The organism is uncultured Clostridium sp., assembly GCF_910588715.1.
Taxonomy (GTDB): Bacteria; Bacillota; Clostridia; order Clostridiales; family Clostridiaceae; genus Clostridium.
In genome coordinates, this window is sequence record NZ_CAJURG010000002.1 from 232,283 (window position 1) to 289,953 (window position 57,671).

Here is a 57,671-nt window from a genome sequence, read left to right on the forward strand (position 1 = left end):
TTGCTCCATTATATCCTCTTGGTCCTACTGGTCCTCTTGGTCCTGTTGCTCCTTGGATACCTTGTGGCCCTGTTGGTCCTACTGGTCCCATTGGCCCTGTTGCTCCATTATATCCCCTTGGTCCTACTGGTCCTCTTGGTCCTGTTGCTCCTGTTGCTCCTGTTGCTCCTTGGATGCCTTGTGGCCCTGTTGGTCCCATTGGCCCTGTTGCTCCTGTTGCTCCCTTACATCCTTGTGGTCCTCTTGGTCCTACTGGCCCTCTTGGTCCCATTGGCCCTGTTGGCCCCTGTGGTCCTGTTGCTCCTGTTGCTCCTTTTGGTCCTCTTGGACAAAAACAAGTACATTTGCATTCTTTTACACAACCTTCACCAAAACAAGGTTCAGTATTTTCATCTATATTATTTAATACTACTGCTTCATCTTTATTTACAGTATTATTTTGATTATCCTTATCAACATTATTGCTTGAATTGCTATAGTATCTCATTTTCTCCTCCCTATTATCTCATAAAATTTATCATTTGATTTCTCTACACTTTTATCTTATGTTCATAATTTCTTATTGTTACATATTATTTAAATAAACTATATATTTATATATTAAAAAATATGTTTATTTAACAATTTAGGGCAGAAATAAAGACTAGCTAATATTCCTGCCCTAAAATTAATATTTAATTCTTAATATATTATTATCAGTAGATAAATTTATAAAATTATATATAATCAAAATATTTTCAAATTCATTTTCCTTTAAATAAGAACTTAATTTACTCGTAAAATATCTTAAGTCTATAACATGAATTTCTTTATAGCTCTGAGTTAAAAATGGAATTAATGAATTTCCAAATGAATCTTTAATAACCAATATCTTATTATTTTCTTTAATATTATTATTCTTAATTATAGTTAATGGATTATTTCCATATAAAAATAGTGAATATTTATCCTTTAAATCTTCCTTAGAATAATCATAGATGGAGTCATAAACTTTATCTCCCACTATTTCCATTGTTAAATTTTCAAAATTATAATAAGTCATAATATCAGGTTTAATATTAAATGGCTTTGCTTTTGAAAAATATGTTCCATAAAAATTAGGCAACTCAACTTTTTGAAAATCATCAAACTTAACTTTTTCTTTATTAATAGAATCCATGAAACTACAATAAGCCAAATAAGCGCCATATGTAGTCCAATGATGATCAGTTTTATAATATATATATTTATTTTTATTAACTATTAATTCTTCCATTAAGTCTACATTATTACTAAACTTTAAAAAATCATATATTTGATTAATTATTTCTTCTTGCATAATTATAGGTGAATTTTTAGGTAAATTTTCCTTATATATTTCATAAGAATTAGGTACAATCATTAATGAAACTTTATCATAATATCTTTGTGAAAAAATATTTATAGCTTCAACATTCTTTTTTAGCTTCTCTTTATCTAATGAATCAAACTTTTCAAATAATTCTCCATTCTTTCCATATATTATTCCATTGTTTTCTATTTTACCTAAAACATGTTCACTCATTGATTTTATACTTATCCATTTATCCCTTAATGGAAATTGGTCATTTATATATTTTTCATAATCACTTTGAAAACTTCCATCAAGAAAGCTTTTTAATGAAAACTTCACACTTGTTTTTAAATTTCTATTTTCTAACTCTGAAAACTTTTTGTCATCTTTAATTAAACTCATTATTGTAAATACAATAATTATTATAACAAAAGAAAATATTAAATAATTTTTCTTCATAAGATACTCCTAAGGTTAACTACTATACATATATAAATAATTAATAATAAAACTAAAATCTAAAATATAAAAATGGATTATATGTGGCATCAACTAAATAAGCTATACTTATTAAAAATATAGTAATTAAAATAACTGTATTTAAAATATCACTTTTAACAAATTTATTATATATATTTTTTACTATAGGAGTTGAAAAAACTATTGCAATTATAAAAGTAATACCATAATTTCTTAAATAATATATCCAATGATTATTCTTACTTATAGTAAACATTTCTTTTAATAATACTTTTAGCTCTCCTAAATCTACTACTGCAAATATTGCCCAACCAAGTAATATAAAAAATATTGAATATAAATGAGATAATATATTGCTTTTTTTTAACACCCTTAATAAAAATGCCTTTTCCATACTAATTAAAACAAAGAAATATAAACCCCATAATATAAAGTTATAACTAGCTCCATGCCAAATTCCAGTCAAAAACCATACTATAAAAAGATTTACATATAACCTCAATTTTCCTACCCTATTTCCTCCAAGTGGTATATATACATATTCTTTAAACCAAGCTCCTAATGTAATATGCCACCTTCTCCAAAACTCACTTATATTTTTTGATATATATGGATAATTAAAATTTTTAGGAAAATTAAATCCTAACATCTTTCCAAGACCTATAGCCATTAATGAATATCCACTAAAATCAAAATATATTTGAAGTGCAAATGATAAAACAGATAACCATGCTATTATGCTTCCTATATTACTAAAACCTTTCCTCTCAATTTCTGTCCAAAATGCCCCTATATTATTAGCTATTAATACTTTGCCCCCTAAACCTAATATAAATAATTCTATTCCATCTTGAATTTGTTTTATATCAACTTTTCTTTCTTTTAATTCAATATTTATATCTGTATATTTAACTATCGGTCCAGCAATAAGTTGTGGAAATAAACATACAAATGCACCAAAATTAATAATATTTTTTTCAGCTTTAACTTTTCCCCAAAAAACATCTATTGTATATGACATAGTTTGAAATGTATAAAAGCTAATACCTAATGGTAATGTTATTTTTACATACTTTAAAGATAATCCAAAAATATTATTTATATTCTCTATAAAAAAGTTAAAGTATTTAAAGAAAAATAACATTCCTAAATTAAATATTATATATATAAATAAAAGTATTATTCTCCTTTTTTTATTATTTTTATTCTTATCTATTCCTCTACTAACAAAGTAATCAACAAATATTGATGCTAACATTATTAAAAAGTACTTAGGTTCACCCCAAGAATAGAATATTAAACTTATTATCAGTAATGTTAAATTCTTAAATTTATTTGGAGTTAAAAAATATAATATCATTGCTATAGGTAAAAACCTGAATATAAATAAAATACTACTAAAAACCATTTTTTCTCTCTTTCTTATATTAAAAATAAAATATTATAATAAAGTTTAAATACATTACTTAATATTTTTCTCTCATTGATTATACTATATTCTATATTAATTCTTTATTATAATAGTTTCTATATCTTCATTTCTTAATTTTAAATAAACCTAACTATAAATTTATATTCTAAAAAAACAAATTATTTATAAAAGTATTTTTTAAACTCTTAAAAAAATTTTGTACAATTATATTATTAAAAAAGCAATCAAATTCTTAATAAGAATTTCCTATTAAAAATTCTCTTAAAAATTTAATTGCTTTTATAATACAAATTAATTTATAAATATTTAGTATAATCACTTAATTTTAAAGGATACTCTAATTTTGGAATATCCATATTTAATGTGCTAAAATAATTTTCAAACATCTTTCTATTATATAAAATCTTTTCCTCTTCGCCATTAAATGTTGAGGCTAACTCATTAAAGAAATATGAACATTCTATCTTACCCAAATTATAATAACAAATACATAATTGCAAGCTTGGTATCCATGTGTAATAATCACTGTTTGAAATATACATATTATATTTATCAGGTTTAGAGTCTAATGCTACTCTATACCAAAAGGCTGCTTGTTTAAAATTATCTTTTTCTAGATAATAGTTCCCTAATGCACAAGCAATTTCAGCTGTTGGAACATCTAACTTAAAAGAATCAAATGCAATGTCTGGTATCTTCTCTTTATCATCTATTATATATAAAGCACTTATAATCTTTAAATATGCTCCCTTTACATCTTCTATCCACCCCTCATTTGTATTAATAAACTTTTTATATTGGTTTATTGCTTCATCATAATATTTATTATCAAACAATTCATTAGCATAGTAATACATATCTCTTGGAGTAAATTTTTTATTGTTTTTTTCCATATCCTTAAATATTTGAAGATTTCTATCTGTATATTCCTTAATTTTACCATGTTCAATAGCAAAATTTCCTTCAAGCCCTTTTCCATAAACATCTAAATACTCATGAACATTTCCCACCCAAAGAAATCCACATTTCCTTTTAACTATCCTATTTCTTCTTAAAGATGTGGTTACCTTTCCTTCATTATTTCTAGCTAATATATATTCTGCACTTATATAATCATAACTAATATCCATATTTTCTAAAAGAAGTTTTATTTTATTAATATCCTCTTCGTTAATAAAATCATCACCATCTAACCACATTATATAATCACTAGTTGCTTTACTAAAGGCAAAATTTCTTGCAGCTGAAAAATCATTTATCCATTTAAAATCATATATTTTGCTATTAAAGCTTTTTGCAATTTCTTTTGTTTTATCTTTAGAACCTGTATCTACTATTATAATTTCATTTATAAATGATTTTACTGAATCTAAACACCTCTTAAGAGTTTTTTCTTCATCTCTTACAATCATACATAAACTTAAAGAAATCTTTTTCTTCATTTATCTCCTTTGTTTTAAATAAAAATTAATGCACATATTATAATAAGTAATCCTATTAAAACATGTGCATTACAATATCATATTTAATTATAACTAAAAACTTTTCTCTAATAAGGAAAACTCTTTATTAGAAATTTTTTTATTTAAAAGCTTAATAATTATACTAAATACTATAATTACTCCTAATATTATAGCTCCATAAATCATAAATAGCTCTTCAGGTAATGCATTTATTATAGGATCAATCCTTTCATCAAATATCCAATAATCATTTTTAAAAAATATTTTATGAAATATTATAAACGCCTTTGAAAAATCGATTATATAGGCTGACACTAATATTATGAAAAATAAAATTAAAATATTTGATCCTAAATTAAGATTTTTTATAATTTTTCTACCAAAATATTCATTACCTCTATTCTTGCAAATAATAATATAAATTAAGTTTAGAACTATAAAAGTTAAAGCAATAATAATTAATGAAATAAATATTTTTTTAACCTCATAAAAATGCATCTCCCCATAAGGGCTCATATTAAAATTTTCAAATTTTAATGATTTTATAAATGGATTTTGAAGGTAATTTATTAACCCATTATAATCATTTATTAAACTTTCTTTTGAAACTCCTGTAATATTAACTAAATCATATTTATTTATAATAAATTTATATAAAAACTTAAAATTCAATACCACTATTGTAGAAATCGATATAATCGATATGGCAGTAAATATACCAATTAATATTTTTAAAGCACTTAAATATACCCTTTTCTCTTTAACCATTTTTAATATCTCCTTTAATTATTAATTAATTTTAGCATATTTATGGCAATAAAAATACTGATTCAAAATAATATTAAAAAATTTAGGCTATACTAAAAACTTTTAAATATTATTTTGAATCAGCTTTATTTAATTAATATTTTATTTACTTAATTATAACAATTCATCCTCTTCTGAATAACTTGTAAATACTCTTGCAGGATCAATTCCTAATTCTTCGCAAGCTTCATTTAAATTGCATCCTGTTTCATCCATATATTTTGCTACATAAGCATTAACATCAATTTGTGAATAAATATTTTCCATTTTTCATTCCTCCCTAATCTTTCGGATTAATAAGTATTAATTTATATTTATTATATATTTTTATTAGTGAAAATATTCCTCCCTTTATCCTTCCCCCTTAAAAATTAGTACATTTTCATAAAATTTTTAATAATTATACGCCTTTTAAAATATATTTTCAATTAATATTATCCATTAAAATAATATTAATTTATGTTATAATATAGCTTATTATTAAACTTATTTTAATATTAGGACGGTGAATTAATTGAAAATACATTTTGATAAAAATTTATTAAAATACTCACTTTATATTACTATAACAACTATTGTTATTTATTTAGCCTTAACTATTTTGTCTAATTTAGGTGAAATTTTCACTACTACTCTTAATATAATAGGTGCTGGACTACACTTAATTAAACCACTTCTCATTGCAATAGTTATTGCTTATTTACTTTATCCTATAACAAAATTTATAGAAAACTTTCTTAGAACAAATACCCTATACAAAATAAAAAATAAATCTACTAGAAGAATAATAGCTATTGTGCTTACTTATCTTTTAATAATCGGAATTGTACTGTCATTACTTTGGGGTATTTATTTTATGATTGGTGGTCAATTATCAAAAAATACAACAATAACAAATATAATATCGGATATATCCTCATACTTGAACACTAATTCATTTTCTACTGCAAGCATAGAAAATACATTAAAAAATCTTAATATACCTTTTATTGATACTTTAAAACCATATATAATTCAAATAGTTGATGCTCTCCAAAAATATATTATAGTTAATCTTGGTTCAATGACTTCTAACATTATGTCTATAGGAAGTAGCATTGCCTCATTTTTTATTGCAATTATAATAAGTATTTATATTCTTAAAGATTCTGAATACTTTATAAAACTATGGAAAAGATTATATTATTTAGTTTTTAGGAAAAGCCATACAGGAAATAAAATTGAAGAAACCTTTAGACTTGTACATGATGTATTTTCAAAATTTATTCACGGTCAATTATTAGAAGCGTTTTTTGTAGGTACACTATCAGCAATAGCCCTATCTTTAGTTCGTATAGATTATGCCATTATAATAGGACTTATTTCAGGAATTTGTAATATGATTCCTTATGTAGGCCCTTTAGTTGGTACAATTTTAGCTGCAATTATGGGATTATTAAGTGGTAATCCTATTAAAGTTATTTATGCTATTATTGCCATGATTGTTGTTCAACAAATTGATAACAATTTATTAGCACCTAAGATTGTTGGAAATAGTGTTGGACTTCATCCTGTTTTTACAATGATGGCTATTATAATAGGTGGTAATGTAGGTGGATTACTTGGAATGTTAATTGCAGTTCCATTAGCTGCATCTATTAAAGTTTTATTTAATAAATGGTATGAAGAATATACAAATTCAAATCTTAAAGAAAATTAAATACTTATTATAAAATAAAAAAGTCTGATTTCAGACTTTTTTTATTTTACCTAACAAAAATTATAATGCACAACTTAAAATCATTGTGGCTATTCCACCTATAATAACTGTTTGTCCCATTTTTATATTGTCAATATGCATAATTGAATATAAAAATCCACCAATAACTGAAAATATACCAGCACATAAAGTTACATCAAAATAATCATTTAAATGACTTTTAGAAAGCAAAACACTAACTAACATTACAACTAAAGTAATTACTATCCCATACTTCTCTTTGCTCAACTTCTCTCTACGTGTACTCATTTTCCCATCTCCTTTATTATTTATCCCTATTTTATTTAACTTATATAAACATATTTCTTAATTTTAAATTTAAATATTAAGAAATCATTATATATAATATTAGTTAGCATATAAAATTAGCTTCTTTTTATTCTCCCTAAATAAAAAAGAAGCAGAGTGCTATAATGATTAGCTCTCAGCCAACTACCACAACCAGTTGAAATTTAATACTATTTTACCATAATTAACCATATATTTCTACTATAATTATTATTTTTACAAAAAATAAAAATCTCATTTTATATGAGATTTTTATTTAATATATTTAATACATTTAATCTATTTTTTTAGTTAACGTTTTTTCTCCATCACATTTCCATGTAATCTTTTCTTTGCAACTATCACAAGTTATAATTCCAATTGCTTTGCAACCTGGTTCCTCAAAAATTTTCTCTTTACACTTTGGACATATAACATTATTCATAATTAGTCTTTCCATCTCCTCTTAATAATAAAATATATATATTTTATTATTGGCAATTTAAATATACTTATTCAATATTATTGGATAAATTTTCAAATTATTCTTTTCTTAATATAATTTTATGTTTATTAAGTTTATTTAATTGTATGATATAATATATAAATAAATATATATTATTCAAAAATTTGTTATTTTATTATAATTTAACTAATAAATATATTGACATATTTATCAAATTTATAATAAAATCACTATAAGAACTTTACGAATATTATTATTTTTATAAAATCAATTATTCGACTATAAGCGAAAGGATGTGAATTTATTTCGTAAATAATATGATTTTTACGAAGCTAAAGCCTATGATTGATAACTTACTTTACACTATATCTAAAGAAAATCACACTAAAGAAAAGATAAAAGAAATTTTGTCTTCCCATCCAGAAATAAAATTTGTATCCTTTGTTGGTATTGACCTTTCCGGAAATGATACTGATGAAAAAATTCCAGTAAATTTATTTTTAGATGACTTAGACTCATTCTTACATGGAGTTGCAGTCCAAACTGATGGTTCATCAGTTGTTTTACCTGGAATTGCTACCTTAAACAATGCTAAAGTAGATATGATTGCAGATTTAAACTGTAAATGGTTTGTTGATTATAACTATGACTTTATTGATAATTCAACAAATAAGCCTGTAGGTACTTTAAGAATTCCTTGTTTTTTATATCATGATAATAAGCCTGTAGATTCAAGAAATATTTTAAATAATGCAGTTAAAACATTTAAAGACAGTTTATGGAATATCTTTGAAACACATCCAGAAATATTAAATATTTATAACATAAAAAAAGATGATATTGACGAAATAGTTATAACTTCTGCTACTGAATTAGAGTTTTGGGTTAAAACTCCAAATACTGATGCTGAAATTGAAGAATTATCTACTTCTCAAGTGCTTCATGAGCAATATTGGACAAGAACTAAAGGTAAAGTTCGTACAGCATTAGAAGAAAGTTTATTATTAATGGAAGCTTACGGGTTCGAACCTGAAATGGGACATAAAGAAGTTGGTGGTGTTAGAGCAAAACTAGATTCTTCAGGTAATTTCGATCATGTAATGGAACAAATTGAAGTTGACTGGAAATATTCTGATGCAGTTCAAGCTGCTGATAATGAATTATTTATAAAAATATTAGTTCAAGAAACCTTTAGAAGGTATGGATTAGATGTTACATTTATGGCAAAACCGCTTGATGGTGTAGCTGGTTCTGGAATGCATGTTCATTTAGGAATTAGTTTAAAACTTAAAAATGGTAAAAGAATAAATCTATTCCACACTACTAAAGATCATTTCTTAAGTATTATTGGATATGGATCATTAATGGGCCTTCTTAAAAACTATGAAGTTATGAATCCATTTATATCTTCAACTAATAATTCTTTAAAGAGATTAAAACCAGGATTTGAAGCTCCAGTTTGTATAGTTACTTCTCTTGGGTTATCTCCAAGCAATCCATCTAGAAATAGATCTATATTAGTTGGACTTATTAGAGATTTATCTAATCCTTTAGCTACAAGATTTGAGTTAAGATCGCCAAATCCTCATTCAAATGCTTATATAACTATAGCTGTATGCTATATGTCAATGCTTGATGGTATTTTATATGCAGTAAATAATAATAAAACTGATGATGAGCTTTTAGCTGAACTTTCTAAAGGCTATGGCGAAGAAGCTGATTACCTAGAAAAGTATAGAAAATATAGAGCTGAAGAAGATGTATTTGAAGACTTTAACGAAGAGGAAAGAAATAAATATTTCAGTAAAGCACCAGCTACAATTTATGAAAACATTAGTGCTTTAGATAAATATCCTGAAAAGGTAGAAGTTTTAAAAAGAAATGGTGTATTAACCGATCAACTTATTAATAGCTTCAAAATGGCAACTATTAAAAGATGGAAAATGGAAATTGCTCATAGAATAGTAAATAAGTTTACTTCTGAAATAAGATCAGCTAAGGCACTTCACGATGTAAATAAAGCTCTTGATTTAGATTTAACAAATTGGATGAAAATTCATGACTTGAGACTTTATATTATGAAAGATACTAATTCTACTAAGAGTCTTTTCACAAGACTTAAAGATGCAATCAATGAGGATAATTTATCACTTGCTTCTGACCTTTATTTAGAATTAGAAGATAAAATGAGTTTATTAAGACATCTGTACTCTTCATATAAGAAGAATTTAATAGATATTTAATTTTAAAAAATAACAGAGCTGTATCCTGCTTAAATTTTCTAATTCAACAGGATATAGCTCCTTTTTATAATATATAATTTTTATATATTATAACTTTAAAATTTATTTCTATATATTTTTATGTATTCTTTCCATATAGAATGTAATAATCATAGTCATTGCATAATCATAAATAATAAAAACAGGTTGTGCAATTATCCATAATATTATTAATGAATAAATTCTAGCAGAATTATTGAAAAATTTAGATATTAATTCTTCTAAACCAGCTATTATATTTACTCCTAAGATATTTTGCATTATTATAAACCCAATTACAAATACTATATTAAAAAATACAAGCTTAAGAATTATTTCTAAATTTTCTTTTCTTATTCTTTCTATAAAATATTTAACTATTCCATATACTCCAAAGAATATAAAATATAAAAGTGATATGTTAATTGGAACTAAAAAAAAGGCAATTAAACTAGATGATATATAAACAAAAATTGATGTTTGAACATTACTTCTTATAATACATATTGGTATTATGGCAGATGCAATTGTTAATATTGCTAATGTACTTATTGGTAATATTGATGTTGCATATAATACTATAATAGTTAATGCAACTAAAATTCCCCCAATAGCTATATCCCTAGATTTCATAAAATCCCCCCTATTAGCAGCATCCTATAAGGTCACCACCACAACATTCACATAAAGAATCTAAACACCATAAATTAATACAACAATCACAAGCATTCATATTTCCAGTTGAGGTCCTATAAGTTTGACTATAGCCTCTTCCCCTTGATTGTAACTGATTTAATGCTTGCCTATACTCAAAATTATTTGGATCCATATCACATGCTCTTTGTATATTGTTATAAGCAGATTCAAACCAACCTTTTGCCATCATAACATTTCCATATAAGTAATACCATTCTGCGTCTCTTTGTTGTATAGCATTAAGTTTTGATTCTGCAACTGTTATATTTCTCATTTGGATAAGACTTCTTATTTCTGCATAAATAGCAGTATTACTATTATATGAATTATAACTAGCATTATATCCATTTGATGAAGAATTGTAACTTGTATCTCCACCATTTTTCAACATATCATACGCCTTATTTATCTCTGCTAATTTTTCTTGTGCTAAATCTTTAAGTGGATTATCACCATATTGATCTGGATGATATTGTTTTACAAGCTTTCTATAAGCTGATTTTATTTCTTCTTGAGAAGCTCCAGGCTTCACTCCTAACACATCATATGGGTTCATTTTTTTTAAACACTCCTTTTATCCCCTGCTATCATCATAATTTAAATATATTTTAATGATTTCTTTTCTTACTCTTACAATTGCAATTATTTATTATTTTTTCATACTTATCCATCATTCCAAGACTTATTATATTTTCTAAAATATCTTTATTTCTTTTTAAGGGTAGTTTATCTAATGTATACTTACAATTGTATCCACAATTTAATATTGTAAATTCCATTCTTGGTTTGATTTCTTTTAATAATTCTTCATAGTTTTTATTATTTTTATTATATAAATAGTTTATTGGATTAAATTTATTTTTTTCCATATCTTCTCTTAAATCATCTAAAGCATCTATTAAATAAATCCATTTTCCAAGTGCATATCCTAAATCATAAAGCTGATACCTTAATTCATCACAATCACCATAAATATCTTCGGGATATAATTCTAAAATTTTAGCTACTATTAAGCCAAAAGGATGTGAAATTTCATCTATTGATGAAAAATCCTTATTTTTTTCTAAGTTAGATAATATATTTAAATTTTCTTCTATTATATCATTAACCTTAGTAACATTTCTGTTAAATTTTCGTTTATATGGTGATAAAATAATACTTTCAAGTCTACTTTTTAAGCTTTTATCATCATTTACATCATCAACTAACTTATAATATACTAATGAAACATTCATAGCTGCTGCATATTCTAAAGCCTTATTATTTATAATCATAGGCTTATTTTTTAAAGGATGAGCCATACACTTTTTAAATTGAATATTAGGTTCTTCAATATGTAAGGCATCTAAAAGTAATCCTAAAAAAGCCATATCATAATTTAAGGCAAATCTTGGAATATTTCCAAATTTCTCTTTAATATGCATACATACTCCACAATAATACCCCCTAAACAATTCATATTCTCTTATTTTAAGTTCTGGTTTAAGTGGAGTCACATAACCAAACAAATAATCACTTCCTTATTTTATTTATATCATGTTAAGTTTTTTTATTTATTTTAAAATTTAACTTTTATTTTATCGTCTTTATTTTTTCAAAAAATATTTCTTTTTCTACAAATATACACCAACTTTCCATGTTTATATTATATCCTATATCTTTTTATTCTTAAACTAAAAGGCTAAATATTCATTTTGAACATTTAGCCTTTATATAATTTTATTATATTATTTTTTTAGTTTCAGAATTTAATTTTATATTTAAAACTTTCCTCCTCCACCTCCGTGGGTATTTCCACTACTTGATGTATGAGTAGAACTTCCGCTTCCCCCAACACTTGAATTATCTCTCTCAATTTTTGTTCTAGTAGTAAATGTATTTACAAAAATATCTCTTCTTTTAGTAAATACTATAGAGTTATTATCAACATAATTTCTACTAGATACTGATTTTGTGTTTTTATAAGAATTAACTACAACTATACAAACCACAGTTGAGGCTATAAGTGAAACTGCTAAAGCAATTAATACTACCTTTAATCTACTGTCATTTTCACTATAATTATATTGATCTTTAGGTATTCCAAGTTCTATATAATGCTCAACCTCATCTAAAAATACATTGCAGGCATCAAAGTATCTTTTATCACTTAAATAATTACTCACATCATTAATAATAGAATTTATTCTACTATCCGTAAAATATTTTATTACATCTCCAGTTGTAGAAATCCAAATATTTCTATCATACATATCTATTAATAATAAAAGCCCACTTTTATTATTATCTAATCCGTATCCATTATAGTCATAATAATCATCTGCATAATCTCTAGGACTCTTTCCACCTAAATCATTTGATGTAACTATAACTGCATCCATATTATATTTTTCTCTAATTTTTTCAACTCTTTTATTTAATTCAAGCTTTTCAGTTTGTGATAAAAGCTTTGCATCATCAACTATAGGATTTACATTAGCTTTAACTACAAAGCTAAAAAGCAATAAGGAAATTAATGTACTAATAAAAGGTATACATTTTCTATTTAATTTCTTCATATAAATGTACCTCCTATAAATATTAATAGAAATACAGTAATAAAAATAACTAAAAATAATATAAATAACTTTGCCTTAGATACAGGTAATGAACCAAAAACCTTGCCCGTTTGTCCATTCATAGCAAAAATATAATTCTTATTTCCTACACTATAAGTCATCATCCATACTGGCATTAATGCATAATTACAAGAGGTTTTATTAAATGTTTCATGAGTTCCTATAACATCTACAATTGAATATCCGCCTATTGAACCTCTTAATATATCATTAGTTCCAAGTTTTATTTTCCTTTCTATTAATGGTAAAACTTCTTCCTTTGTCTTATCATATTTCTCTGAAAAAAATCCTGGTAAATAAGCAATAGAAAATTCTCTAAATCCATTAGAATCATATGGTTCTATACTTTCCATAACCTTATCATCCATTTTATTTGAGGCATTACTAGGTACATTTTTAAATGTTAAATTTGCTTCTCTATAAATATTATATATATCAGTTTTTGTATATTTATAATCACCACTTATCCATGTTGTAATTTTTTTACCTCTTGCACTCATTTGCCCTGTTACATTAGAATCAACTATCCAAAATGGAATATAAATACCTGTTATTTTTTCTAATTGTTTAGATGAAGAAAATTCCTTTGGCAAAAACCATTTTCTTTTGCTCCACTCCATAAAATTTGCAATAGCTTTATCTTTATCTATTTTAAACGGAATAACTTTAGATGGTTTAAATTCTCCATTAAACTTATCACTTAAAACTACAGGGCCATGACAATAACAGCAAAATGTAGCTGTTGTATTATTATCCGATACTATTTCTGCTCCACATCTTGGACAATAATAAACCTTTGTTTTTTTATCTATACTATCCCATTCTTCATTATGTGTATATTCTAAATTATCCTTATTTATATGTTGATTATCTATTTTATTTAATTTTTCTATTTCATTTATAGTAAACTCACTTAAGCAAAAGTCGCATTTACCTTTTTGCAAATTTGGATCGAATTTAATTTCTGCTCCACAATTAGGACATTTATATGTAATAACAGCCATGCATTTCTCTCCTTAATCAATATTTTTATTTTAAAATTATACCATATATTTGAAATGTTTATTCAAAATAGTAATCTCATTTTAAATTTAAAAGTTTAATTTTTAGTAGACTATATTTTAAAGTTTGTCTATATATTTTTAGAAAAATTCTAATTTACTTTATTATAATTTTTAAGGTTATTAATCCATATTTATACTTTTGAATTTTCTTGACTTTTATTTATTAATATGATTAAACTTCTTTGATTATAAGCATTAAGAGCTATTTTCTATTATTATCCACAATAAATTTAGAAATTCATACCTTGTAATATTATCCCATGAAAATTTGACAGTAATTTTTATGTATAGTATAAACTAGGTGCAGGCCGAAGTAATTAAATTTACAATTTTGGAGGTGGATTTTCTGTTTAAGAAAATTTTTATTTTAACAACTTCACTTGCATTATCAATATTTGCTATAAATAAATTTCATATACCAACAAATGATTTAGATAAAAAAGTTGTTAATATTAATAATAAAATAGACTTAAATTTTCTTTCTATACATGATAAAAAACTAAAAGAAAAACAAAATACTGAAAAGTTTAATGATATAAATATAGATGAATATATAAACACTAAAAACGAAAACATAAATGAAGTTAATAATAGTAACACTTCATATAAAGATATATATACAGTAGAAGCTACTGCATATACTGGAGATACAATTACTGCTACTGGTACTACCCCTACTTATAACCCTGATGGAATTAGTACCATTGCTGTAGATCCAACAATAATACCTTTAGGTTCAAGAGTTTATATTCCTGGTTATGGAGAAGCAATTGCTTCTGATACTGGTTTAGCAATTAAAGGTACTAAAATTGATTTGTTTTTGAACTCTGAAAAAGAATGCATAGATTTTGGAAAGCAAAATGTTACATTATATGTCTTATCATATCCCGAATAATGACAAAATTAATATGTAATAATTCAATAACTATTGTTCATACTAATTAAAGTAATGATTTTTATTTTAATTAGGAGGGTTCACTTTTGTTAATACCAAAATTTATTTTTTGTATACATAAATACAATTCTGAAATAATAAGAAATATATGTTTTAAAGGTGGCTACTATGAAAAGCTAACTTGTAAAAAATGTGGAAAAGTTAAAAACTTATATTGGTAATTTAAAGATATTAGATTATTCATAAAAGCTTTATATAATAAAAAAAGTTGTATCATTTAAATTTAAAAATTTAATATGATACAACTTTTTTAAGCTAAATTATTTTATTAAATTTTCATAATCTTTTTCTGCATCTGAAGATACTACACTATTTAATATAAATAATGAAACTAAATTACCATCAACCTTTACTTGTGCATTTTCAGCAACTTCTTGTTCTTCTGGATAAAAGGCACTTCCTATTTTATCTTGTAAAACCTGTTCTACTGATGCTTTTACAGCATCAACCTTACCTTCTTTTGCTTTTACAACCATAATAAATCCTGGCCCTGGAGAAATTTGAGTTTCTAATATTCCATAATCCTCTACATCATCTAAATTTAAATGATAAATTTCAGCTGCCATAACATCATCAGCTTCAAGTGCTCCTCTTACATATTCTTTTTCATTTAACTTATTAACAATTTCCTTTGCTGATACTGAATTTGTTTGTTCAACACCTGTTCCATTTTCAGAATTTGAATTTTTACATCCAGTTAAAGTTGCTCCAACCATAACTGCTATTAATACACTTACTAATATTTTTTTCATCTCTATAACCTCGCTTTATTCTTATGTTATATATTATAAAATTATTTAATTTAGACATTCTCTTTAATTTAATTGTTCCCAAATTTTTTTAAAATTTTCAACTTTATTTTATTCCATTTATTTACAATTGTTTTTATTTAAATTATACTTATATTAAGAAACATACTCTAATCTTAAATCAAAATTAAATAATCTTGGAGTTTCTCTTTTATGGATTGAGGTGATTTATATAAGTAATAATAATTTCAACTTAACCGAAAGACGAAAATTACTTCATGCACGAAAAAGAAAAAGGCAAAAAGTATTTAAACTTATAATTTTATCAATTCCCCTATTTATTCTATTAATAACCATAATAGCTATTATGTCAAGTAAAAATAATACAATTGCAACTTTTAATTTAGCTATACCTAAAATAGAAGAAAAAAAACCTTATATTGTTTGTATAGACCCAGGACATGGTGCTTGGGATTATGGTGCAATTAGTCCAAACAATACAGCAGAAAAAGATATTACACTTGCTATTGCTTTAAAATTAGGCAAGTTGTTAGAGGAAGATGGTAACTTTAAAGTTATTTATACACGTGCCTCAGATAACATGGACTGGATAGAAACAGCAAATGATAGTTTAAAAGAAAGAATTAAAATATCAAAAATATCAAATGCAGATATTTTTATATCTATTCATTGTAACAATAGCTCTGATTCTAAAGATATTTCAGGGGTTGAAACTTGGTACAATCCTTCAGATGATAGTAGTTTAATGCTGGCAAAATATCTACAACAATCCTTAATAGACTTAGATTATACTCCTACTAGAGGTGTAAAATCTTACGTTCCCGGTGAGGAACTTGCCGTTTTAGAATTGAATTCTACAACCTCCGCATTAGTTGAATTAGGATTTTTAACTAATCGTTCTGATGAAAAATATCTTACTTCAAGCACTGGGCAAGCTAATTGTGCAAATGCTCTTTATAATGCAATTCTTGAGTATAAAAATGATACTAATGAATAAAATATGAGGCTGTATAAATATAACCTTTTATATAAATTATTAATAAAAATTCTATATAACAAAAAAAGAACTGAGTTGTATTAAATAAAAAGTTTTAATATAATTCAGTTCCAAAATAAAATTATTTATTTTACTGTTACTGTATAAGAAACATTAAACTCCTTTCCTTCTTCTAAACTTTCTATTCCAGCCTTATCTTTTAATTCTCCAGTGAAATCCTCAAAATCAGCATGTCCACACCATGGTTCTATACATACAAAAGGTGCCCCTGTTATTTTTGTCCATAACCCCATGTAATGGAATCCTGTAAAATCCATAGTTAATTCTTTATTATGGTTAACAGATTTTAAACTTATTTTATTTGACTTTAAACTATCAAAAACTAATGCATCACCTTTAAATAAATCAAAATTTAACGGTATTATATTATTGTTAAGCAAATATTGCTTTCTTTCACGCTTTATATACCCATCTTTATTTATAGGCATAATATCACAATTTTCTTTTTCATTAAATTCAAAATAATAATCATCTATTAATTCTCCAGGCATCATTGGACACATAAATGCTGGATGTGCTCCTATTGAAAAATAAATCATTTTATTATCAGTATTTTTCACTGTATATTCTGTTATAACTCCATCTTCTAATAAAGTATAGCAAATTTTTAATGAAAATTTATAAGGATACACTTTTAGAGTTTCTTCTGAATCAACTAATTCAAAAACAATTTTATTATTAGATGCTTCAATCATTTCAAAATCTTTTAATCTAGCTAATCCATGTTGTGGTAAATTATATTCTTTTCCATCAACCCTATAAGTTTCGTCTTTTACTTTTCCTACTATAGGAAATAAAACTGGTGCACTATAGCTCCAATATCTCTTATTTCTATTCCATAAATATTCAACTCCATCAATCTTAGAAGTAAGGCTATGAAGCTCTGCTCCTCTATTGCTTACAGTAATTTTAATTCTTTCATTTTCTAATGTATATAACATTTTTTCTCCTCCCATAATTTATGATAACCTATACATAATTATATAATATATTATTAAATTATAGTAGTATAAAAAAATAAAGTATTTAAAATAGCAATTAATTTTTACTATCTTAAATACGCTAAATCTATTCTACCATACCTTTATATCCTAATAATCCTTGTCCTAGATTATATAAATTAGTAAATCCTTCTTCCTCTAACATTTGGCACGCAAGTGCACTTTTATGTCCTGCTTTACAATAAACTAAAATTGGTTTATCTTTGCTTTCCTTCAATTCTTCAATTTCCCATTCTAATTCTTCAACTGGTATGTTTATTGCATTATGAATTTTCTTTTCCTTAAATTCACTATATCTTCTTACATCTATAATAATTAAATCCTTAGAATCCTTTATTAAATTTTGAGCTTGTATACTACTAATAGATTTAAATGAACTCATTATTACACCTCGTTATTATTACATTTAAATTAATTATATTAATAATATACTTTGTTTACAAGAAAATTATTTATTCAATTGGTTTTACAGCATCTATAATAATAGAAACCATACCTAAAGTTCCCCTTGAATTTCTATTATCAAACCTATAACTTCTACATATCTTTCCCTTTGATTCACTCCATTCTCTATAATGAAAATCACCTTGCTCATCACAATATTCTAAAAGTGTAACTTTAAATCCCGCACTTTCAAATACATTAACTAATGTTTTATAGTCATATACAATTTTATGTGCTGATGCTGGATGTGCTTCATGCCCTGGCCCCCCAACCTTAACCATATTTTGATACCATTCATTTTTAAAATTTTTATCAGGAACTGCACATCTTACATATCCACCTGGTTTTAAAAACTTATAACAATTTTCTGCAGCCTTAATTCCATCTTCATAAGATAGATGTTCCCATACATGCTCAGCTAAAATTGCTTCTATATCATCATTTTTTGAAATGTTTTCCCATTGATCTATTGATAATAAATTAAGCTCATTTTCCTGTGTTGAAACCCATCCATTATACTTTGTCTTTCCTGCTCCTACTATTATCCTCATAATTTCTCCCCCCTAAAACTTTATAAGAATATAGAACTATATAAGTTTTTTAAAACCCATTATTTAAATAATCAATTTTTATAATTATATTAAGTAATCTAAATTTTATGTCAAATTTAAAATTCTGAGTAAAAATATTTAGCAATTTAATATTTCAAAATTTATAGTAGTTCCTAAAAGCATTAATAATATTGCAACTATTCTTTTATAACTATCATTAATTTCTTTTTCATTTCTATTTTCTCCAGTTTGAGATAAAGCAGTTTTATAATTATCAAATAAAACTCCTGTAAAAATTGATGTTACAAATAAATATATAACATTTGCCCCTTTAGGAACCTCAGTTAAATCTTGAAGTGTTTCAGCATAATTCGTAGAATTTAATTGATCTAATATTTTTGTCTTTTGCCATTCAAGATATAATATATTAAGTATTGCTGCATAAATTATTAAAGCAATTCCAAACTCTGATAAATTACTAATTCCTATTTGTTTAATTAATTCATTCCTTTCCTTTTCATTATTAGCTTTATCATTATTTAAATTAAAATTATTATTTTTCTTTTTAGATTTATATGTTTTATTTTTATTATTTTCACATTTTTTCATAATACTACTTTTAAAATTGTTTTTCTATATATGATATTCTAATAAAAATTTACAGTTACCTATAAGTTTTTTAATATTTTATTATCAATATATTGTATATCTCAATTAAAATGTAAAGCATTTTCACATTACTTATTGTCATAATTTTAATATTTTTATTACAATATCATTATAAATTCGATTTTTCTTAATAAATTTATCATTTTGGAATTGATTCCATTATTTTTTTAATAAATTATTATTTTTTATGTTGTAAATATTTAACATAATGCATATAATATTAGTACGCAAGGGAATTTTTAGGAGGTTTTTTAATGGTAAACAAATATAATAACGCACAAGATTCATTTCAAATTTTTTTAGCTGAAAGGAATATACCTGATCCAGATGAAATGCTAGGTAAGGCTTTAAAATACTTAAAAGATAAAGGACAAGAAGTTTTATTTAAAGGGTTTGATGTAAATAATACCCCAATTGTTGAAATAGACAACATACTATATAAATTTGATAAATGTTTTGGACTTTGGCAATCAGCTAAATTCACTAAAATTGAGGACAACTCTTCAGATTTTCTTATGACTAATAAAAAATCTAAAATAGAAAGCTTTTATTCTTAATTTATATAGTAAAGGCGCATATTAAATGCGCCTTATTTTTATTATTTATTTTGCATTATCTTTTTTATTTTCTGTATCTTTAGGATTAACTTCTTTCTTTGGAGGTAATTTTTTTTATAAAACTGCCACTAACATTTAAATCTTCTTTATCTTTTGAAACCATAATTATTTCATCTGTTAATGATATTGCCTTTTTAGGACAAAAATCTTTACACAATCCACAAAATGTACATGAAGTTAAGTCAAAATTCATACTTATTTCCTGTCCACCATCTACAGGCTTTAGTTCTTTAGTTATTGCTTCTGCTGCACATACTCTAATACATATTCCACATCCAATACAGGCATTTGAATCAAAAGAAAGCTTTCCTCTATAATTTTCAGCCCCCGTTGCTTCATCAATTGACTTTTCATCAGTTAATGCTGGTTTAAATATATTAGATATTCCCTCTAAAAAGTAAGGAAGTTTAAACATAATTTTCATCCTCCCTCTTCTTATTTAATATTTCTATTGCTTCTAATATACCTTTTGCTATAGCTTCTGGCTTTGGTGCACAACCTGCAACTGTTACATCCACCTTTGTCCACTTATCTAAAGGTCCATCAACAGAATAGCTTCCCTTAAATACATTACATGATGCAGGACATGATCCAATTGATACTACAACTTTAGGTTCTGGAACTTGTTCTAAAACTCTTAACATTCTATCTCGTGATTGTACTGTTACAGGACCTGTTACAACAACAATATCTGCATGTCTAGGTGAACCTGCAAGTTTAACACCAAATCTTTCAATATCATATTTAGGTCCAAGTAATGCTAAAATCTCAATATCACATCCATTACAAGAACCTGTATTTACATGATATATCCAAGGAGATTTTTCTCTTCCCTTTTCAATTATTGACATTTGCACACCTCCCTATATATTTAAACTTACTAATATATAACTTAATAAAGATAAAACTGTTGGTATTGTCCAATAAAATTTAAACATTTGATTAGTTTTATATCTTCCCATAAGCCCTCGAACTATTGATAAAAATAATACAGATATAACTATAACTAAAACTACTAATATCAATGTATTAATTAATAAATCAATTGCTAAATTTCCTGTAGTTATACCTATTCCCCCTAAAAATAAGACTACAAATAATGCAGTCATAACATAAACCTTTATATTATGAGTAAGCTTAAATAATCCTAAATATATTCCACTATATTCTGCTAATGGCCCTTCACAAATTTCTGTTTCAGCTTCAGATACATCAAAAGGTGATACTCCAATTTTTGCTGGCAATATCATTAAAAATGCAATTGCAGCTGGAAGTAAGGATAGTGTAAACAAAAAACTTCCACTCCCCTGTTGTACATTAGAAATTAATGATAAGGAATATGTTGTTCCATTACCTAATATTATTCCTGCTCTTTTACAAACAGCAAGTACGGATGTTATTAAAGGCAACTCATATGCAACCATTGTTACAATCTCTCTTGATACACCAAGTGAAGCAAATGGTGATGCTGATGCCATTCCTCCAACTATCATTGCTACAGATGGTATAATTAATAAATAAATTATTACTACTATATCAGCTGTACCGCTAAAAAATGACCAATTATATATGGGAAATAACACCGGTATTATACAAACACTAGCTAATGCTATTATTGGCGCTGAAATAAATAATTTTCTATTTGCATTTCTCGGAATTATAGTATCTTTTCCTAAAAGTTTTACAAAATCATAAAATGGTTGTGTAATTTTAGGTCCTCTTCTTCGTTGCATCCTAGCTACTATTTTTCTATCTATTCCTGATAAAAGTAATCCCATAATCACTGTAAAAATGAAGCCCGGAAATATAATTAAATATATTATTTTACTTAAATACTCCATATTTAAAGCCCCCTATAGAAATATAATTGTAATTACAGATACTATTACTAAAGTTGCTACTATCCATAAAGAATAATCATTAACACTACCACTATGAGCTTTTTGTATTCTGCTAAAATATCCCTTTAATTGATGCTTCATTCCCCAAAATAAATCATTAGCACCAACCTTTACATCTTCTCCTCTTTCTCCACCAACATAAATATCATATTTACGATCTTTATCTAAAGATGAGCTTGAATAATTTAAATTACCAACTTTTAAAATAGTAAATATTAAAAATGCAATTAATAGTACTACAAATAATATTAAAAAATTAGTTGGATTATATATTCCGCGTGTTATAAATTTAATATTATTAATACTATCAATGGTAAAAACAGAATCATAATTATTTCCTAATGCTGAAGACACATATTCTTTTAAATTATATATACTTTTGATTACTGGAATTAATAATCTATTTACTATAAAATTAGGAAATAATCCAAATACAACTGTTCCTAATGCTAGTATTCCCATTGGAATTTTCATTGAAATATTAATATCCTCTATATTTTCATACTCTTCATTTATAGGACCAAAAAATGCTGAATGACCAACCTTTATAAATGATGCTAAAGTAAGAGCTGAAACCACAACAGCTATTATAGATACTATGCCTAATGAACCTGTAAATCCTGCCTCATATATCATCCACTTTGATGCAAATCCATTAAAAGGTGGAATTCCACTAATTCCTGCTGCCCCAAACAAAAACATCGCCATAGTAAATGGCATCTTTTTACCTAAGCCTGAAATTGATTCTAAGTCTGTAGTTTTTGTAATATAAAGTACAGCTCCTGCTATTAAAAACAATAGTCCCTTAAATATAGCATGGTTAATCATGTGATAAGTTCCACCAACCATTGCTAAAATACTTACTTCACCACTTTCTAATATTGCCATACCTAAAGCTGTTATTATATATCCTATTTGAGAAACTGAGTGAAAGGCTAAAAGCCTCTTAAAATCATGTTGTAGCAATGCCATAGATACACCTATTACCATTGTTATAACACCCCAAACTAATATTAAGTAGCCAACCAAACTGTTAGATGATAATCCAAAAATCATAAATACTAATCTGATAATTGCATATACTCCAGTTTTGCTCATTACTCCAGATAGTATCATTGAAATTGATGACGGTGCTGCCATATGTGCATCTGTTGGCCATGTATGACATGGAACCATAAATGCCTTTACTGCATATCCAACCATCATAAGAGAAAATGCAACTATTAATGTTGGTGTCATAGACTCCATAGTTTTTATAACTACTGCTATTTCAGCTAAATTTAAGGTTTTTGTTTCGCTATATATTAGACATGTTCCCAATAAAATTAATGATGATCCTAAAGAACCTGTTACTATATACTTAAATGCTGCTTCTACTGACTTATCTTTATAATTTCTAAACGCAGTTAATGCAATTGCTGCAAATGTCATTATTTCAAGCATTACATACATATTAAACAAGTCGCCAGTAAATACAAACCCTATCATACTTGAAGTCAATAATAAAAATAATACATAATATTTTTCTAATCCATTATCATGACTCATGTATTTTAAAGAATAAATTACTGATAAAAGTGACGCACCTGTAATTATTAAAGCTAAAAACATCCCTAATGAATCTATTTCAAGACCAATACCAAAAGCCTTTCCATCAATTGGATTCCAATTTCCCATCCAACTTACTATAATTTCTCCATCAATTAAAATTGGCTTAATTAATAATATTACACATAAAAATGATATTGATGTTGCAATAACTGAAAGAGCTCTTTTTACTCTTATATATTTATTTTTAAATAATCCAAGTATAAACGCCAAAATAAATGGAGTCATTATCGCTATTATTGGAAGATTATTAATAAATTCTATACTCATCCCCTAATCCTCCTTACGTCATCACTTTCTATACTGTTATAATGTTTTTGAATCTTAATTACTATAGATAGTGCAAGTGCTGTAACACAAGCGCCAATTACTATAGATGTAAGTGTTAGTGCCTGAGGTATAGGGTCTACAAAGTAAGTACTATTATCACTAAATATTGGTGCTGTACCATTAGTTCTAAATCCAATTGAAATTAATAATAAATTAATTCCTGAATCTAAAATTCCCATTCCAATAACTATCTTTATTAAATTTTTCTTCAAAACAATTATTGCAAGTCCAATTACAATTAAAAGAAAAGCTCCAATATAATTTATTGTCATCTACTCTTCCCCCTTGCCTTTTAAACTACTTATCATAATTAATATTAAAAATGAAATTCCTGCAAAAACTTTAAAGCCTACAGCAAAATTCATTAAAAATATACTTCCTGATGAAAATAAATCACCTGGATTTCCTTTTTCTAATATATTTCCAAAAAATACCCCTGAACCTATTAAACCTATAAAGGCTAATATAATAAATCCTAATGCTCCTATATCTTCTGCAATTTTAAATGAATTTGCTCCTATTTTTTTGTTTACACCTTTAGATCCATAGCCAATATAAACAATAGCTATAGCTCCCGCTATTAAAACACCACCTTGAAATCCACCACCTGGTGATAAATGTCCATGAATTATAATATATAAACCTAAGGTAAGCAAAATTGGTAATACTAAGTTTGTACAAGATATTAAGATAGAATCTCTTCTCTTTTTCATATTATTTTTCCTCCTTTGCTTTCTTTTCTGGTCTTAAAACAGCCGAAACTCCACAAATTGCAGTAAATAATACTATAGCTTCTCCTAAAGTGTCATATCCTCTAAAATCAAATACAGTTGCTGTAACTGAATTTATTGCTCCTGTTTCTTTAATAGTTTCATCTATTACTATTTCAGATGCTTCCCCTAAAACTTCTGGTTTTAAGCTCATCTTAAAACCTAAAAAAATAAAAATAACAAATAGTAAAAAAAGAATTAAATAAGTTACCTTTTTTCTCATTTATCTTCCTCCCTCACTTTCTTTGCCTTTACTTTATTTAAAGTTATTATAAAAATTACCGGAGTTAATATAGCTCCTACTGCTGCCTCTGCTAATGCAACATCTGGCGCTTTAAGAAGTAAAAACTCTAAAGCTAAAAATCCACCTAAAACAGCCATAGCAATTATACATTGAAGCATGTCATCTAAAAAAAATACACAAAATGCAGATATAACTAATCCAACTATTATTAGAGTATTTAAAATATTAAAGCTATTCATTTAAATCCCTCCCATAATGGTCGAACTTTGTTTTTTCACAAAGACCAGCCTTAATTTTATATGCAGCTCTTGCCATTGCATGAGCTCCAACAGGATTGCTTATAAGCAAGAATACTACCATTATCAAAGCTTTTATTCCTAAAGAAGTGTTTCCGTTTCCAAATCCATATATACTACAAGCTAACGCTATTGGCATAGCTCCCATTGTAGCTATATTAGTTGCACTTTGTAATCTACAAAATGTATCTGGCATTCTAATTACGCCAACAACACCTGCAAAAAGAAAAAAAACACCTAATATAAGAAGTGCAGATACAATTATCTCTAATATAGACATTATAATTCCCCCTCTAAATATTTAGAAATTAATACAGTTCCAATAAATCCCAGAAGAGTTACTATAAGTCCAATATCTAAATACATCCCCCTATCTTCTACAACCCCAAATAAAATCATAACTATTCCTAAAATTATATCTATTGAGTCTGCTGCTAAAACTCTATCTATTACATTAGGACCTTTAAACACTCTATATAGTAAAACCAAAGCTAAAATGGCTAAAATTATTGAAACTATAGTAAATATAGAGTTCATATCAATCACCTAAAAAGCCTCCTTACAAAATACTCAAATCTTCCCTTTATAATATCTGATGCTTCTTTTGTATCCTCTATACTTGCATCTATCCAATGAATATACATTGCATTTTTATCTCCATCTTCATATATATCCATTGTTATAGTTCCAGGTGTTAATGTTATACAATTAGCTAACATTGCTAATCCATAATCAGATTTTAAATCTGTAGTTATTTTTACTATTCCTGGATTTATATTTAAATTTGGTGATAATGATTTTATAGCAACATTAAAATTTGCTTTTATCAATTCCCATATATAAACAGGAATAAAAATAATTAAATTTATAAATCTAAATTTTTTAAAAATCCAAAATCCATCTTCCCTTGCAAAAAATGAACTTGAAAAATAAGCAACAATTGTAGCAACTACAAGACCTACTACTAATTCTTGAGTTCCTAATTTTAAAATATTAAAGTCCTGCATTAAAAATAAAATCCAAAATAAGTATGATAAAATGAAAGTCCCTAAAAACGCTGTCCATTTTTTCAACTATAATCACCTTCTACCTTATATCTTCTTTATTAACCATTTTGAAAATTCTCTAGTTGCTCCCTTTTCTAATGAGTTAATCATGAAAATTTTAGAACTTGGATTTCTCATAAGAGTTTGCTCCTTTACTTCATTTTCATTAAATTTAAAGTATCTTATCATGTCATATTTAGTAAGAATTACCGCATCTGCCTTTGAAAACATTAAAGGATATTTAACAACCTTATCATCACCTTCAGGTATACTTAATAATGCAACCTTTAATACTTCTCCAATATCAAATTCTGCTGGACATACTAAATTTCCTATATTTTCAACTATAATAATATCTAATTCCTCTAAATTAAAATTTTTTATTATATTTTTTATAGACATAGCCTCTATATGACATGCTCCTTGTGTATTAAGCTGAACAACTGGTATATTTGCCTCTTGAATTTTTTTAGCATCTATAGTTCCTTCTATATCACCTTCTATTACGCCAACTCTTAATCCCTCTTCTTTAAGCTCCTCTATTAAATTTAATATAAAGGTTGTTTTTCCTGCACCCGGAGACCCCATTATATTAATCATTTTTACATTTTTACTTTGTAATTCTTCCTTAACTTCCTTATGACAATCCTCATTCCATTCTAAAATTTGTCTTACAACCTTTATTTGCATTTACTCTACCTCCATAGTATCTAAGTAAAACTCTCGCCCTTTTATAATTTCATATTTATTTCCTTTACAAGATGGACAAAGATAATTATTTTTTCCTAGCTTTCCAAAATAGCCACATACATTACATTTAATTTCTACTTGTATTCTATCTATATTTATTTTTGCATTTTCAGCAATAGTATCTTTAGATATAATATTAAAATAATATGATATACAATTTGGTACTAAATCCGTTAATTCTCCAACCTTAATGTTTATATCTTTTATTTTTTTAATATTGTGTTTCTTTCCCTCTTCTAAACATATCTTTAGTAATCCTTGAGTTACTGATAATTCATGCATAACTTTTACCTGTCTAAACAAGAGAAACAAGGGTCTATACTAGCTACTATAAGCCCTGCATCTGCAATAGTATTATTTTTTAACATAACAGGAACAGTCATTGCATTCTTAAAGGTTGGTACATGAATATTAACTCTTCCATTTGTTTGTCCTCCATTTGAAACCACATAATAAGTAACTTCTCCCCTAGGTGCTTCAGTTACAGCCATATATTCACCTACTGGAACCTTAGGAATCTTGTTCCCTAAGTTAATAGGTCCATCTGGCATATTTTTAAGAGCTTGTTCAATTATCTTACAACTTTCCTCAACTTCTAATAACCTTACTACAGCTCTTGAAAAAACATCGCCATCATTTGCTAAAGCCACATTAAAATCAAATTCATCATAGCAACAATAAGGCATTGTTTTTCTTACATCAAAATTAACTCCTGAAGCCCTTCCATGAGGCCCACAAGCACCATAATTTAATGCATCATCCTTTGTTAATATACCAACACCCTTAGTTCTTGCTGCTATACTTGAATCTTTAGCATAAACATTATAAATATTTTTATATTCATTTCTTAACTCTTTTATCATTTTTATTAAAGTTTCTTTTTGTTCATTACTTATATCTCTTCTTGCACCACCAATTATGTTCATAGCATAATTTACTCTATTTCCAGATATAACTTCTAACATATCCATTATTTTTTCCCTTGAAGCAAAACACATCATAAATAAAGAGTCAAAAGCTATTATATGTGCAGCTAACCCTAGCCATAAGTAATGAGAATGTAATCTTTCTAACTCACTTAATATTACTCTTATATAACTTCCCCTTTTCGGAACCTGCATACCTGCAATATTTTCTACAGCTAAGCAATAAGTCATAGCATGAGAATGAGAACAAATTCCACATACTCTTTCAACTAAAGTTATAGTTTGAATTGGATTTCTAATTTCAGTTAATTTTTCTATTCCTCTATGGTTATATCCTATAAAAACTTCCGAATCCTTTATAAGTTCTCCTTCTGTAAGAAGCTTAACGTGGACTGGCTCTTCTAATGCAGGATGATATGGTCCTAATGGTAAAACGTAACTCAAATATTTTCCCCCCTTTTAATTATCTTTTAACTTTTTAAGTTCATTTAAAGGCATAATAAGTATCTGTCCTTCCCCTTCTTTAAATTCTTCTGGTAAAAATAATCTTTCACTAAATACTAAACCTTCAAATTTTAATGGCATAACTTCTTGTATTTCTTCTTCAAACCATTGTGCACCTTTATATATATTAGTTACTGTTGGTAATGATTTTTCTCCTTTTACATGATAATGCTTTCTAACATCATCATATTCTAGTGTATAAACTACAACATTATTTTTTTCTTTATCAACATAACCATTTATAGCTACTAAACGTCCCCCCTTATCTCTAACTTCTTGAACTTTTAATACAATATCCTTTTTTTTAATTTCTTCTACAGTGATCTTTCCCATAATACTCCCCCTTAATATCAGGAAAATTTTATCTTTACTTTATATATTTTACAGCTCCTTATTCTTTATTATACATAAGATTAATCTTTATTATAATAAAATAATGGAATTTTTTTGAAATTTCATTTTACTTCTTATTCTTCCTTTGATTAGTAGTATTTTATGTTTTATATACATAACTTTTATGTTATAATGTATATATAATTGTTGTTAATAATAGTATAATTTATAATAAAAGGAGTTTTTGCAATGGGTTTCAAAGATAAAATGACTAAATATTACTCTGATGCATATATGAATAAATATGGAGATAGAATGACAAGCGTTTCTGGAACAGTTTTATCAGTTAAAACAGAAACTAAAAGTTTTCTTGGAATTTTCAATAGATTACATGTTTGGTTAGTTGTTAAGTCTGATGCAGGTAAACAAGTAGCTAAATGTGAATATAAAAGAAATAGATGGTTTAAAAAACCAGAATTTATAGATATATCTCAAGGTCATAAAGTAATCGTTATGGGAATTAAAGGCGAAAAAGGTAAAGCAAATTCTGAAGTTGTTATTGCTTCAAATATAGCTAATTTAACTACAAGAAAAGATCTTCACCCATTTGACCATAGCCAAATAAAAAAAGCTAGACAACAAGCTACTAGAATGAGAACTAGATAGTTATATATAAAAAAGAGATTTTGCATTTTGCAAAATCTCTTTTTTATTATTTACAATGTTCACACTTAAAATCTTTTCCACTTTCATATATTGTTCCACTATTTATTACCTTACTTCTAGCTAGTGTTCTACAAGTATTTTTTACATGATATGTTTTTCCATTTGGTGTCCAATATACTATCTCTTTTTCCTTTAGCTCGTCTATAATTTCTTTATTTTCTATAACTTTGGAAATATCATCAATAAAAACATCGCTAATATCTTTAACATCATCTTCTAAAATATTTTCTATATTATTAAATTCTTCTACTACCTCTTTTATTTCTTCTTCATTATTTATAACTTCTAAATCTATAGATTCTAACTTATTTTCTATCTCCATTGATCTATTATTTTCTAAATTCTCTTGAGAATTACTAAATTCATCTATTTCATAATTATTAATCATTTCTTCAGTTTCGCTTAAATATTCATTTCTATTTTCAACTTCATTTATTTCAGTTATAGCTTCTATTTCATTTACTATATCTACTGCTTCAGTTTCATTAGATGATGTTATAGAATTTTCTATTTCTTCAGACTCATAATATAGTATATCAACTTCTGTTTCTTCTATTCCTTCAGATACTATACACTCTTCTATCCCTTTAGATAATTCCTTATTTTCTGCTTCTTCAACTTCCGCAGATATTGAATCAATTGCAACTTCTTCTAAAACTTCGTTATTGTAATCATTTATATTATTATCAATATCTTCAATATCCTCTGACATATCTTTTTTCATATATCTTTTATTTATACTTTTATCTTCTCTACTCCATTTTTTAAAGATGGATAAAGGTAAACTTTTAAGAACTGTTACTCCAACTTCTTTTTTTGAAAAATCACCTCTAAAAATATAAATAATACAAATTATTATTATTGCGGCTATTATTATTTCAAACATCAGTATTTTCATCCTATCTATACTTATTTTTTATATAATTTATTTGACACTATTAATTATACTACTAAATAAAGCATTATTACAAATATTATTTGTTTATTTAGTAAAAATAAGTAAATTATTTGTAAAATAAAGTCTTGTATTCTTATATTTAACACATTAATTAGTATTTTAAAATTTTGGCTCCATTTTTATCTATTTTTAACTCTTTAATATTCCAATCAATATTTTGTTCTTCCATAAATATTTTAAAGTTATTTACAAAATTAAAATTATCATTGTCTACTATTGCCATTAATGTTGGTCCTGCACCACTTAAATAGCAAGCAAATGCACCAAGCTCCATTGATTTATTATAAACTTTATCAAAATTATTAATAAGTTTACTTCTAAACCTTTCATGGAGTCTATCCTTAGTAGTTTCTTTTAATAAATCATAATTTCCATTTGAAAAGCATGATATTAAAAGAGCAACTCTACTAATATTATAAATACAATCTTTAAACGAAACTTCTTTAGGCAACATCTTTCTAGCCTTTTCAGTTGAAAGCTTGAAGTTTGGAATTAATGCTACAAATTTAATTCCATCACTAACTTCTACAGAGTTATATAAAGCTTTTTTATTATCAGTCATTATAGTAACAACCAAACCGCCAAAAATTGCTGGGCATACATTATCAGGATGACCTTCAATTTCAACTGCTAAACTTAATATTTCGTCTTTATTTATTTGTTTTCCCATTAAAGCAAAAGCTCCTACAATCCCTGCAACTATACAACTTGAACTTGAACCTAATCCCCTTGATATTGGAATTTCCTGCTTTATTAATTTAATTTTTATTCCATTAAATTTAAAATTATATTTATTAAAAGTCTTATTTATAGCTTTAAAAATAATATTATCTTCATTTTGAAATTCTCTTTCAACCCCTTCAAAAGATACTCCTATATCTTCTTTAAGTTCAAACTCATATTCATTATATATACTCAATGCAATTCCAAGTGAATCAAATCCTGGTCCTAAATTTGCTGATGTTGCAGGAACTCTTACTCTAATCATTTTTACTTCTCCTTAAAAAATCAAGTAAACTATCCTTCATTTTATCTTTATCGCAAACTTCCTTATGAAGCACTTCTTTTTTATCTAAGTTCATTAAATTTTTAGGTATATCAGTGTTAGTATTTTGACTTAATATATTTAATATTTCAAAATCATCCTTCTCAATAATATCTATTCCTAGAGCATTGCATATACTTCGTGGAAATTTATATGGACTAGCTGTAGATACTATCAACGCTTGTCTTAAATCTGAAGTTTCTTTTCTATATTTATTTAATACAACATATCCTACAGCAGTATGTGTATCCATTAAATATCCATCATTATTATACACATCTTTAATTGCCTCATAAATTTCATCAGCATTTGCATAATTTCCATAAAAATCACTTAAAAACTCTTTAGCATTTTTAGAAATTGAATATGTTCCCTTTAAATTCAAATCATCCATAAGTCTTTTAGTTTCTAAAGCTTCTCTATTATTAGCCTCAAATAATAATCTTTCTAAATTTGATGAAATTAAAATATCCATTGATGGTGATTCTGTTAATATTAATTTTCTTCTTTTATCATATACTCCAGTATTTAAAAAATCTGTTAGTACGTTATTTTCATTTGAAGAACATATTAGCTTTTCTATAGGTAGCCCCATTTTCTTTCCATAATATGCTGCTAATATATTTCCAAAATTCCCCGTTGGGACAACTACATTTATTTTATCGCCCTCTTTTATTTTTTGTTTATTAACTAAATCAAAGTAACCATAAAAATAATAAACAATTTGTGGTATTAATCTTCCAATATTAATTGAATTAGCTGAAGATAATAAAAAACCTTCTTCCTTTAGCTTTTTCTTTAATTCACTGTCCCCAAAAATTGATTTAACACCAGTTTGTGCATTATCAAAATTACCTCTAATTCCAATTACGCTTACATTATTCCCTTCTTGAGTTATCATTTGCTTTTGCTGAATTTTACTTACACCATCTTTAGGATAATAAACTACTATCTTAAATCCATCTACATTACTAAATCCTTGTAATGCAGCTTTTCCTGTATCACCAGATGTTGCAGTTAATATTACAATATCTTCACTTATATTTTCTTTTTTCTTTGCACACCTCATTATTTGTGGTAAAAATAAAAGTGCTGCATCCTTAAATGCAGATGTAGGCCCATGATATAATTCTAAAAAATTATTTTCTTCTTTTACAAAGAATTTATCCTTATAAGCATTATTTATTGCTTCCTTTAAATTTTCATCACCAATATCATCAAAAAATCTCCTAATTATTTCATATGCCAACTCTTCATAAGAAAGCCCCATTTTCTTTTTCAAAGTATCATACAATTTAGGAAATTCCATTGGAACATATAATCCCCCATCATCAGCAATTCCATTTATAATTGCCTTAGAAGATGAAATAATTTCTCCATTTCCCCTAGTACTTATAAATTTCATTTTACACCTCCAAGAGTCTTATCTATATTTTCACCTTCATATGTTAATATTAGGAAATAATTGCCATGTAAGAATATTATCATTTACTTAAATAAAATACAAGCATTTATTTATCATAAAAATATACTTATAATCTTATTACTTTATTTCAAATATTATTTAATTCTCTAAATTCTATAAAAATATAACTTATATTTTAAACATAACAAAATATATAAAATATAGCCTATTTATTTTTATAATCATATATATCTTTACTCTTAATAAAAATAGGCTATCACTATTAAGATAGCCTATCTTTTTTATTATTTTTTAGATTTTATAAGAAGATATACACTATTTATCAAGAAAATTATTCCTGAAAAGAATATTACTAACAACCATTGACCTAGATTTAAAGAAACTGTATTAAATATTCCCTTTAAAAATGGAATATATAATATACAACATACCATAGTGATTGAAACTATTACTGCGCCTAATAAATATATATTTGATAATACATTTATTTCAAATATAGAATGTCTTTCTGATCTACATTCAAATACATGTAAAAGTTGAGACATAACTAAAGTACATAATGCAATAGTTCTACAAGTTGCTAAATTCATTCCATAATATCTTCCTACCATAAAAGATAATAATGTACAAACTCCTATTAAACATCCTCTAACAATAATTTTTTCCCAAAGACCTCTTGCAAATATTCCCTCATTTTTTTCTCTAGGTGCTTGCCTCATTATGTCTTTATCTGCTGGATCAATTCCTAATGCAATGGCTGGTAATCCATCTGTAGCCAAGTTTACAAATAAAATTTGTATTGGTGTAAGTGGATTTGGCAAATAAAATAATGATGCTAAAAACATTGTTAATACTTCACCTAAATTACAAGATAATAAATATCTTATAAATTTTCTTATATTATCATAAATAATTCTTCCTTCTTCAACGGCAGATACTATTGTTGCAAAGTTATCATCCATTAAAACCATTGATGCAGCTTCTTTAGTAACATCTGTTCCTGATATTCCCATTGCAACACCTATATCTGCTTCCTTTATCGCTGGAGCATCATTAACACCATCACCTGTCATTGCAACTATGTTATTATTCTTTTTAAAAGCTTTTACTATTCTTAATTTATGATTTGGAGATACTCTTGCAAATACTCTTAATTTATCAACTCTCTTTACTAATTCATCATCAGACATTTTTTCTAATTCATCACCTGTAATTGCTTGATCGTCTGTATTACATATATTAATACTCTTAGCAATTGCTAATGCAGTATTTTTATGATCCCCTGTTATCATTACAGGCTTAATTCCTGCCATTTTACATTTTAGTACAGCATCTTTAACCTCAACTCTAGGAGGGTCCATACTTCCTGCTACACCTAAGAATATTAAATTTTCTTCAACAGAATCATTTTTAACAACATGCTCTTCTTTATAAGCCGATGCAATACATCTTAAAGCTCTATTTGACATAGATTCAATATAATTATAAATTTGTTTTTTCTTTTGAGCTGTAAGAGGCTTTATTTTACCATTTTCTAATACAGAATCACATCTTTCTAATACTCTTTCTGGAGCACCTTTCATATAACAAACTTCTTTACCATTTACCTTCATTATTACAGTCATCATTTTTCTAGTGGAATCAAATGGTATTTCAAATAATCTATTAGCTTTTGAAATAAACTCTTCAGCTTCATTTGTATCTTTAAAAAATACCTTAACTAAAGCTGTTTCAGTTGGATCTCCCATAACTGCTTTATCTATATCTTTAATATCATAATTATAATTTGTATCATTACAATATACGAAAGCTTCCTTTAACTTTTCACAATTACTTAGCTTTTCTTTATCCAATTCATAAATTTTACCATTAGTCAAAACTTCTTTTACAGTCATTTTATTTTGAGTTAAAGTCCCCGTTTTATCCGAACAAATTACTGAAGTACATCCTAAAGTTTCAACAGCTGGAAGCTTTCTAATTAAAGCATTTCTCTTAAGCATTCTACTTACGCCTAATGCTAATGCAACAGTAACTATAGCTGCCAATCCCTCTGGTATTGCAGCAACAGCTAATGATACACCTAAAAGGAACATTTCAGTAATATTATTTCCCCTTAATATTCCAAGAACAGTAACAATAATACACACTATAAGGCAAACTACAACTAATATTTTTCCTAAAGAATCTAACCTTTCCCTTAAAGGTGATTTTTCTTCTTCTATATTATCTAAAAGGTTTGCTATTTTTCCCATTTCAGTTTCCATACCAATAGAATCAACTATTAATAATCCTCTACCTTTTAAAACTATTGTACCCATATATCCTTCATTTTTCCCTTTGTTTGTATCTTTAGATATTCCTACAGACTCACCTGTTAATAAAGATTCATCTACTACCATGTTTGCAGCATCAATAAATGTTCCATCTGCCGGAATCCTATCACCAGCTTCTAATATTACAATATCACCTATTGTTAATTCTCTTGAATTTATAACCTTAATATTTCCATCTCTTATAGTTTTACATGTTGGTGCTGCCATCTCCTGTAATGCTTCTAAAGATTTTTCAGTTCTAAATTCTTGTATAAATCCTAATATTGCATTTACAATTACTATAATAAGTATTGTTAATGCATCAGCCTTATCTCCAATAAAACCTGATATAATAGTTGCTCCTATTAATACCCATACTAAAAAGTCATTAAATTGAGATAAGAAAATTAAAATCGGTGACTTTTTCTTTTTATGTTTAAGTTCGTTTAAACCATAGGTTTTAATTCTTTTTTCTGCTTCTCTAGTACTTAATCCCCTAGTAAACTCCTTTTCCTGTATCACGCTTTTTCCTCCTCATCAAGAACTCTTGTATATATATATTAATGTTTATGTAATACTATGAATGATTAAGTTAAATTTCTACTTACTATACTTTACATTTTTATTTACAAATCTCTCTTACAAATATAGAATAGTATTATGCAAAAATATGTATAAAGCCATTAATATAGTAATTTTTTAAAAGCTTAAAGCATGTCTTTTATAATAAAAAATTTAATTGCTTTATTTATATAAATATACTAAGGAGGTCATATTGCATGAAAGATATAATTTACGTAACTGGGCATAAAAATCCAGATTCAGATTCAATATGTGCATCATATGCATATGCTGAATTTAAAAATAAAATTGGTGAAACTGAAGCTGTTGCTTGTAGACTTGGTAATGTAAATCAAGAAACTCAATTCATATTAGATTATTTTGATGCAGAAGCACCAAAATTCTTAAACACAGTTAAACTTAAAGTAGAAGATTTACAATTTGATAATATAAGTCCTGTTTCTCCTAGCATCTCATTAAAAACTGCTTGGACAATAATGAGAGAGAAAAATATAAAAACTTTACCTGTAGCTGATGAAAATGATCATTTATTAGGAGTATTAGCTGTTGCTAACCTTACTTCTTGTTACATGGATATATGGGATAATAGAATATTAGCAAAAAGTAGTACAACTTTAGATAATATAGTAGATACTTTATCAGCTAAAATCTGTTATGAAAACGAAGATAGAAAGTTCTTCCCTGGTAAAATTGCTGTTACAGCTATGCAAGCCGACACTATGACTGAACACATAGAAGAAGGTGATATTGCTATAGTTGGTGATAGAGAAGAAGCTCAAACTGCATTAATAAAACTTAATATTTCATTAATGATAGTTACTGGTGGATATGCACCATCTGAAAGAATAATAAATTTAGCTAAAGAACATGGTGTTACTGTAATAGTTACTCAACATGATTCATTTACAGCTTCAAGACTTATCGTTCAAAGTATTCCTGTAGGATATGTAATGATTAAAGAAAATATAGTTTCTTTCACAACTGATGATTTAGTTGATGACTTAAAGAAAGTTATGGCTGAAACTAGATTTAGAAGCTATCCTGTTTTAAATCAAGATGGAAGAGTTGTTGGTACTGTTTCTAGATACCACTTAATTTCTAAACACAAGAAAAAGGTTATCCAAGTTGACCATAATGAAAGAGGTCAATCTGTTGATGGTTTAGAAGATGCAGAAGTATTAGAAATAATCGATCATCATAGAGTTGCGGATATTCAAACTAATAATCCAATCTTCTTTAGAAATGAACCAGTTGGAAGTACTTCAACAATAGTTGCTAAATGCTTCTTTGAAAGTGGAATCAGACCATCAAGAAAAGCTGCTGGACTTCTTTGTGGAGCAATAATATCTGATACATTATTATTCAGAAGCCCAACTTGCACTCCACAAGACCAATATATGTGTAAAAAACTTGCTGAAATTGCTGGTATAAATATAGAAGAATTTGCAAAGGAAATGTTCAAAGCAGGTACTTCATTAAAAGGTAAAACTGTTGAAGAAATATTCAACACTGACTTCAAACCATTTACTATTGAAGGTACTAAAGTAGGTATTTCTCAAGTTAATACAATGGATATTGAAGGTTTTATGCCATTAAAGGAAGAAATGTTAAATTACATGGATCAAAAGGCTAAAGAGGCTGGTTTAGAAATGGTTATGCTATTATTAACTGATATATTAAACGAAGGTTCTGAAATATTAGTTACAGGTGCTAAGCCTGAAATAGTTGAAAAAGCATTTAAGATTACTTTAAAAGATAAGGGTGCATTCCTTCCTGGAGTTCTTTCTAGAAAGAAACAAGTTGTACCTCCAATAACTAATGCTATAACATCTTAATATAAAAAAATAGAACTATATCATATCAAAGCTTTTCACTTTAATATGATATAGTTCCTTTTTATTAAATATAATTTTTATATATCTTTTATTTATTAATCATTATCAATAATAACACCAAGTTTAGTAGAAATTATGGTATTAAGCTTATTTATTGAAAATGTTAATATAAATTTTTAACCTTTAGATATTAATTATAATTTTCCTTTTAATAGATCATCATAAATTTTCATAATTTTTCTTAATATTTCATTATTAACATCAAAATTTATATCATCAACTTGAGATATTGGTAATATAGCAACTGAAGTTCCTGAAATAAATAAAGAATCAAAATTACTTATTTCAGATACCTTTATTTCCTTTTCCTCAATTTCTATATTTAAACTTTCTGCAATTTTAAAGATTTTATCTCTTGTAATTCCTCTAAGTACAGATTCCCCCTTAGCTGTTATAAGCTTTTCTCCTTTTATTGCAAAAAAGTTTGATCTACTTCCTTCTGTAATAAAACCATTTTTATCAACTAAAAGTGCTTCAACAGCATTAGCTTCCTTAAGCTTTTCTGCAATTTTTGCTCTAAATTCTGTACTAACTATCTTTAAATTAGGATTTTCTCTCTCTCCATAATAAAGAATAACCTTTACTCCACTTTCATAGTATTTTTCTGGTGGATAAGAATGCATTATATAATATATTTTTAAATTTCCATTTCTTATATTATATGTAACTTTAATATTACCATTAGAATTATCATTTTCTTGAATAACTTGAATTATTAATTCTTCTATTTCTTCTTTTTTATATGGAAATTCTTTATTTATTAATTTAAATGACCTTTGCATTCTAGCTAAATGTTCATTTAAAAATGCAGGTTTTCCATCTACTATTCTTAAAACTTCATAAATTATTTTTTCTTTTGAATCCTCATCTCTAAATTCATTTATAGGATATATTATTCCATTATTTAAGTAAAATTTATTTATTGCTTCCACTAAAATTCCACTTCCTTTTAGAATTTTTTATTTCCATCTTAAAATTTCTATTTCATTCTTCTTTTTATAATTAATAAGATATGGATTTCCAACTAAATCTAACAATGGTTTATCTGATAATGAATCAGAAAACATATAAGAATTTTTAAAATCTACTTTTATATTTTTTTCTTTTAAAACTTGATTTAATCTCTCAACCTTTTCTTTACCCTTACAATTGTTTCCCTCCATTTTTCTTGCAAACTTTCCACCTTCAAAAGTAAATTTAGTTCCAATTATTAAATCTACTTCTTTTATTGCATAAAACTCCTTAATATAAAATTCTGGTGAAGCTGATATAAGCACTACCATGCATCCTTCACTTTTTAACTTCTTTATCATATCAAGTGCATCTTTATAAAGCAATTTACTTAATCTTTCATCATAAAATGCTTTAGTGAGAGTAGCTAAATCTTTTTCATCTATATTATCTATAAATTTTAAAAAGCACTCTTTAACTTTTCTTTCATCATAAATCTTAATTCCATACATTAATCCTGAATACAAAGCTCTAGGTAAAAATTTTATATTTTTTATATCCTTAGATACAGAGTACTTAAAAAACTCCATTAATGACTCTTTTCTAGTTATCGTATAATCTATATCAAATATCGCTAATTTTTCCAATTATTTTCCTCCACCTAAAATTACTAAAGGCTGAGCATTTTATATGCCTCAGCCCCCATTATTTATTTCTTTATTTTAACTTATTAATAAATTTATTAATTCTTTCTAAGCCTTTTTTTATTAACTCCATTGAAGTTGCATAAGATACTCTCACATAATTATCTAAACCAAAAGCTTTTCCAGGAATAACTGCTACCTTTTCATGTTCTAATAATTTAGCTGAAAAGTCCATTGAATCCTTAATTATTTCACCATCTATTTCTTTTCCTAAACATTTATCAATATTTATCATAATATAAAATGCACCTTCTGGTTTAATTATACTTAAGCCATTTATTTCTTCTAAAGTCTTTTCCATATAGTTTCTTCTTTTTTCAAACTCTAAAATCATTTCATTAACCTTATCTTGAGGTCCATTTAGAGCTTCAATTGCTGCATATTGAGTTATTGAACAAACATTAGAAGTCATATGACTTTGAACATTAGTCATAAGTTTTGCAAGTTTTTCAGTAGCTCCACAATAACCTAATCTCCAACCAGTCATTGCATAAGATTTTGATAAACCATTAATAACAATAGTTCTTTCATATGCATCACTTGATATACTTGCAATGCTTATATGTTTTTTCCCATCATATATTAATTTTTCATACATCTCATCAGAAACTATTATAAGATCATATTTTTTTGCAAATTCAGCTATTTCAATTAATTCCTCTTTTGTATAAATAGTCCCTGTTGGATTATTAGGACTATTTAATATAATTGCTTTTGTTTTTTCAGTAACTGCCTTTTCTAAGTTTTCTTTATTAAACTTATAGGAAGATGCTTCATCTCCCTCTACAAATACTGGTTTCCCATCTGCTAATCTTATTAATTCCGGATAGCTAACCCAATATGGATTTGGTACAATTACTTCATCATCTGGATTTAATATTGCTAAAAATGCATTTGCAAGAGATTGTTTAGCCCCAGTAGATACAACTATTTGTGATGGCTTATATTCTAAATTATTATCATCTCTAAACTTTTTACAAATAGCCTCTCTTAATGGAAGTATTCCATTTACACTTGTATATTTTGTGTTTCCATCTTGCATTGCTTTTATTGCAGCATTAATTATATTTTCTGGAGTATTAAAATCTGGTTCTCCTGCTCCAAAACTAATTACGTCAATACCATTTTCCTTCATTTCTTTAGCTTTTGCTGTTATTGCTAAAGTTACTGATGGTTCAATTTTTTGTACTTTTTTTGATAAATCCATTTTTTTCGCCCCCATTATATCTTATTAAACTTAATAAATTTTTCTAAATAATCTTCATTTAAGCCACAACTACCTATAGATAAATTATCATAACCTAAAGCTTTTCCGTGATAGTCACTACCTCCAGTTACACATAATCTATACTTTTTAGATAAATTAAAAAATTTATTTATATCTCCTTGTGAATGACTTGGATGATATACTTCTATTCCTTTAAGTCCAAAACATCTTAATTCTTTTAAAATATTTTCAACTTCAATTTTTCTGTATATTTGTCCTGGATGAGCTAAAATAGCTACTCCACCAGCTTTATTAATTACATTTAGACAATCTTTATAATTTAATCTAAATCCTTTAACATATCCTGGCTTCCCTTGAATTAGAAAATTTCTAAAAGCACTTTTATAACTATCAAAGTAACCTTTTTTAACCATTGCATTTGCAACGTGACTTCTTCCTACCGTAGAATCTATATCTATAGCTAAATCTTCTAATTCTAATTTAATATCATATTGTTTTAATTTAAACAGTATTTCTTCAACTCTTTTTATTCTTTGAAGATTTAATTCATTTACAACTTGATTAAGTTCTGTATTATGAATATCTATAAAATATCCAAGGATATGTAATTCCATTTCCTTATATTCACTACTAAACTCTATTCCTGGAATTATATTTATTCCCTCATAATTATCTTTAGTGACATACTGTGATGCTATAGAATCATGGTCTGTTATAGAAATATATTTAATATTATCCTTTATTGCTGAATCAATTATTTCTTCTGGACTTTTTACTCCATCTGAATAACTTGAATGAATATGTAAATCCGCATACTTCATATTATTCACCTTTTTCTTTTCAAGTGAAATTTTCATTTATAACTTTTACTTAGTTTAAGTTACTTATTAATTTGTTATTCTAATTTATAACACAATAAATACTTTTAATATTATATTAGCAAAACTAAGCAATATTTCCCATAATAAAAATATATCATCTTGACTTTAAAATGTAAATTATAAACACAAAGTAAATTATAAAAAGCCTTCATTAAAATTCTCATTTAAATATACTATAAATAAAAATTCTATATAATAAAAAGGAGATATATCCTTTAAATTCTAAAAATTTCACTAGGATATATCTCTTTTAAATATTATTGATCAGCTAAAACATTTGTGTAGTATTCAGTTACTTTATCAAATTCAGCTTCTTCTGGAACTATAAGTTCACCTTCTTCAGTTGATCTGAAAAGATAAACTGATTCATCCTCTGGATTTTGAGCTAATACATATTCATTTTCTTCAAATTCAAATGCATCAACTATTGGACAAGATATAACGTTTCCGTTATCATCTTCTAAATCCACAACAAAATGTTCATGTTCGTGTTCTCCACATCCACAGTTATCTCCACATCCATGACTATCATGATCGTGTCCACATCCGCAGCCTTCGCCACATTTATTTAATTCATTATCCATTTTAATTTCCTCCTTAATAATAAGTAAAACACTCTAAATAAAAATAAATATAAAAATTTATTTTTACTAAGTTATGTTTAATTTGTCTTTTATAATTGTACCCTTATTCTTAGGAAAATAAAAGAAAAATATTCATTTTTGTAAAAATTAAAAATCATTTTAAAAAATAAATAAAAAAGGAGGTGAAAACCCCCTTTTTTATTTATATTTACTACTATTCTTGATTCGCAAGCTTTTTATAGTTCTCTAATCTTTCCATAGCATCTGCTTGAGTCTTTTCAAATAAAGCTTCTGCTGCTTCTGGGAATGCTTTTGCTAATGAAGCGTATCTAACTTCACCCATTAAGAATTCCTTAAAATCTCCCTTAGGTTCTTTTGAATCTAAAGTAAATGGATTCTTAATTCCCTTTAATGCTGGATTATATCTATATAATGCCCAATATCCACAATCTACAGCCTTTTTAGATTCTGATTGTGAATTTGTCATTCCTGCCTTAATACCGTGGTTAATACATGGAGCATAAGCTATTATTAATGATGGTCCATTATAGCTTTCTGCTTCAGATATAGCTTTAATAACTTGGTTTTTATCTGCACCCATACAAACTTGAGCAACATATACATATCCATAGCTCATAGCCATCATACCTAAATCTTTCTTTTTAGTTCTCTTACCTGAAGCAGCAAATTTAGCAATTGCAGCTGTTGGTGTAGATTTAGAAGATTGACCACCTGTATTTGAATAAACTTCTGTATCAAATACTAATACATTTACGTTATCTCCTGATGCAAGAACATGGTCAAGACCACCATATCCAATATCATATGCCCAACCATCTCCACCAAAGATCCATTGTGATCTCTTAACGAAGAATTCTTTATCATTTAAAATAGTTTTAGCTATTTCAGAATCGCAATTTTCAAGTGCAGCAACTAAAGCATTTGCCCTTTCTCTAGTTCCATCACTTTCTTCTTTATTATCTAACCAATTCTTTAATACTGCCTTAGTTTCATCTTCTAAATCACTTTCTAATGCAAATCTTACATTTTCAGCTACTCTATCTCTTATAGCTTGAACGCCTAAGAACATACCTAATCCATATTCAGCATTATCTTCAAATAATGAATTTGCCCAAGCTGGACCATGACCATTATGGTTAACTGTATATGGAGTTGCAGGAGCTGATCCTCCCCAAATTGAAGAACATCCTGTAGCATTAGCTACCATCATTCTATCACCAAATAATTGAGTAACAAGTTTAGCATATGGAGTTTCTCCACAACCTGCACAAGCACCTGAGAACTCAAGAAGTGGCCTTTCAAATTGACTTCCCTTTAATGTGTTTTTATTCATTGGATTTTTCTTAACAGATACTTCTGTTGTTGCATAATTCCAAGCTTCTATTTGATTGTGTTGACTATCTTGTGGCTTCATTACTAAAGCTTTATTCTTAGCTGGACATACTTCAGCACAATTTCCACAACCTGTACAATCAAGAGGTGTAACTCCAATTGTGAATTTATATGGTGCCTCTGTTTTTAATGCTCTAGCATCTACAGTCTTCATTGAAGCAGGAGCTTTTTCTGATTCTTCACTACTTAATAAGAAAGGTCTTATTGCTGCATGAGGACATACTACTGAACATTGATTACATTGAATACAATTTTCTGGTATCCATTCTGGAACATTAATTGCAATTCCTCTTTTTTCATATGCAGCTGTACCAGCCATGAAAGTACCATCTTCCATACCATGCTTTACAAATGTAGAAACTGGTAATCCAAAACCTTCTTGTCTATTCATAGGTTCAACTATATCCTTAATAAATGCTGGAACTTCCTTAACATTACTTTCCTCTTGATCTACTGCATTTATCCATGACTTTGGAACATCTATTTTTACTATAGCATCAACACCTGCATCAATGGCAGCATTGTTCATATTAACAACCTTTTCACCTTTTTTACCATATGATGTAACAACAGCTTGTTTTAAATATGCTACTGCTTCATCAACAGGAATTATATTAGCAAGTTTAAAGAAGGCTGCTTGCATTATCATATTAATTCTTCCACCAAGACCAATTTCTTGAGCTATCTTAACAGCATTTAATGTGTAGAACTCTATATTCTTTTCAGCTATAGTCTTCTTCATTTCTGCTGGTAATTTTTCATTTAACTCTTCTGGTGTCCAAATAGTATTTAATAAGAACTTACCATTATTCTTTAATCCATCTAATACATTATACTTATAAACATAGGATTGATTGTGACAAGCAACAAAATCAGCTTTATCAATTAAATATGGTGATTTAATTGGTTTTTTACCAAATCTTAAATGTGAAACTGTTATACCACCTGATTTTTTAGAATCGTATGAGAAATATCCTTGAGCATACATATCAGTATGGTCACCAATAATCTTAATAGCGCTCTTATTTGCACCAACAGTACCATCTGAACCTAGTCCCCAGAACTTACAAGCCTTAGTTCCTTCTGGTGTAGCATCAATATCTTCTACTGTTTCAAGTGAAGTAAATGTTACATCATCAACTATACCAATTGTAAATCCATTTTTAGGCTCATCCTTAGATAAATTAGCATAAACTGCTGCTATATCTGAAGGGTTTGGATCCTTTGAACCTAATCCATATCTACCACCAACTATAATTGGAGTATCCTTTTTACCCGCAAATGCACTTACTACATCTAAGTATAATGGTTCACCAATTGATCCTGGCTCCTTTGTTCTATCTAAAACTGCAATCTTTTTAACTGTATTTGGAATTGCAGCTAATAATTTTTCTATTGAAAATGGTCTATAAAGTCTAACCTTTACAACACCAACCTTTTCTCCTCTAGCATTTAAATAATCTACAGTTTCTTCAGCAACATCAGTTCCTGAACCCATTGCAATAATTACTCTATCTGCATCTTCTGCTCCATAATAATCAAAGCAATGATATTCTCTTCCTGTTAATTTAGTTATCTCAGCCATATATCCTTCTACTATTTCTGTAATATCATCATAAAATCTATTTACAGCTTCTCTTGTTTGGAAGTATATATCAGGATTTTGAGCTGTTCCTCTAGTTACAGGATGATCTGGATTTAATGCAGATTGTCTAAATTCTTTTACTGCATTCCAATCAACTAAATTAGCTAACTCATCATACTCTAAAACTTCTATTTTTTGAATTTCATGAGATGTTCTAAATCCATCAAAGAAATTCATAAATGGAATTCTAGATTTAATTGCTGATAAATGTGCAACTGCTGATAAATCCATAACTTCTTGAACAGAACCTTCAGCAAGCATAGCAAAACCAGTTTGTCTTGCTGCCATAACATCTTGATGATCTCCAAATATATTTAATGAAGAAGTCGCTAATGCTCTAGCAGATACATGTATAACACCTGGAAGTCTTTCTCCAGCAATTTTATACATATTAGGAATCATTAATAATAAACCTTGTGAAGCTGTATATGTAGTTGTATAAGCTCCAGCTTGAAGTGATCCATGTACAGCACCTGCTGCTCCTCCCTCCGATTGCATTTCCATAACCTTTACTGGTTGTCCAAAAATATTTTTTCTACCTTGTGCAACCCATTCATCAACATGCTCTGCCATTGGTGATGATGGAGTTATTGGATAAATAGCAGTTACTTCTGTAAACGCATATGACACGTGTGCAGCCGCAGTGTTACCATCCATAGTCTTCATTTTTCTCATCTCTTCTACCTCGCTTCCCCTTTTTTTCATTTAAGCATATAAATAATATGGTATATATCGAAATAAACTATATTTAATTTCAATAATATACCATAGTTGCTTACATAAAATATTTTCACTTAGTAGATATGAAGTTAGACTATATACATAAAATTAATTCTTTACCTAAATCCATAGCCCTTTTTAAATCATTCTTCTCAACAGAATCCTTAACAGCTAATTTTCCCAAAACGTTGAATCCATAGTCTATCATATTTTCTTCCCATTTATCAATAAACTTCGTATCACGCCATCCACATGATCCAAATAAAACTAAAGGCTTATTTTTAATTTCTATTTCCTTTAAACTATTAATAAAAGGTTTCATATCTATTTCTTCTATATCATCGTTTATCATTGCTGGGCTTCCAAAAGCTACTGCATCTGCTTCTAAAACATCTTCGATAGATGCATCTGCCACATGTTTTGTTTCAACTTCTACATCTCCTATACTAGCGCCTTCGCATATAGCATTTGCTATAATTTCTACATTTCCACCATTACTCCAGTATATTATTGAAACTTTTTTCATTTTAGCACCTCTTCTACTTTTGTTTAATTTCATTTGGTAATTTTTACTAACAATTTTAATTATATAATACCAAATAATTTTTTCAAGTTATTTCCCTATATTTTAAAATTTATTTTTCAAAATTTAATTATAGAACTTATTATTTTTTCTTTATACTACTCATAATTACATTTATAATTGCATCAACACCGCTTTTCATTTGGCTATTATTCATATTTTTTATAAATTCATTTTTTCTTGATTTTAATTCCGAAAGCCTTTCCATTAAATTATGCTTTTCTATCATTTCATCTTCATCTAAAACTAATGAATATCCTTCTTTAGCAAAAGATTTAGCATTTAATATTTGATCTCCTCTACTACTTTTTTTAGATAAAGGTATTAAAAGTGTTGGTTTTTTTAATGCTAATAATTCAAATATTACATTTGCACCAGCTCTAGAAATTATAAAATCCGCATATTTAAGTAAATGTGGTAAATCTTCTTTAACATACTCAAATTGTTTATATCCTTCTAAGCCATTTAAAGATTTATCTAAATTTCCTTTTCCACATATATGAATTACATTAAAGTTTTTTAGTATATCATTAATATGATACCTAACTTCATCATTTATATTCTTTGCTCCTAAGCTACCACCAATAACTAAAATAACCTCTTTATCTTGCTTAAACTTGCAAATTTCTTTTCCTATTAGTCTATTTCCCTTTAATATTTCCTCTCTTATCGGAGTCCCTGTTAATTCTCCCTTTCCATCCTTTATATAATTTAAACTTTCTCTAAAAGTTACACATAACTTATCACAAAATGGAGCTGATAATTTATTTGCAAGGCCTGGTGTTAAATCTGACTCATGAGATACTACTGGTATCTTTTTCATTGAGGCAGCTATAACTACTGGAACAGCAACAAATCCCCCTTTTGAAAAAATAACATCTGGCTTTTCTTTTGATAAAATTTTATTTGCTTGAATTACACCTTTCATAACCTTAAATGGGTCAGAAAAGTTTTTCATATCAAAATATCTTCTTAGTTTTCCTGATGAAATTGCAAAATAAGGTATTCCTGCATCACCTATAATTTCTTTTTCAATTCCGTCATAACTTCCTATATACTTTATTTCAAAGTCTTTTTCCTTTAACTTTGGAACTAAAGCTAAATTTGGAGTTACATGGCCTGCTGTTCCCCCACCAGTCATTATAATCTTATACTTACTCATCAAACCACCTCTTCTATTAAGATTTTTTAAAAACTTCAACACTAAGCTTTAATGTCTAATATATATTTATTAAATTCAAGTTGTAAATAGTTAAGTATCCCTATATATTCTACCACTAACCCAGTAATTTTCCACCTTTTCCTCTAATTAAATATAATATAAAGGATTTACTAATTTTTTATATTCTTAATAGAAACAAAAATCTCAATAAAGGTTTTTAAGTAAAATCAATAAAAACAAAATTATTAATTAGGAACTCTTTATTTTTATTGTATTATCACCTTAGCATCTGGGTATAATTCTTTTAACAGGGCTACGGTATATATCTCATTTACAAGGGATAGGTAGCCCCTGCTTAATCTATTCCTTACTGCTTGTAGTATACAACCCTCAAACTGTAATCCCCTAAGCATAGAATCTTTTCTTTGTAACTCACTAATCCACCAATTCTCGGTTACTAATATACCTCTATCAGCATATTCCTGTTGTGTTGGTACTCGGTGGAGTTCCTCGCATAAATCTTCAAATAAACAAGCAACATCAGAACCAAAGTTATTTACACTTTCATACAATGCTATTTTCTTCCTATCTTCGTAAGATACAGTTTCTACTACAATAGGAACTGTTAAATACTATGGTGTTGCCAAGAGTTCCCTCAATTCACTAGCGGTCATATTTACGATATTTGTCTTAGTCGTCAACCTCTCACAAACATCATAGCCATTCATATTATTTAACCTCCAAACCTTCAAAGTACTGTTTAGTAGCTTCACTACTGGATTCCCCTATATTTGCAAATATACATCTAGCATCCATTTCCCAAGTCCCCTCTAAATCAAATTTACCTTTCTCCATATCATAGTTAATAATATGGTAGTTGTTTGCATTGTCAATAAGTTCAAGGCTAATTTTCTTAATTTTCCCAGTTGTGTCGCCAGAAAGTGCAGTACAATCTAGCGTTTCATTTGGAAATGTAATCCAATAATTTTCTTTAGTAATCTTATTTTCCCTTGTTGCTGGGTGAAATTCAACATCATCCATAAAATTATCAAAACATACCCAACCGCCACGTATAGCATAATTTGTATTGTTCACAATTTTAATACTTACTTCTGTTGGACACTCGCTTCCTACTGCTCTTCCCGCCCATCTATCTTTTTCTCTTTTTTTCTTTTTGTCTTTATCTACAGTCAATACAATATCTATATCAAAACTAGCATCTGTTATTCCTAGTTTTTCTATAGGGGATTCTTCCTTTTTGTTTGATTCCTTTTTATTTTCTACTACTTTATCTACAACTTTAACTTTAATATCTGCAAATGTAGTTGTAGAAATTGTACTACTAATTGTAGCCCCTAGTAGTAATGCTGATATCATCTTTGTAATAAATAGTTTTTTCATAAAATCAACTCCTTGTAATGTATTGTATATTTTTAAAATTATATATAAAAAACCTAATAAACTTATGTTATTAAAATGTTAATAATTATTATAAAATAACAATATATACTTATATAAAAACATTAAAAAGTAAATAAATTTATATTTATAAAAATTCCTCTTCGTATATTTTATTATATTTCATTAAATTAATTTTTGTTGCAAATGTAGTAGTTATTATAATAACATAAGTGTTAATTTTACTTACTCATTTAATATATTTTAAATCTAAGACCACATAATAAAAAATATAACAATTATTTTAATTTAAATATCCTATATATTTTTTCCACCTTTTCCTCTAATTAAATATAATACAAAGCTTCTAACTGGATAAAATATTATCATAAAGATACAAGGAGATGAATTTAAATGTCAAAAAATTTAGTACCTGATGCTAAAGATAAATTAGCTAAATTCAAAAACCAAGTTTCTAGTGAAATGGGAGTTCCTTTCACAGATTATAACGGTGACTTAACTTCTAAACAATGCGGTAGCGTTGGTGGAGAAATGGTTAAACGTATGGTTGAACAATATGAAAATGGAATGAAATAATTAATTCCAAAATAAATAATAGGATGCTTTTTAAACACCCTATTATTTATTTCATAAACTATATATAATATACTTCTACACCTGAAAGCTTAATATCACCAGTTAATATTAAAGTATGGCTAAATTCTTTACTTTCTTTTCTTTCATTTCCAACTCCACCTATAAACACATTAGTTCTATTTTCAACATTCCAAGCCTTAGGAATATATAATTCTAATCCAGACAAAGATATATCTAATCTAATAATAGCCACATCTTCTGCCATTATTGCATTATCAAAATAAACTTGAAGTCCAGAACATTTGCATTTAATATCTGCACTTACAAATTTATTATTATTTATATACTTTGTTTGAGCAGAAAAAACAGAATTAATTTTTATATTACTTTCATCATTAAATACTTCTTCAAAATTTTCCTCATCTAATTTACTTTCATATTCTTCTAGTATAGATGTATTTTTTTCAGATTTATAGTATGACTTTACATCAAACCATTTGTTTTTTTTGGGGAAAATCATTGATAATCCAATACTTCCAAAAAGAGCTGCTAATAAAACAGTCCATGGAGTAAGCATAGTTATTCCCAGTTTTTCATCATATATTATACAAATAAATGCTATTGGAAATAATATTCCTGCATAATTTAATCTAAATAAACTATCTATAATAATTGCAAATAAAATTATTGAAAATCCTAAACTAAATGGATTAATATCTGATAAAAATCCTAGCTTTCCTATAATTAAACCAATTGCACCTAAAACAAATAATATTCCCCAAAATATATTTCTATCTTTCACCTTATCTCCTCTTTTCTAATAATTTTAATTTTAGTACTTTATAATAACCTCTAGATACATATACTTTCTTATGAGTATTTTTAAACTCAACTAAACTTGCAGATGTTATATTTCTAGTTATTGAATAAATATGATTAATATTTAAAATTGTAGACTTAGATATTCTAATGAAATTCTGTGGTAAAATTTCTTCTAATTCATAAAGCTTATACTTAACTTGATATACTTCATTTAATGTATGTGCATAAATCAAACTCTCCTCTGTTTCAAAAAATAATATATCATCAACACATATGTAATATTCCGTATTTCCCTTATAAAATATCATTTCCTTTTTTTCTGAAATCAGTTCAAAAATAATATTTTGAATTTTTGTTATTTCTTCACTTAACTCGCTACACTTAATAATAATTTCATTTTCTTTAATTTGATTATCTAGCTCTATCCGTAACTTCATATCTACTCAATCCTCCTATTCACCAATTATATTCTAAGCATTTTTTTATGTAAACTTAGATTAAGTAAGAGGTTATTTTTTTATTCTAAGACGTTAATTTTTCTTAATAACATAAAAAAGAGGCATCTCTGCCCCTTATAAAAAATTATTTTGAAATTCTATAATTACTTATAACTAACTGAACTTTTTTATTACCATTAAACTCATTAATTTCAGGCATACAAATTATATCTAAATAAAGATTATTAGGTAAACCACTAACTACCTTATTATACTCCTCTTCGCCTAATTCATCCTTTACTAAGCTTTCAAAACCTTCTATATCTCCAAAATATATTCCTTCAATATATAATCTACCATCACTTAACTTTAGTTTAAGGACGTTTTTATTTTTACCTAGTATTTTTGCCTCTATCACCTTTAACTTTTTCATTCCAAAAGTAGGCTTTGGATTTGCTTTTCCATATGGTTCTAATAATGATATTTGATCTATTAACTCATAATTTATTTGACTTAATAATAATCCCATATCAATTGAAACCTTAGGAATTATATCGTCATCAGTTAATGTTGTAATACTATTTAATCTACTTCTAAATTCATCTATATTTTCATTTGGTATAGACATTCCAGCTGCCATTGGATGTCCTCCAAACATTCCTAATAAGTCTTTACATTTAAGTAGTTCCTCAAACATATTATATTCTTCAATTGATCGCCCTGAACCTTTAGCTCCATTATGTGCCTTAGTTAAAATTATTGTAGGAAGATTATACTTTTCCCTTACTCTCCCTGCAATTATTCCAGCAATGCTTTCATGTACATCTTCTAAATATACAACTAATACTTTATCATTAGTCATATTATTTTTTTCTATTATTTCAATGGCTTGATCTAACCCTTCTTTAGTTAAATCTTGTCTTTCTTTATTTAAATCATTAAGTTTTTTTGCTAATTCTGTAGCTTCTACTTCATTATTGCTTAAAAGCATTTTTAATGCCCATTCTGCTTGTTCAAGTCTACCTGAAGCATTAATACTTGGTCCTATAACAAAACCTAAAGAATAAACTGTTATTTCTTTATTTTCTAATCCTGTTTCTTTAAATAAAGCTTTAAGTCCTATATTATTAGTGTTATTTATTCTTTTTAATCCTTCTTTAACTATTATTCTATTTTCAGAAACTAAATCAACAACATCACAAACTGTAGCTATCGCTACGTATTGTAATAAATCATAAAGCTCTTCCTTATCAATACCAAACTCCTTATAAAGTTCCTCTATAAACTTATATGCTACTCCAGCTCCACAAATCTTATCAAATTTATAGGTGCAATTTTCTTGCTTGGGATTTATTACAAAATCAGCACAAGGAACTACATATCTTCTTTTTTCATTTTCTTCAATAAAAGGTACATCATGATGGTCTGTAATAATAACCTTAAGTCCTAAGTCCTTTGCTAACTTTACCTGTTCAATTGCTGCTATTCCATTATCGCAAGTAATTATAATATCTACATTTTCATCTTTTGCTTTTTTAATTATACTTTCATTTATTCCATATCCTTCTTTTATTCTATCCGGGATATGAAAACTAACATTTCCATTACATTTACTTATAGCTCTATATAATATATAAGTGCTTATAACACCATCTACATCATAATCTCCAACTATAAGTATTTTTTCATTATTATTAATGCTATCTCTCATTAGTTTGACAGCACCGCTCATTCCTAGCATATCCAAACCATTATATAAATTATTAATTGATGAATTTAAAAAATCTTTTGCTATATCTAAACTATAAATTCCTCTATTAACTAATAACTTTGCTACTACTTCACTAACATTTAAATCTTGTGCTAATTTTGTAGTATTAAACTTAACATTTCTAACCATCCACTTTTCCAAATAATCACCTCTTTTTTCTGTTAAAATCTTTTAATTATAAATTTATATAAATAATAAAGCCAGCTTTTAGCTGACTTTATTTATGAAATATTAAAATAACATTGCACTTTTTATTTGATTTACCTTATCAGGTGCTGCTTGATTTAGTATTTCAAATGCAAATGGTATTGCCGCTGCTGGACCTCTTCCTGTAATAATATTTCCATCTACAACAACAAGTTCTTCTTTGTAATTACATCCTACTAATTGATCATCAAAACCTGGATAACATGTTGCATTTTTACCATTTACAATCCCAAGTTTGCCAAAAGTAATTGGTCCTGCACATATAGCTGCTACAATCTTATCTTCATCATAAAACTTCTTAACAATTTCATTAACATTTTCATCATCTCTTAAATTTACAGAACCTGGCATACCACCTGGTAATACTACAATATCATAATTATAAATTTCATCACTTAAAACTTTATCAGCCTTTACTGTTACAGAGTGTGAAGTTGTTACTTCTAAACTTTTAGTTCCAAATGTACTACATTCAACCCCTGCTCTTCTTAAAACATCAACTGTTGTTAATGCTTCTATAGTTTCAAATCCTTCTGCTAATAAAACTGCAACTTTCACTATTATACACTTCCTTAAATTAAATTTATCTAAGAGTTCATAAATATAGCTAAAACTTTTATACTAAATTATTAACTCAAATTTACTAATTATATTGGGCTTCTAATATTTCATCATCTAAATTAATAATCATAATATTAGTACCTCTTCCAGCCCTGTTTTGAATTCTAATATCTTTTATCTCTACTGACTTTTTCTCTTTATTTTTAGTTATTAAAACTATATCTTTATTATTACCATCTATAGCTATTTCATCTTCATTAATTATTCTTGAAAGTATACATCCTGAGATTGCTTCATCATCTTCTTTTAAACTTATCCCAGTAACACCTGAAGCAATTCTTCCCATAGTATTTACACTTTCACTTAAAAATCTAATTGCCATCCCCTTCTTAGTTACAATTAGTATTTCTCCATCATTTTCTTCTATACATACAGAAATTACTTCATCATTTTCATATTTAAATTTATAAGCCTGACATAATGAATAATTTACGTCATACTCTTTTAATGAAGTCTTCTTTATCATACCCTTTTTAGTAAAGAAGTAAACCATATTTTTTTCATAAAAATCTTTTAATGAATATATATCAATTATCTTTTCCTTTTTAGAATATCCATCAATTATATTTTCTAATGCAATTTCTTCTTTAACAACATTAGAAATTAAAAATGCTGGAACCTTATACATGCTTCCCTTATCAGTAAATAAAACTAATGTACTTAGAGAATCAGTAGTTACTTTTAGTCTATCACTAGACTTAACTTTTGAAAATCCTTTTAAAGTACCTTTTGATGTTACTCCAACATTAAATGTGATAAACTCAAATTTATCTATATATTTAACACTTATAATTTCATCACTTTCAATTAAATTAAATAATTGAGTTCCTAGAATATTTCTTGGTGTATCTTCTATCTTAGGTATTTCTAAACTAAACCTTAATCCTAATTTAGTTTTTACTTCTAAGAAAGTATTTTCATATTCACTATCTACTAAAATTATATCAAGTACAACTTCATTTTCCTTTAATTTTAATGCTTGAATTTTACTATAGCTTGTTTGGAATTTATCTAAAGTACTCTTTTTTATTATTCCCTTATTAGTTATAAACTGAATACTCTTACTTCCATCTAATATTCCAACCGAAAATACATTTACTATACTTTCATTTTCTAAGTTTAAAGTCTTAATTATAGAATCTATTCTTTCACCCTTTTCTTTCCATTTACCTTCTGGAATATTTATACCCTTAACTTGATACATATTACCCTTATCAGTAAATAAAAGAATATTTTCTGTAGTGTTAGATTTAAATAAAAATTTAAGTTCATCACCTTCTCTATAGTCAATATCTTCTGCCTTAGCATTTGATCTTTGATAAGTTCTTAATGGAATTCTCTTTATAAATCCATCTTTAGATAAAGTAATCATCACATCTTCAACTACAATAAGCTCGTCTAAATCAATTTTAGCCTCACTATCATTTTCTACTATCATAGTTCTTCTTGGATTTCTAAATTTATCAGTTATTTCTTTTAACTCAGTTTTTATAACTTTTAAAAGTTCATTTTCATTTTCTAATATTTTTCTTAATCTTTTTATAGTTTTTTCAAGTTCTGTATACTCCTTTTGGAATACCTTTATTTCAAGACCAGTTAATCTATAAAGCATAAGTTCTAATATTGCTTCTGATTGAATTTCTGTAAATCCAAACTTTTCAATTAAATTTATATTGGCATCCTTTTTAGATTTTGACTCTCTAATAGTTTTAATAATTTCATCTAAAATATTAATTGCTTTAATAAAACCTTCGACTACATGGAATCTTTTTTCTGCCATCATAAGCTCTTTTATAGTTCTCTTTGTAACTATATCCTTTTGATGATTAACATAATGCATTATTATAGTTTTTAATCCCATAGTCTGTGGTTTACCATTTGCAAGTGCCACCATATTAAAACTTATATTACATTGTAAGTCTGTTTTCTTAAATAAGTACTTTAATATTTTATCTGCTGTTTCATAATCTGCTACCTTTTTAAGTTCTATAACAGCTCTAATACCACTTCTATCTGATTCATCTCTAATATCAGTAATTGCTTCTAAAGCTTTTTGATGTCTTTTATCACCAGTCATTTCTGATATAGTTTGAAGAATTTTTGATTTATTTCTTCTATAAGGAAACTCTGTAATTACAATTCCGTATCTCCCATTATCAAGTTTTTCTATATTAGTTTTAGCTCTTAAAGTAACTTTCCCTTCACCTGTTTCATAAGCAGATAAAAGAGAATTTTTACCTATAAGAACACCACCTGTAGGCAAATCTGGAGCTTTAATATATTCCATAAGCTCTTTAGTTGTTATTTCTGGATTATCTATATAAGCAAGTACACCATCAGTAACTTCACCTAAATTATGAGGTGGTATATTAGTTGCAAGACCAACAGCAATACCAAATGTTCCGTTTACTAAAAGATTTGGATATCTAGCTGGTAAAACTTTTGGTTCTAGTTCGCTATCTGAATAGTTCGGAACCATTTCAACAGTTTCTTTATCTATATCTCTAAGCATTTCCATAGCTATCTTAGATAATCTAGCTTCAGTATAACGCATGGCAGCTGCTCCATCACCATCCATGGAACCAAAGTTACCATGTCCATCAAATAAAGGCTCTCTAGTTGAAAAATCCTGTGCCATAAGCACCATTGCATCATAAACTGATGAATCGCCATGAGGATGAAACTTACCAAGTACATCCCCAACTATTCTTGCACTTTTATAATAAGGTCTATCAGGAAAGGCCTTTAAAAGATATGATCCATAAAGTATTCTTCTATGAACAGGCTTTAACCCATCTCTTACATCTGGGAGTGCTCTATCTTTTGCAACTTCAACAGCATATGGAAGATAATTATCTGGCATAGCCTCTTCAAGTGGTATTCTTAATATATTATTATCTTTTGGAATATTATGTACCTTCTTAGCCATAATAAAAAACTCCTTTCTAATTTCTAAAACTCTGCATACTTATACATATAATTCTTTCTTGGCTCAACAACATCACCCATTAAAAGTGATACCATTTTTTCAGCCTTAGCTGCATCTTCAATAGTAACTTGGAAAAGAGTTCTAGTTTCTGGGTTTAAGGTAGTATCCCAAAGTTGATCTGGATTCATTTCTCCAAGACCTTTATATCTTTGAATTAATGCTCCTTTACCTATTTCTTTTTTAACTTTTTCTAACTCTTCATCACTATATGCATATTTTGATACTTCCTTACCCTTTATAGATTTATAAACCTTATATAAAGGTGGTTGTGCTAAGTAAAGATGACCATTTGCAATAAGTGGTCTCATGTATCTATAAATATAAGTCATCCATAAAGTTCTTATATGAAATCCATCAACGTCAGCATCACTCATTATTATGATTTTATCGTATTTTAAATCTTCCTCTTTATAATTATCTAAAGTTCCAGTTCCTATTGCTGTATTAAATATCTTAAGCTCTTCAGATGCTAGTACATTTTCAAGCTTTTGTTTTTCTGTATTCATTATTTTACCCTTTGAAGGCATTATAGTTTGAAATCTTCTATCTCTAGCTTGCTTTGCAGAACCTCCTGCAGAATCTCCCTCAACTACAATAAATTCATTTACAGTATTATC

The 57,671-nt window shown here is 26.9% G+C and carries 60 protein-coding genes and 2 pseudogenes (1 of these 62 cut by a window edge); 9 read left to right on the top strand and 53 right to left on the bottom strand.

All coding sequences use genetic code 11. The features are described 5' to 3' along the window. The 6 genes and pseudogenes from QZ321_RS05830 to QZ321_RS05855 all read right to left on the bottom strand — a co-directional run. Positions 1–487, bottom strand: a pseudogene (locus QZ321_RS05830) (hypothetical protein); the annotation flags it as partial. A 180-nt stretch (positions 488–667) separates the two neighbouring features. Beyond that, a complete protein-coding gene (locus tag QZ321_RS05835; RefSeq protein ID WP_291744450.1) occupies positions 668–1,771 on the bottom strand; it encodes a DHHW family protein in 1,104 nt (367 codons plus the stop codon). Positions 1,772–1,823: 52 nt separating this feature from the next. Next, positions 1,824–3,200, bottom strand: a complete 1,377-nt coding sequence (locus QZ321_RS05840) for an MBOAT family O-acyltransferase (RefSeq protein ID WP_291746837.1) — start codon at positions 3,198–3,200, stop codon at positions 1,824–1,826. A 320-nt stretch (positions 3,201–3,520) separates the two neighbouring features. After that, the gene (locus QZ321_RS05845; protein WP_291746833.1) at positions 3,521–4,666 is read right to left on the bottom strand and encodes a glycosyltransferase family 2 protein; all 1,146 of its coding nucleotides are present in this window, start codon (positions 4,664–4,666) and stop codon (positions 3,521–3,523) included. Positions 4,667–4,759: 93 nt separating this feature from the next. Continuing rightward, positions 4,760–5,455, bottom strand: a complete 696-nt coding sequence (locus tag QZ321_RS05850; protein ID WP_291746830.1) for a TIGR01906 family membrane protein — start codon at positions 5,453–5,455, stop codon at positions 4,760–4,762. Between the two features lie 153 nt (positions 5,456–5,608). Beyond that, positions 5,609–5,761 carry a hypothetical protein gene (locus QZ321_RS05855; RefSeq protein WP_291744047.1) on the bottom strand — a complete coding sequence of 51 codons (153 nt, stop codon included), beginning with the start codon at positions 5,759–5,761 and terminating at the stop codon, positions 5,609–5,611. A 247-nt stretch (positions 5,762–6,008) separates the two neighbouring features. Here QZ321_RS05855 and QZ321_RS05860 point away from each other — a divergent pair, with 247 nt between their 5' ends. Further along, on the top strand, positions 6,009–7,193 hold the full coding sequence (locus QZ321_RS05860) for an AI-2E family transporter (protein ID WP_291746828.1): 1,185 nt from the start codon (positions 6,009–6,011) through the stop codon (positions 7,191–7,193). A 60-nt stretch (positions 7,194–7,253) separates the two neighbouring features. Here QZ321_RS05860 and QZ321_RS05865 read toward each other — a convergent pair whose 3' ends face one another. Both QZ321_RS05865 and QZ321_RS05870 read right to left on the bottom strand, forming a co-directional pair. Further along, a complete protein-coding gene (locus QZ321_RS05865; RefSeq protein ID WP_291744043.1) occupies positions 7,254–7,502 on the bottom strand; it encodes a hypothetical protein in 249 nt (82 codons plus the stop codon). A gap of 313 nt (positions 7,503–7,815) precedes the next feature. Then, positions 7,816–7,965 (bottom strand): hypothetical protein, encoded by a 150-nt coding sequence (locus QZ321_RS05870; RefSeq protein WP_291744041.1) that lies wholly within the window; start codon positions 7,963–7,965, stop codon positions 7,816–7,818. A gap of 362 nt (positions 7,966–8,327) precedes the next feature. On the opposite strand from QZ321_RS05870, the gene QZ321_RS05875 reads away from it, so the two are divergent. Next, entirely contained in the window at positions 8,328–10,229 is a 1,902-nt protein-coding gene (locus QZ321_RS05875) for a segregation/condensation protein A (RefSeq protein ID WP_291746824.1), read from the top strand. A gap of 108 nt (positions 10,230–10,337) precedes the next feature. Here the strand turns inward: QZ321_RS05875 and QZ321_RS05880 are convergent, their stop codons facing one another. The 5 genes from QZ321_RS05880 to QZ321_RS05900 form a co-directional block, all read right to left on the bottom strand. After that, complete coding sequence (locus QZ321_RS05880) at positions 10,338–10,880, bottom strand: DUF2232 domain-containing protein (protein WP_291740432.1); 543 nt, start codon at positions 10,878–10,880, stop codon at positions 10,338–10,340. Positions 10,881–10,893: 13 nt separating this feature from the next. After that, complete coding sequence (locus QZ321_RS05885) at positions 10,894–11,499, bottom strand: J domain-containing protein (RefSeq protein ID WP_291740433.1); 606 nt, start codon at positions 11,497–11,499, stop codon at positions 10,894–10,896. A gap of 52 nt (positions 11,500–11,551) precedes the next feature. Continuing rightward, positions 11,552–12,451: a DUF5685 family protein gene (locus QZ321_RS05890; RefSeq protein ID WP_291746822.1), complete on the bottom strand. Its 900-nt coding sequence runs from the start codon at positions 12,449–12,451 to the stop codon at positions 11,552–11,554. A gap of 252 nt (positions 12,452–12,703) precedes the next feature. Beyond that, a complete protein-coding gene (locus QZ321_RS05895; protein ID WP_291746819.1) occupies positions 12,704–13,501 on the bottom strand; it encodes a TPM domain-containing protein in 798 nt (265 codons plus the stop codon). After that, on the bottom strand, positions 13,498–14,565 hold the full coding sequence (locus QZ321_RS05900; RefSeq protein WP_291746815.1) for a hypothetical protein: 1,068 nt from the start codon (positions 14,563–14,565) through the stop codon (positions 13,498–13,500). The genes QZ321_RS05895 and QZ321_RS05900 overlap by 4 nt, the downstream gene beginning before the upstream one ends. 682 nt (positions 14,566–15,247) lie before the next feature. Between QZ321_RS05900 and QZ321_RS12475 the strand changes: the two are divergent. Next, a pseudogene (locus QZ321_RS12475) lies at positions 15,248–15,520 on the top strand (3D domain-containing protein); the annotation flags it as partial. A gap of 86 nt (positions 15,521–15,606) precedes the next feature. Next, the gene (locus tag QZ321_RS05910) at positions 15,607–15,741 is read left to right on the top strand and encodes a hypothetical protein (RefSeq protein ID WP_291740444.1); all 135 of its coding nucleotides are present in this window, start codon (positions 15,607–15,609) and stop codon (positions 15,739–15,741) included. A gap of 99 nt (positions 15,742–15,840) precedes the next feature. Here the strand turns inward: QZ321_RS05910 and QZ321_RS05915 are convergent, their stop codons facing one another. Continuing rightward, positions 15,841–16,332, bottom strand: a complete 492-nt coding sequence (locus QZ321_RS05915; protein ID WP_291740445.1) for a DUF4358 domain-containing protein — start codon at positions 16,330–16,332, stop codon at positions 15,841–15,843. A 364-nt stretch (positions 16,333–16,696) separates the two neighbouring features. On the opposite strand from QZ321_RS05915, the gene QZ321_RS05920 reads away from it, so the two are divergent. Next, positions 16,697–17,347, top strand: coding sequence for an N-acetylmuramoyl-L-alanine amidase (locus QZ321_RS05920; RefSeq protein WP_291746811.1), 651 nt, complete (start codon positions 16,697–16,699; stop codon positions 17,345–17,347). A 125-nt stretch (positions 17,348–17,472) separates the two neighbouring features. Here QZ321_RS05920 and QZ321_RS05925 read toward each other — a convergent pair whose 3' ends face one another. The 4 genes from QZ321_RS05925 to QZ321_RS05940 form a co-directional block, all read right to left on the bottom strand. Then, positions 17,473–18,348 (bottom strand): aldose 1-epimerase family protein, encoded by an 876-nt coding sequence (locus tag QZ321_RS05925; protein ID WP_291746809.1) that lies wholly within the window; start codon positions 18,346–18,348, stop codon positions 17,473–17,475. 127 nt (positions 18,349–18,475) lie between these two features. After that, positions 18,476–18,790: a rhodanese-like domain-containing protein gene (locus QZ321_RS05930; protein WP_291746806.1), complete on the bottom strand. Its 315-nt coding sequence runs from the start codon at positions 18,788–18,790 to the stop codon at positions 18,476–18,478. Positions 18,791–18,860: 70 nt separating this feature from the next. Further along, the gene (locus QZ321_RS05935) at positions 18,861–19,403 is read right to left on the bottom strand and encodes a methyltransferase domain-containing protein (RefSeq protein WP_291740452.1); all 543 of its coding nucleotides are present in this window, start codon (positions 19,401–19,403) and stop codon (positions 18,861–18,863) included. A 138-nt stretch (positions 19,404–19,541) separates the two neighbouring features. Then, complete coding sequence (locus QZ321_RS05940) at positions 19,542–20,012, bottom strand: hypothetical protein (protein ID WP_291740454.1); 471 nt, start codon at positions 20,010–20,012, stop codon at positions 19,542–19,544. Between the two features lie 314 nt (positions 20,013–20,326). Here QZ321_RS05940 and QZ321_RS05945 point away from each other — a divergent pair, with 314 nt between their 5' ends. Continuing rightward, the gene (locus tag QZ321_RS05945) at positions 20,327–20,629 is read left to right on the top strand and encodes a hypothetical protein (protein ID WP_291740455.1); all 303 of its coding nucleotides are present in this window, start codon (positions 20,327–20,329) and stop codon (positions 20,627–20,629) included. Between the two features lie 85 nt (positions 20,630–20,714). On the opposite strand, the gene QZ321_RS05950 is transcribed toward QZ321_RS05945, so the two are convergent. The 15 genes from QZ321_RS05950 to QZ321_RS06020 are packed head-to-tail and all read right to left on the bottom strand — an operon-like array spanning position 20,715 to position 29,397. Continuing rightward, positions 20,715–21,104 (bottom strand): 4Fe-4S binding protein, encoded by a 390-nt coding sequence (locus QZ321_RS05950; protein WP_291746804.1) that lies wholly within the window; start codon positions 21,102–21,104, stop codon positions 20,715–20,717. After that, complete coding sequence (locus QZ321_RS05955; protein ID WP_291740459.1) at positions 21,097–21,540, bottom strand: NADH-quinone oxidoreductase subunit B family protein; 444 nt, start codon at positions 21,538–21,540, stop codon at positions 21,097–21,099. Before QZ321_RS05955 ends, QZ321_RS05950 begins: the two co-directional genes overlap by 8 nt. A gap of 12 nt (positions 21,541–21,552) precedes the next feature. Further along, on the bottom strand, positions 21,553–22,530 hold the full coding sequence (locus QZ321_RS05960; protein WP_291746801.1) for a complex I subunit 1 family protein: 978 nt from the start codon (positions 22,528–22,530) through the stop codon (positions 21,553–21,555). Positions 22,531–22,542: 12 nt separating this feature from the next. Further along, the gene (locus tag QZ321_RS05965) at positions 22,543–24,468 is read right to left on the bottom strand and encodes a proton-conducting transporter membrane subunit (protein WP_291746799.1); all 1,926 of its coding nucleotides are present in this window, start codon (positions 24,466–24,468) and stop codon (positions 22,543–22,545) included. Further along, positions 24,465–24,800, bottom strand: a complete 336-nt coding sequence (locus QZ321_RS05970) for a sodium:proton antiporter (protein ID WP_291746797.1) — start codon at positions 24,798–24,800, stop codon at positions 24,465–24,467. Before QZ321_RS05970 ends, QZ321_RS05965 begins: the two co-directional genes overlap by 4 nt. After that, on the bottom strand, positions 24,801–25,241 hold the full coding sequence (locus QZ321_RS05975) for an MnhB domain-containing protein (protein ID WP_291746795.1): 441 nt from the start codon (positions 25,239–25,241) through the stop codon (positions 24,801–24,803). Between the two features lies 1 nt (position 25,242). Beyond that, positions 25,243–25,521 (bottom strand): hydrogen gas-evolving membrane-bound hydrogenase subunit E, encoded by a 279-nt coding sequence (gene mbhE / locus QZ321_RS05980; RefSeq protein WP_291740469.1) that lies wholly within the window; start codon positions 25,519–25,521, stop codon positions 25,243–25,245. Then, complete coding sequence (locus tag QZ321_RS05985) at positions 25,518–25,781, bottom strand: hydrogenase subunit MbhD domain-containing protein (RefSeq protein WP_291746793.1); 264 nt, start codon at positions 25,779–25,781, stop codon at positions 25,518–25,520. The genes mbhE and QZ321_RS05985 overlap by 4 nt, the downstream gene beginning before the upstream one ends. After that, positions 25,774–26,118, bottom strand: a complete 345-nt coding sequence (mnhG, locus tag QZ321_RS05990) for a monovalent cation/H(+) antiporter subunit G (protein WP_291740474.1) — start codon at positions 26,116–26,118, stop codon at positions 25,774–25,776. Before mnhG ends, QZ321_RS05985 begins: the two co-directional genes overlap by 8 nt. Beyond that, the gene (locus tag QZ321_RS05995) at positions 26,118–26,375 is read right to left on the bottom strand and encodes a monovalent cation/H+ antiporter complex subunit F (RefSeq protein WP_291740495.1); all 258 of its coding nucleotides are present in this window, start codon (positions 26,373–26,375) and stop codon (positions 26,118–26,120) included. Before QZ321_RS05995 ends, mnhG begins: the two co-directional genes overlap by 1 nt. Positions 26,376–26,380: 5 nt before the next feature. Beyond that, positions 26,381–26,911 (bottom strand): Na+/H+ antiporter subunit E, encoded by a 531-nt coding sequence (locus QZ321_RS06000; protein ID WP_291740476.1) that lies wholly within the window; start codon positions 26,909–26,911, stop codon positions 26,381–26,383. Between the two features lie 18 nt (positions 26,912–26,929). Then, a complete protein-coding gene (gene hypB / locus QZ321_RS06005) occupies positions 26,930–27,574 on the bottom strand; it encodes a hydrogenase nickel incorporation protein HypB (RefSeq protein ID WP_291740478.1) in 645 nt (214 codons plus the stop codon). Further along, entirely contained in the window at positions 27,575–27,916 is a 342-nt protein-coding gene (gene hypA, locus QZ321_RS06010) for a hydrogenase maturation nickel metallochaperone HypA (protein ID WP_291746791.1), read from the bottom strand. It lies immediately after the preceding gene. Positions 27,917–27,921: 5 nt separating this feature from the next. Next, complete coding sequence (locus QZ321_RS06015) at positions 27,922–29,004, bottom strand: nickel-dependent hydrogenase large subunit (protein WP_291740483.1); 1,083 nt, start codon at positions 29,002–29,004, stop codon at positions 27,922–27,924. A gap of 15 nt (positions 29,005–29,019) precedes the next feature. Next, positions 29,020–29,397: an NADH-quinone oxidoreductase subunit C gene (locus tag QZ321_RS06020; RefSeq protein WP_291740484.1), complete on the bottom strand. Its 378-nt coding sequence runs from the start codon at positions 29,395–29,397 to the stop codon at positions 29,020–29,022. A gap of 249 nt (positions 29,398–29,646) precedes the next feature. Between QZ321_RS06020 and QZ321_RS06025 the strand changes: the two genes are divergently transcribed. After that, positions 29,647–30,063, top strand: a complete 417-nt coding sequence (locus QZ321_RS06025; RefSeq protein ID WP_291740487.1) for a hypothetical protein — start codon at positions 29,647–29,649, stop codon at positions 30,061–30,063. Positions 30,064–30,109: 46 nt separating this feature from the next. Here QZ321_RS06025 and QZ321_RS06030 read toward each other — a convergent pair whose 3' ends face one another. The 4 genes from QZ321_RS06030 to QZ321_RS06045 form a co-directional block, all read right to left on the bottom strand. Next, positions 30,110–31,009 (bottom strand): hypothetical protein, encoded by a 900-nt coding sequence (locus QZ321_RS06030; RefSeq protein ID WP_291746789.1) that lies wholly within the window; start codon positions 31,007–31,009, stop codon positions 30,110–30,112. Positions 31,010–31,172: 163 nt separating this feature from the next. Continuing rightward, on the bottom strand, positions 31,173–32,069 hold the full coding sequence (gene thrB, locus QZ321_RS06035) for a homoserine kinase (RefSeq protein ID WP_291746787.1): 897 nt from the start codon (positions 32,067–32,069) through the stop codon (positions 31,173–31,175). After that, complete coding sequence (gene thrC, locus QZ321_RS06040; protein WP_291746785.1) at positions 32,062–33,531, bottom strand: threonine synthase; 1,470 nt, start codon at positions 33,529–33,531, stop codon at positions 32,062–32,064. Before thrC ends, thrB begins: the two co-directional genes overlap by 8 nt. Before the next feature lie 305 nt (positions 33,532–33,836). Next, positions 33,837–36,386 (bottom strand): calcium-translocating P-type ATPase, SERCA-type, encoded by a 2,550-nt coding sequence (locus tag QZ321_RS06045; protein ID WP_291746783.1) that lies wholly within the window; start codon positions 36,384–36,386, stop codon positions 33,837–33,839. Positions 36,387–36,643: 257 nt separating this feature from the next. Between QZ321_RS06045 and QZ321_RS06050 the strand changes: the two genes are divergently transcribed. Continuing rightward, positions 36,644–38,281, top strand: coding sequence for a putative manganese-dependent inorganic diphosphatase (locus QZ321_RS06050; protein ID WP_291740963.1), 1,638 nt, complete (start codon positions 36,644–36,646; stop codon positions 38,279–38,281). Between the two features lie 194 nt (positions 38,282–38,475). Here QZ321_RS06050 and QZ321_RS06055 read toward each other — a convergent pair whose 3' ends face one another. The 10 genes from QZ321_RS06055 to QZ321_RS06100 all read right to left on the bottom strand — a co-directional run bounded on the left by QZ321_RS06055 (position 38,476) and on the right by QZ321_RS06100 (position 49,613). Then, positions 38,476–39,273 (bottom strand): aminotransferase class IV, encoded by a 798-nt coding sequence (locus QZ321_RS06055; RefSeq protein WP_291746781.1) that lies wholly within the window; start codon positions 39,271–39,273, stop codon positions 38,476–38,478. Between the two features lie 27 nt (positions 39,274–39,300). After that, positions 39,301–39,939: an HAD-IB family hydrolase gene (locus QZ321_RS06060; RefSeq protein WP_291740957.1), complete on the bottom strand. Its 639-nt coding sequence runs from the start codon at positions 39,937–39,939 to the stop codon at positions 39,301–39,303. 70 nt (positions 39,940–40,009) lie between these two features. Continuing rightward, positions 40,010–41,203, bottom strand: a complete 1,194-nt coding sequence (locus QZ321_RS06065; protein WP_291746779.1) for a pyridoxal phosphate-dependent aminotransferase — start codon at positions 41,201–41,203, stop codon at positions 40,010–40,012. A gap of 14 nt (positions 41,204–41,217) precedes the next feature. Next, the gene (locus QZ321_RS06070; protein WP_291740952.1) at positions 41,218–42,045 is read right to left on the bottom strand and encodes a PHP domain-containing protein; all 828 of its coding nucleotides are present in this window, start codon (positions 42,043–42,045) and stop codon (positions 41,218–41,220) included. 317 nt (positions 42,046–42,362) lie between these two features. Then, complete coding sequence (locus QZ321_RS06075) at positions 42,363–42,689, bottom strand: DUF1292 domain-containing protein (protein WP_291740948.1); 327 nt, start codon at positions 42,687–42,689, stop codon at positions 42,363–42,365. 214 nt (positions 42,690–42,903) lie between these two features. Next, positions 42,904–46,422, bottom strand: a complete 3,519-nt coding sequence (gene nifJ / locus QZ321_RS06080; protein ID WP_291746778.1) for a pyruvate:ferredoxin (flavodoxin) oxidoreductase — start codon at positions 46,420–46,422, stop codon at positions 42,904–42,906. Positions 46,423–46,561: 139 nt separating this feature from the next. Continuing rightward, the gene (locus tag QZ321_RS06085; protein WP_291740943.1) at positions 46,562–46,993 is read right to left on the bottom strand and encodes a flavodoxin domain-containing protein; all 432 of its coding nucleotides are present in this window, start codon (positions 46,991–46,993) and stop codon (positions 46,562–46,564) included. Positions 46,994–47,132: 139 nt separating this feature from the next. Continuing rightward, complete coding sequence (locus tag QZ321_RS06090) at positions 47,133–48,212, bottom strand: undecaprenyldiphospho-muramoylpentapeptide beta-N-acetylglucosaminyltransferase (protein WP_291740941.1); 1,080 nt, start codon at positions 48,210–48,212, stop codon at positions 47,133–47,135. 266 nt (positions 48,213–48,478) lie between these two features. Beyond that, complete coding sequence (locus tag QZ321_RS06095; protein WP_291746776.1) at positions 48,479–48,784, bottom strand: hypothetical protein; 306 nt, start codon at positions 48,782–48,784, stop codon at positions 48,479–48,481. A 157-nt stretch (positions 48,785–48,941) separates the two neighbouring features. After that, positions 48,942–49,613 (bottom strand): hypothetical protein, encoded by a 672-nt coding sequence (locus QZ321_RS06100; protein ID WP_291746953.1) that lies wholly within the window; start codon positions 49,611–49,613, stop codon positions 48,942–48,944. Positions 49,614–50,024: 411 nt separating this feature from the next. Here QZ321_RS06100 and QZ321_RS06105 point away from each other — a divergent pair, with 411 nt between their 5' ends. Continuing rightward, positions 50,025–50,207 carry an alpha/beta-type small acid-soluble spore protein gene (locus QZ321_RS06105; protein ID WP_291740939.1) on the top strand — a complete coding sequence of 61 codons (183 nt, stop codon included), beginning with the start codon at positions 50,025–50,027 and terminating at the stop codon, positions 50,205–50,207. A 58-nt stretch (positions 50,208–50,265) separates the two neighbouring features. On the opposite strand, the gene QZ321_RS06110 is transcribed toward QZ321_RS06105, so the two are convergent. The 6 genes from QZ321_RS06110 to QZ321_RS06135 form a co-directional block, all read right to left on the bottom strand. Continuing rightward, positions 50,266–51,009, bottom strand: a complete 744-nt coding sequence (locus QZ321_RS06110) for a hypothetical protein (protein ID WP_291746955.1) — start codon at positions 51,007–51,009, stop codon at positions 50,266–50,268. 1 nt (position 51,010) lies between these two features. Then, positions 51,011–51,466, bottom strand: a complete 456-nt coding sequence (locus tag QZ321_RS06115) for a LytTR family DNA-binding domain-containing protein (protein WP_291740937.1) — start codon at positions 51,464–51,466, stop codon at positions 51,011–51,013. A 145-nt stretch (positions 51,467–51,611) separates the two neighbouring features. Then, the gene (recJ, locus tag QZ321_RS06120; RefSeq protein WP_291747100.1) at positions 51,612–53,366 is read right to left on the bottom strand and encodes a single-stranded-DNA-specific exonuclease RecJ; all 1,755 of its coding nucleotides are present in this window, start codon (positions 53,364–53,366) and stop codon (positions 51,612–51,614) included. Positions 53,367–53,468: 102 nt separating this feature from the next. Beyond that, positions 53,469–54,005: a DJ-1 family glyoxalase III gene (locus QZ321_RS06125; RefSeq protein WP_291747103.1), complete on the bottom strand. Its 537-nt coding sequence runs from the start codon at positions 54,003–54,005 to the stop codon at positions 53,469–53,471. Positions 54,006–54,087: 82 nt separating this feature from the next. Next, the gene (locus QZ321_RS06130; RefSeq protein ID WP_291746959.1) at positions 54,088–56,994 is read right to left on the bottom strand and encodes a DNA topoisomerase IV subunit A; all 2,907 of its coding nucleotides are present in this window, start codon (positions 56,992–56,994) and stop codon (positions 54,088–54,090) included. A gap of 23 nt (positions 56,995–57,017) precedes the next feature. Continuing rightward, positions 57,018–57,671, bottom strand: the 3' portion of a protein-coding gene (locus QZ321_RS06135; RefSeq protein ID WP_291746962.1) for a DNA topoisomerase IV subunit B. The gene runs 1,296 nt beyond the window's last position; 654 of the gene's 1,950 nt are visible here — the last part of the coding sequence; the start codon falls outside the window, past its right edge; the stop codon is at positions 57,018–57,020.

Bases quoted from the DNA above. Each gene is read 5' to 3' on its own strand.
- QZ321_RS05965 (WP_291746799.1), bottom strand. From the start codon at position 24,468: ATGAGTATAGAATTTATTAATAATCTTCCAATAATAGCGATAATGACT.
- nifJ (WP_291746778.1), bottom strand. From the start codon at position 46,422: ATGAGAAAAATGAAGACTATGGATGGTAACACTGCGGCTGCACACGTG.
- QZ321_RS06025 (WP_291740487.1), top strand. From the start codon at position 29,647: ATGGGTTTCAAAGATAAAATGACTAAATATTACTCTGATGCATATATG.
- QZ321_RS05995 (WP_291740495.1), bottom strand. From the start codon at position 26,375: ATGAACTCTATATTTACTATAGTTTCAATAATTTTAGCCATTTTAGCT.
- hypA (WP_291746791.1), bottom strand. From the start codon at position 27,916: ATGCATGAATTATCAGTAACTCAAGGATTACTAAAGATATGTTTAGAA.
- QZ321_RS05930 (WP_291746806.1), bottom strand. From the start codon at position 18,790: ATGAGTTCATTTAAATCTATTAGTAGTATACAAGCTCAAAATTTAATA.
- QZ321_RS05970 (WP_291746797.1), bottom strand. From the start codon at position 24,800: ATGACAATAAATTATATTGGAGCTTTTCTTTTAATTGTAATTGGACTT.
- QZ321_RS06100 (WP_291746953.1), bottom strand. From the start codon at position 49,613: ATGAAAAAACTATTTATTACAAAGATGATATCAGCATTACTACTAGGG.
- QZ321_RS05985 (WP_291746793.1), bottom strand. From the start codon at position 25,781: ATGAATAGCTTTAATATTTTAAATACTCTAATAATAGTTGGATTAGTT.
- QZ321_RS05950 (WP_291746804.1), bottom strand. From the start codon at position 21,104: ATGTTTAAACTTCCTTACTTTTTAGAGGGAATATCTAATATATTTAAA.
- QZ321_RS05835 (WP_291744450.1), bottom strand. From the start codon at position 1,771: ATGAAGAAAAATTATTTAATATTTTCTTTTGTTATAATAATTATTGTA.
- QZ321_RS05845 (WP_291746833.1), bottom strand. From the start codon at position 4,666: ATGAAGAAAAAGATTTCTTTAAGTTTATGTATGATTGTAAGAGATGAA.
- QZ321_RS05870 (WP_291744041.1), bottom strand. From the start codon at position 7,965: ATGAATAATGTTATATGTCCAAAGTGTAAAGAGAAAATTTTTGAGGAA.
- mbhE (WP_291740469.1), bottom strand. From the start codon at position 25,521: ATGAGAAAAAAGGTAACTTATTTAATTCTTTTTTTACTATTTGTTATT.
- QZ321_RS05840 (WP_291746837.1), bottom strand. From the start codon at position 3,200: ATGGTTTTTAGTAGTATTTTATTTATATTCAGGTTTTTACCTATAGCA.
- QZ321_RS05865 (WP_291744043.1), bottom strand. From the start codon at position 7,502: ATGAGTACACGTAGAGAGAAGTTGAGCAAAGAGAAGTATGGGATAGTA.
- QZ321_RS06085 (WP_291740943.1), bottom strand. From the start codon at position 46,993: ATGAAAAAAGTTTCAATAATATACTGGAGTAATGGTGGAAATGTAGAA.
- QZ321_RS05900 (WP_291746815.1), bottom strand. From the start codon at position 14,565: ATGGCTGTTATTACATATAAATGTCCTAATTGTGGAGCAGAAATTAAA.
- thrB (WP_291746787.1), bottom strand. From the start codon at position 32,069: ATGATTAGAGTAAGAGTTCCTGCAACATCAGCAAATTTAGGACCAGGA.
- hypB (WP_291740478.1), bottom strand. From the start codon at position 27,574: ATGCAAATAAAGGTTGTAAGACAAATTTTAGAATGGAATGAGGATTGT.
- QZ321_RS05975 (WP_291746795.1), bottom strand. From the start codon at position 25,241: ATGAAAAAGAGAAGAGATTCTATCTTAATATCTTGTACAAACTTAGTA.
- QZ321_RS06020 (WP_291740484.1), bottom strand. From the start codon at position 29,397: ATGGGAAAGATCACTGTAGAAGAAATTAAAAAAAAGGATATTGTATTA.
- QZ321_RS05920 (WP_291746811.1), top strand. From the start codon at position 16,697: ATGTCAAGTAAAAATAATACAATTGCAACTTTTAATTTAGCTATACCT.
- QZ321_RS05925 (WP_291746809.1), bottom strand. From the start codon at position 18,348: ATGTTATATACATTAGAAAATGAAAGAATTAAAATTACTGTAAGCAAT.
- QZ321_RS05855 (WP_291744047.1), bottom strand. From the start codon at position 5,761: ATGGAAAATATTTATTCACAAATTGATGTTAATGCTTATGTAGCAAAA.
- QZ321_RS05940 (WP_291740454.1), bottom strand. From the start codon at position 20,012: ATGAAAAAATGTGAAAATAATAAAAATAAAACATATAAATCTAAAAAG.
- QZ321_RS05955 (WP_291740459.1), bottom strand. From the start codon at position 21,540: ATGTCAATAATTGAAAAGGGAAGAGAAAAATCTCCTTGGATATATCAT.
- QZ321_RS05885 (WP_291740433.1), bottom strand. From the start codon at position 11,499: ATGAACCCATATGATGTGTTAGGAGTGAAGCCTGGAGCTTCTCAAGAA.
- QZ321_RS05945 (WP_291740455.1), top strand. From the start codon at position 20,327: ATGGTAAACAAATATAATAACGCACAAGATTCATTTCAAATTTTTTTA.
- QZ321_RS05850 (WP_291746830.1), bottom strand. From the start codon at position 5,455: ATGGTTAAAGAGAAAAGGGTATATTTAAGTGCTTTAAAAATATTAATT.
- mnhG (WP_291740474.1), bottom strand. From the start codon at position 26,118: ATGTCTATATTAGAGATAATTGTATCTGCACTTCTTATATTAGGTGTT.
- QZ321_RS06090 (WP_291740941.1), bottom strand. From the start codon at position 48,212: ATGAGTAAGTATAAGATTATAATGACTGGTGGGGGAACAGCAGGCCAT.
- QZ321_RS06105 (WP_291740939.1), top strand. From the start codon at position 50,025: ATGTCAAAAAATTTAGTACCTGATGCTAAAGATAAATTAGCTAAATTC.
- QZ321_RS05880 (WP_291740432.1), bottom strand. From the start codon at position 10,880: ATGAAATCTAGGGATATAGCTATTGGGGGAATTTTAGTTGCATTAACT.
- QZ321_RS06115 (WP_291740937.1), bottom strand. From the start codon at position 51,466: ATGAAGTTACGGATAGAGCTAGATAATCAAATTAAAGAAAATGAAATT.
- QZ321_RS05875 (WP_291746824.1), top strand. From the start codon at position 8,328: ATGATTGATAACTTACTTTACACTATATCTAAAGAAAATCACACTAAA.
- QZ321_RS06070 (WP_291740952.1), bottom strand. From the start codon at position 42,045: ATGAAGTATGCGGATTTACATATTCATTCAAGTTATTCAGATGGAGTA.
- QZ321_RS05960 (WP_291746801.1), bottom strand. From the start codon at position 22,530: ATGGAGTATTTAAGTAAAATAATATATTTAATTATATTTCCGGGCTTC.
- thrC (WP_291746785.1), bottom strand. From the start codon at position 33,531: ATGAAATTTATAAGTACTAGGGGAAATGGAGAAATTATTTCATCTTCT.
- QZ321_RS06030 (WP_291746789.1), bottom strand. From the start codon at position 31,009: ATGTTTGAAATAATAATAGCCGCAATAATAATAATTTGTATTATTTAT.
- QZ321_RS06050 (WP_291740963.1), top strand. From the start codon at position 36,644: ATGAAAGATATAATTTACGTAACTGGGCATAAAAATCCAGATTCAGAT.
- recJ (WP_291747100.1), bottom strand. From the start codon at position 53,366: ATGGTTAGAAATGTTAAGTTTAATACTACAAAATTAGCACAAGATTTA.
- QZ321_RS06065 (WP_291746779.1), bottom strand. From the start codon at position 41,203: ATGGATTTATCAAAAAAAGTACAAAAAATTGAACCATCAGTAACTTTA.
- QZ321_RS06130 (WP_291746959.1), bottom strand. From the start codon at position 56,994: ATGGCTAAGAAGGTACATAATATTCCAAAAGATAATAATATATTAAGA.
- QZ321_RS05895 (WP_291746819.1), bottom strand. From the start codon at position 13,501: ATGAAGAAATTAAATAGAAAATGTATACCTTTTATTAGTACATTAATT.
- QZ321_RS05915 (WP_291740445.1), bottom strand. From the start codon at position 16,332: ATGAAAAAAATATTAGTAAGTGTATTAATAGCAGTTATGGTTGGAGCA.
- QZ321_RS05935 (WP_291740452.1), bottom strand. From the start codon at position 19,403: ATGAGGATAATAGTAGGAGCAGGAAAGACAAAGTATAATGGATGGGTT.
- QZ321_RS06075 (WP_291740948.1), bottom strand. From the start codon at position 42,689: ATGGATAATGAATTAAATAAATGTGGCGAAGGCTGCGGATGTGGACAC.